Origin of the sequence: Thermosipho africanus Ob7, from assembly GCF_003351105.1 — a bacterium.
Classification (GTDB): domain Bacteria; phylum Thermotogota; class Thermotogae; order Thermotogales; family Fervidobacteriaceae; genus Thermosipho; species Thermosipho africanus.
In genome coordinates, this window is sequence record NZ_NKRG01000001.1 from 1 (window position 1) to 57,671 (window position 57,671).

60 protein-coding genes and 2 tRNA genes (1 of these 62 running past the window's edge) are annotated in these 57,671 nt (G+C 31.0%); 27 read left to right on the forward strand and 35 right to left on the reverse strand.

Annotated features, from left to right (window positions below):
- Positions 1–4: 4 nt before the first annotated feature.
- Positions 5–439 carry a hypothetical protein gene (locus tag OB7_RS00005; RefSeq protein WP_114702159.1) on the reverse strand — a complete coding sequence of 145 codons (435 nt, stop codon included), beginning with the start codon at positions 437–439 and terminating at the stop codon, positions 5–7.
- 18 nt (positions 440–457) lie between these two features.
- Positions 458–1,390: a glycosyltransferase family 4 protein gene (locus OB7_RS00010; RefSeq protein WP_012579659.1), complete on the reverse strand. Its 933-nt coding sequence runs from the start codon at positions 1,388–1,390 to the stop codon at positions 458–460.
- Between the two features lie 180 nt (positions 1,391–1,570).
- Here OB7_RS00010 and OB7_RS00015 point away from each other — a divergent pair, with 180 nt between their 5' ends.
- A complete protein-coding gene (locus OB7_RS00015; RefSeq protein WP_114702160.1) occupies positions 1,571–1,786 on the forward strand; it encodes an FmdB family zinc ribbon protein in 216 nt (71 codons plus the stop codon).
- 55 nt (positions 1,787–1,841) lie between these two features.
- Here the strand turns inward: OB7_RS00015 and OB7_RS00020 are convergent, their stop codons facing one another.
- From OB7_RS00020 to recJ, 24 genes are all read right to left on the reverse strand, one after another.
- Entirely contained in the window at positions 1,842–2,039 is a 198-nt protein-coding gene (locus OB7_RS00020) for a cold shock domain-containing protein (protein WP_004100538.1), read from the reverse strand.
- Between the two features lie 55 nt (positions 2,040–2,094).
- On the reverse strand, positions 2,095–2,793 hold the full coding sequence (rsmI, locus tag OB7_RS00025; RefSeq protein ID WP_114702161.1) for a 16S rRNA (cytidine(1402)-2'-O)-methyltransferase: 699 nt from the start codon (positions 2,791–2,793) through the stop codon (positions 2,095–2,097).
- Positions 2,781–3,497: a lipoate--protein ligase family protein gene (locus tag OB7_RS00030; RefSeq protein ID WP_114702162.1), complete on the reverse strand. Its 717-nt coding sequence runs from the start codon at positions 3,495–3,497 to the stop codon at positions 2,781–2,783. The genes rsmI and OB7_RS00030 overlap by 13 nt, the downstream gene beginning before the upstream one ends.
- Positions 3,498–4,097, reverse strand: coding sequence for a hypothetical protein (locus tag OB7_RS00035; protein ID WP_114702163.1), 600 nt, complete (start codon positions 4,095–4,097; stop codon positions 3,498–3,500).
- 3 nt (positions 4,098–4,100) lie between these two features.
- Positions 4,101–4,895: a DUF4895 domain-containing protein gene (locus OB7_RS00040; protein ID WP_114702164.1), complete on the reverse strand. Its 795-nt coding sequence runs from the start codon at positions 4,893–4,895 to the stop codon at positions 4,101–4,103.
- A 5-nt stretch (positions 4,896–4,900) separates the two neighbouring features.
- Entirely contained in the window at positions 4,901–5,263 is a 363-nt protein-coding gene (gene panD / locus OB7_RS00045) for an aspartate 1-decarboxylase (protein ID WP_004100547.1), read from the reverse strand.
- A gap of 1 nt (position 5,264) precedes the next feature.
- Positions 5,265–7,892, reverse strand: a complete 2,628-nt coding sequence (locus tag OB7_RS00050) for a GAF domain-containing sensor histidine kinase (protein ID WP_114702165.1) — start codon at positions 7,890–7,892, stop codon at positions 5,265–5,267.
- A 104-nt stretch (positions 7,893–7,996) separates the two neighbouring features.
- On the reverse strand, positions 7,997–8,527 hold the full coding sequence (locus OB7_RS00055) for a ribosome hibernation promotion factor (RefSeq protein ID WP_114702166.1): 531 nt from the start codon (positions 8,525–8,527) through the stop codon (positions 7,997–7,999).
- A gap of 11 nt (positions 8,528–8,538) precedes the next feature.
- Positions 8,539–9,009, reverse strand: coding sequence for a hypothetical protein (locus OB7_RS00060; protein WP_114702167.1), 471 nt, complete (start codon positions 9,007–9,009; stop codon positions 8,539–8,541).
- A 39-nt stretch (positions 9,010–9,048) separates the two neighbouring features.
- On the reverse strand, positions 9,049–9,867 hold the full coding sequence (locus tag OB7_RS00065; RefSeq protein WP_114702168.1) for a DegV family protein: 819 nt from the start codon (positions 9,865–9,867) through the stop codon (positions 9,049–9,051).
- A 4-nt stretch (positions 9,868–9,871) separates the two neighbouring features.
- Positions 9,872–10,147 carry a F0F1 ATP synthase subunit epsilon gene (locus OB7_RS00070; protein WP_004100557.1) on the reverse strand — a complete coding sequence of 92 codons (276 nt, stop codon included), beginning with the start codon at positions 10,145–10,147 and terminating at the stop codon, positions 9,872–9,874.
- 44 nt (positions 10,148–10,191) lie between these two features.
- Positions 10,192–11,604 (reverse strand): F0F1 ATP synthase subunit beta, encoded by a 1,413-nt coding sequence (gene atpD / locus OB7_RS00075; protein WP_004100559.1) that lies wholly within the window; start codon positions 11,602–11,604, stop codon positions 10,192–10,194.
- A gap of 22 nt (positions 11,605–11,626) precedes the next feature.
- On the reverse strand, positions 11,627–12,448 hold the full coding sequence (atpG, locus tag OB7_RS00080) for an ATP synthase F1 subunit gamma (RefSeq protein ID WP_012579654.1): 822 nt from the start codon (positions 12,446–12,448) through the stop codon (positions 11,627–11,629).
- Positions 12,449–12,454: 6 nt separating this feature from the next.
- Complete coding sequence (gene atpA / locus OB7_RS00085; RefSeq protein WP_004100563.1) at positions 12,455–13,978, reverse strand: F0F1 ATP synthase subunit alpha; 1,524 nt, start codon at positions 13,976–13,978, stop codon at positions 12,455–12,457.
- A gap of 4 nt (positions 13,979–13,982) precedes the next feature.
- Positions 13,983–14,534, reverse strand: coding sequence for a F0F1 ATP synthase subunit delta (locus tag OB7_RS00090; RefSeq protein WP_114702169.1), 552 nt, complete (start codon positions 14,532–14,534; stop codon positions 13,983–13,985).
- Complete coding sequence (atpF, locus tag OB7_RS00095; protein ID WP_004100568.1) at positions 14,531–15,016, reverse strand: F0F1 ATP synthase subunit B; 486 nt, start codon at positions 15,014–15,016, stop codon at positions 14,531–14,533. Before atpF ends, OB7_RS00090 begins: the two co-directional genes overlap by 4 nt.
- 14 nt (positions 15,017–15,030) lie before the next feature.
- Positions 15,031–15,282, reverse strand: coding sequence for a F0F1 ATP synthase subunit C (locus tag OB7_RS00100; protein ID WP_004100570.1), 252 nt, complete (start codon positions 15,280–15,282; stop codon positions 15,031–15,033).
- A 24-nt stretch (positions 15,283–15,306) separates the two neighbouring features.
- Positions 15,307–16,149 (reverse strand): F0F1 ATP synthase subunit A, encoded by an 843-nt coding sequence (gene atpB / locus OB7_RS00105; RefSeq protein WP_004100572.1) that lies wholly within the window; start codon positions 16,147–16,149, stop codon positions 15,307–15,309.
- The gene (locus OB7_RS00110) at positions 16,133–16,513 is read right to left on the reverse strand and encodes an F-ATPase I-subunit (protein WP_012579651.1); all 381 of its coding nucleotides are present in this window, start codon (positions 16,511–16,513) and stop codon (positions 16,133–16,135) included. The genes atpB and OB7_RS00110 overlap by 17 nt, the downstream gene beginning before the upstream one ends.
- The gene (locus tag OB7_RS00115) at positions 16,491–16,742 is read right to left on the reverse strand and encodes an AtpZ/AtpI family protein (protein WP_004100576.1); all 252 of its coding nucleotides are present in this window, start codon (positions 16,740–16,742) and stop codon (positions 16,491–16,493) included. The genes OB7_RS00110 and OB7_RS00115 overlap by 23 nt, the downstream gene beginning before the upstream one ends.
- The gene (locus OB7_RS00120; protein WP_170128433.1) at positions 16,739–17,809 is read right to left on the reverse strand and encodes a M24 family metallopeptidase; all 1,071 of its coding nucleotides are present in this window, start codon (positions 17,807–17,809) and stop codon (positions 16,739–16,741) included. The genes OB7_RS00115 and OB7_RS00120 overlap by 4 nt, the downstream gene beginning before the upstream one ends.
- Before the next feature lie 25 nt (positions 17,810–17,834).
- A tRNA-Arg gene (locus OB7_RS00125) sits at positions 17,835–17,911 on the reverse strand.
- 4 nt (positions 17,912–17,915) lie between these two features.
- The gene (gene ruvX, locus OB7_RS00130; RefSeq protein WP_004100580.1) at positions 17,916–18,524 is read right to left on the reverse strand and encodes a Holliday junction resolvase RuvX; all 609 of its coding nucleotides are present in this window, start codon (positions 18,522–18,524) and stop codon (positions 17,916–17,918) included.
- A gap of 9 nt (positions 18,525–18,533) precedes the next feature.
- Positions 18,534–21,461 (reverse strand): single-stranded-DNA-specific exonuclease RecJ, encoded by a 2,928-nt coding sequence (gene recJ / locus OB7_RS00135; RefSeq protein WP_114702171.1) that lies wholly within the window; start codon positions 21,459–21,461, stop codon positions 18,534–18,536.
- 225 nt (positions 21,462–21,686) lie between these two features.
- Here recJ and OB7_RS00140 point away from each other — a divergent pair, with 225 nt between their 5' ends.
- The 4 genes from OB7_RS00140 to OB7_RS00155 are packed head-to-tail and all read left to right on the forward strand — an operon-like array spanning position 21,687 to position 25,613.
- Positions 21,687–21,896: a hypothetical protein gene (locus OB7_RS00140; RefSeq protein WP_114702172.1), complete on the forward strand. Its 210-nt coding sequence runs from the start codon at positions 21,687–21,689 to the stop codon at positions 21,894–21,896.
- Positions 21,897–21,911: 15 nt separating this feature from the next.
- On the forward strand, positions 21,912–22,775 hold the full coding sequence (hslO, locus tag OB7_RS00145; protein ID WP_114702173.1) for an Hsp33 family molecular chaperone HslO: 864 nt from the start codon (positions 21,912–21,914) through the stop codon (positions 22,773–22,775).
- Positions 22,772–23,968 carry a sensor histidine kinase gene (locus tag OB7_RS00150; RefSeq protein WP_012579646.1) on the forward strand — a complete coding sequence of 399 codons (1,197 nt, stop codon included), beginning with the start codon at positions 22,772–22,774 and terminating at the stop codon, positions 23,966–23,968. Before hslO ends, OB7_RS00150 begins: the two co-directional genes overlap by 4 nt.
- Positions 23,958–25,613: a formate--tetrahydrofolate ligase gene (locus OB7_RS00155; RefSeq protein WP_012579645.1), complete on the forward strand. Its 1,656-nt coding sequence runs from the start codon at positions 23,958–23,960 to the stop codon at positions 25,611–25,613. The genes OB7_RS00150 and OB7_RS00155 overlap by 11 nt, the downstream gene beginning before the upstream one ends.
- A 92-nt stretch (positions 25,614–25,705) precedes the next feature.
- On the opposite strand, the gene OB7_RS00160 is transcribed toward OB7_RS00155, so the two are convergent.
- Positions 25,706–27,625: an IGHMBP2 family helicase gene (locus tag OB7_RS00160; protein ID WP_114702174.1), complete on the reverse strand. Its 1,920-nt coding sequence runs from the start codon at positions 27,623–27,625 to the stop codon at positions 25,706–25,708.
- A 101-nt stretch (positions 27,626–27,726) separates the two neighbouring features.
- Between OB7_RS00160 and OB7_RS00165 the strand changes: the two genes are divergently transcribed.
- The 3 genes from OB7_RS00165 (at position 27,727) to OB7_RS00175 (ending at position 30,098) form a co-directional block, all read left to right on the forward strand.
- A complete protein-coding gene (locus tag OB7_RS00165) occupies positions 27,727–27,987 on the forward strand; it encodes an SHOCT domain-containing protein (protein ID WP_004100591.1) in 261 nt (86 codons plus the stop codon).
- Between the two features lie 23 nt (positions 27,988–28,010).
- On the forward strand, positions 28,011–28,571 hold the full coding sequence (locus OB7_RS00170) for a hypothetical protein (RefSeq protein ID WP_004100594.1): 561 nt from the start codon (positions 28,011–28,013) through the stop codon (positions 28,569–28,571).
- 243 nt (positions 28,572–28,814) lie between these two features.
- A complete protein-coding gene (locus OB7_RS00175; RefSeq protein WP_004100596.1) occupies positions 28,815–30,098 on the forward strand; it encodes a Glu/Leu/Phe/Val family dehydrogenase in 1,284 nt (427 codons plus the stop codon).
- Positions 30,099–30,166: 68 nt separating this feature from the next.
- Here the strand turns inward: OB7_RS00175 and acpP are convergent, their stop codons facing one another.
- The 7 genes from acpP to OB7_RS00205 form a co-directional block, all read right to left on the reverse strand.
- The gene (gene acpP / locus OB7_RS00180; RefSeq protein WP_004100598.1) at positions 30,167–30,397 is read right to left on the reverse strand and encodes an acyl carrier protein; all 231 of its coding nucleotides are present in this window, start codon (positions 30,395–30,397) and stop codon (positions 30,167–30,169) included.
- A 123-nt stretch (positions 30,398–30,520) separates the two neighbouring features.
- Entirely contained in the window at positions 30,521–30,715 is a 195-nt protein-coding gene (locus OB7_RS09905; protein ID WP_249030971.1) for a hypothetical protein, read from the reverse strand.
- 103 nt (positions 30,716–30,818) lie between these two features.
- Positions 30,819–31,997, reverse strand: a complete 1,179-nt coding sequence (locus OB7_RS00185; protein ID WP_249030972.1) for a tetratricopeptide repeat protein — start codon at positions 31,995–31,997, stop codon at positions 30,819–30,821.
- A 107-nt stretch (positions 31,998–32,104) separates the two neighbouring features.
- Complete coding sequence (locus OB7_RS00190) at positions 32,105–32,440, reverse strand: HIT family protein (protein WP_004100603.1); 336 nt, start codon at positions 32,438–32,440, stop codon at positions 32,105–32,107.
- 11 nt (positions 32,441–32,451) lie between these two features.
- Positions 32,452–33,657 (reverse strand): adenylosuccinate synthase, encoded by a 1,206-nt coding sequence (locus tag OB7_RS00195; RefSeq protein ID WP_114702175.1) that lies wholly within the window; start codon positions 33,655–33,657, stop codon positions 32,452–32,454.
- A 15-nt stretch (positions 33,658–33,672) separates the two neighbouring features.
- Complete coding sequence (locus OB7_RS00200) at positions 33,673–34,935, reverse strand: hypothetical protein (protein WP_012579641.1); 1,263 nt, start codon at positions 34,933–34,935, stop codon at positions 33,673–33,675.
- Position 34,936: 1 nt separating this feature from the next.
- Positions 34,937–35,608 (reverse strand): metal-dependent hydrolase, encoded by a 672-nt coding sequence (locus OB7_RS00205; RefSeq protein WP_012579640.1) that lies wholly within the window; start codon positions 35,606–35,608, stop codon positions 34,937–34,939.
- A 103-nt stretch (positions 35,609–35,711) separates the two neighbouring features.
- On the opposite strand from OB7_RS00205, the gene OB7_RS00210 reads away from it, so the two are divergent.
- The 17 genes from OB7_RS00210 (at position 35,712) to OB7_RS00290 (ending at position 56,636) form a co-directional block, all read left to right on the forward strand.
- Entirely contained in the window at positions 35,712–37,088 is a 1,377-nt protein-coding gene (locus tag OB7_RS00210; RefSeq protein ID WP_232617851.1) for a GlmL-related ornithine degradation protein, read from the forward strand.
- A 3-nt stretch (positions 37,089–37,091) separates the two neighbouring features.
- Positions 37,092–37,679, forward strand: coding sequence for an NUDIX domain-containing protein (locus OB7_RS00215; RefSeq protein ID WP_004100609.1), 588 nt, complete (start codon positions 37,092–37,094; stop codon positions 37,677–37,679).
- On the forward strand, positions 37,634–38,461 hold the full coding sequence (gene ispE, locus OB7_RS00220) for a 4-(cytidine 5'-diphospho)-2-C-methyl-D-erythritol kinase (protein WP_114702176.1): 828 nt from the start codon (positions 37,634–37,636) through the stop codon (positions 38,459–38,461). Before OB7_RS00215 ends, ispE begins: the two co-directional genes overlap by 46 nt.
- Positions 38,442–40,802 carry an AAA family ATPase gene (locus tag OB7_RS00225; RefSeq protein ID WP_004100612.1) on the forward strand — a complete coding sequence of 787 codons (2,361 nt, stop codon included), beginning with the start codon at positions 38,442–38,444 and terminating at the stop codon, positions 40,800–40,802. Before ispE ends, OB7_RS00225 begins: the two co-directional genes overlap by 20 nt.
- Positions 40,802–41,797, forward strand: a complete 996-nt coding sequence (gene trpS / locus OB7_RS00230) for a tryptophan--tRNA ligase (RefSeq protein ID WP_004100615.1) — start codon at positions 40,802–40,804, stop codon at positions 41,795–41,797. Before OB7_RS00225 ends, trpS begins: the two co-directional genes overlap by 1 nt.
- 4 nt (positions 41,798–41,801) lie before the next feature.
- Entirely contained in the window at positions 41,802–42,629 is an 828-nt protein-coding gene (locus OB7_RS00235) for a mechanosensitive ion channel family protein (protein ID WP_114702177.1), read from the forward strand.
- Between the two features lie 367 nt (positions 42,630–42,996).
- A complete protein-coding gene (locus OB7_RS00240; protein WP_114702178.1) occupies positions 42,997–44,988 on the forward strand; it encodes a methyl-accepting chemotaxis protein in 1,992 nt (663 codons plus the stop codon).
- Between the two features lie 96 nt (positions 44,989–45,084).
- Positions 45,085–45,342, forward strand: coding sequence for a flagellar biosynthesis anti-sigma factor FlgM (gene flgM, locus OB7_RS00245; protein ID WP_012579638.1), 258 nt, complete (start codon positions 45,085–45,087; stop codon positions 45,340–45,342).
- A 3-nt stretch (positions 45,343–45,345) separates the two neighbouring features.
- Positions 45,346–45,780 carry a flagellar export chaperone FlgN gene (gene flgN / locus OB7_RS00250; RefSeq protein WP_004100635.1) on the forward strand — a complete coding sequence of 145 codons (435 nt, stop codon included), beginning with the start codon at positions 45,346–45,348 and terminating at the stop codon, positions 45,778–45,780.
- Positions 45,781–45,797: 17 nt separating this feature from the next.
- Complete coding sequence (gene flgK / locus OB7_RS00255; RefSeq protein ID WP_004100636.1) at positions 45,798–48,341, forward strand: flagellar hook-associated protein FlgK; 2,544 nt, start codon at positions 45,798–45,800, stop codon at positions 48,339–48,341.
- A 12-nt stretch (positions 48,342–48,353) separates the two neighbouring features.
- Entirely contained in the window at positions 48,354–49,241 is an 888-nt protein-coding gene (flgL, locus tag OB7_RS00260; protein ID WP_004100638.1) for a flagellar hook-associated protein FlgL, read from the forward strand.
- Positions 49,238–49,888, forward strand: coding sequence for a tRNA1(Val) (adenine(37)-N6)-methyltransferase (locus OB7_RS00265; protein ID WP_114702179.1), 651 nt, complete (start codon positions 49,238–49,240; stop codon positions 49,886–49,888). The genes flgL and OB7_RS00265 overlap by 4 nt, the downstream gene beginning before the upstream one ends.
- 23 nt (positions 49,889–49,911) lie before the next feature.
- Positions 49,912–51,840, forward strand: coding sequence for a CHASE2 domain-containing protein (locus OB7_RS00270; protein ID WP_114702180.1), 1,929 nt, complete (start codon positions 49,912–49,914; stop codon positions 51,838–51,840).
- Positions 51,833–52,771 (forward strand): HD-GYP domain-containing protein, encoded by a 939-nt coding sequence (locus tag OB7_RS00275; protein WP_114702181.1) that lies wholly within the window; start codon positions 51,833–51,835, stop codon positions 52,769–52,771. The genes OB7_RS00270 and OB7_RS00275 overlap by 8 nt, the downstream gene beginning before the upstream one ends.
- Positions 52,764–53,396, forward strand: coding sequence for a DUF3307 domain-containing protein (locus OB7_RS00280; protein WP_114702182.1), 633 nt, complete (start codon positions 52,764–52,766; stop codon positions 53,394–53,396). Before OB7_RS00275 ends, OB7_RS00280 begins: the two co-directional genes overlap by 8 nt.
- The gene (locus OB7_RS00285; protein WP_012579631.1) at positions 53,393–55,414 is read left to right on the forward strand and encodes a FecR family protein; all 2,022 of its coding nucleotides are present in this window, start codon (positions 53,393–53,395) and stop codon (positions 55,412–55,414) included. Before OB7_RS00280 ends, OB7_RS00285 begins: the two co-directional genes overlap by 4 nt.
- A 4-nt stretch (positions 55,415–55,418) precedes the next feature.
- Positions 55,419–56,636, forward strand: coding sequence for an HD domain-containing phosphohydrolase (locus OB7_RS00290; RefSeq protein ID WP_114702183.1), 1,218 nt, complete (start codon positions 55,419–55,421; stop codon positions 56,634–56,636).
- Positions 56,637–56,649: 13 nt separating this feature from the next.
- Here the strand turns inward: OB7_RS00290 and OB7_RS00295 are convergent.
- Positions 56,650–56,723: transfer RNA gene (locus OB7_RS00295), tRNA-Gln, on the reverse strand.
- Positions 56,724–56,787: 64 nt separating this feature from the next.
- Between OB7_RS00295 and sdaAB the strand changes: the two genes are divergently transcribed.
- Together sdaAB and sdaAA are read left to right on the forward strand one after the other, a co-directional pair.
- Positions 56,788–57,435, forward strand: coding sequence for an L-serine ammonia-lyase, iron-sulfur-dependent subunit beta (sdaAB, locus tag OB7_RS00300; protein ID WP_114702184.1), 648 nt, complete (start codon positions 56,788–56,790; stop codon positions 57,433–57,435).
- On the forward strand, positions 57,435–57,671 hold the 5' portion of the coding sequence (sdaAA, locus tag OB7_RS00305; RefSeq protein ID WP_114702185.1) for an L-serine ammonia-lyase, iron-sulfur-dependent, subunit alpha. 621 nt of this gene lie beyond the right edge of the window; 237 of the gene's 858 nt are visible here — the first part of the coding sequence; the start codon lies at positions 57,435–57,437; its stop codon lies beyond the right edge, outside the window. The genes sdaAB and sdaAA overlap by 1 nt, the downstream gene beginning before the upstream one ends.

Genomic DNA, 57,671 nt, shown 5'->3' on the forward strand with positions numbered 1-57,671 from the left:
AGATTCATATCCATCTTATAGAAGATGGAGTCTTCTTTGCTTTTATTTCGATAAATTTTTCAAATATTTTTAAGACATCAATAGATGCTATTGTTGAAAGCTTTTGGTTTATGAGTTTGAGCTTTATAATATCACTTTTTGTCACCTCTTGCTTTAAAAACACTTCTTCTAAATAACTAAAAAGCTCATTGTAAATACTTGCTTTTAATTCAAGAATTTTTAAATTTTCTTCTTTTAGCATTTCTACTTCAGTTTGTTTGTTTAAAAGAAGTGATGTAATTAGTATAGTTATGACGGTTCCTATAAAAGCGGCAAGAATTTCTTGGGAATAGGGAAAGTCAGAATTAGAATAATACATTTCTCTAAATAGGAAATATGTAATTATTGATAGAGCAATTGCCAATATCATCATCAAAAGATTTTTGTTTTTTAATGACAAATAGAACACCCTTTCTTTTTAGTTTTCAGTCTCTTTGTTGTCATATTTTAAAAGAGACAGTTTAATTGTTAAAATAGTCATCAAAAATCCTGTAAGAAAAAGTGAAAGTTTATCGTATTTTATGTATAAAATACCTAAAAGGCAAAAAATAGAACTTATCAAAGCCATTGTGAAAAACGTTTTTCTTTTATCTTTTAATCTTTTTTGAAGTTTGTCATAGATATGGTCTCTGTCACCTTCAAAAGGTGATTTTCCAGCAAGAACTCTTCTAGTCATACTTGTAAATGTGTCAAGGAAAAAAGGACTTAAAATTATTAGAGCTGCTATAGTGTGTGATAAACTCTTGGAAAAAGATGAAATAACGGAAACTCCTAAAATTGCTCCAATAGTGTAGCTTCCCATATCACCCATGAAAATTTTTGCTGGTGGAAAGTTGAATATAAGGTAAGCAAGTAATGAGCCAATAAGTGATATTAGATAATATTTATCATTTGGAAATGTGACAGTCCATATAAGTCCAAATGCAGCTATGGTTGAAGTTATTGCACAAACTCCATCCATTCCATCCATCATATTTACAGAGTTAATCAAAAAAGCGTAAAAAATTGTGGCAATAGTTATTTCAATAGGATTTGTCAAAAATCTTGTGGATACAAGAAATCCTATTATAAATTCTATAGTTAATCTTAACCAAGGGTTTATTGATTTTAGATCGTCATAAAGTCCCATTAAACTAAGAACTACTATATACATTTTTCTAAATAAGCTAAATGGTGTAAAAATCAGGAATGAGAAAACAAACGCTGCACCGCCCAAATAAGGAGTTGATTTCTCGTGGTTTTTAAGTTTGTTATCAGGTTTGTCTACTATACCAAATTTAAAAGCTATTTTTCTCAAAAAAGGGATTAAAATAAGCGTCAGAATAAAAGAACCAACGAATGCATAGAGCATATAAGACCTCCTTAAAATGAAAATATAAAGAATGTATTTACATATGATATTTTATCATAACTAAGATAAGAAAACTATTTTCTTTAAAATTTAACATTTATACTTGACGAATGATAAATGATGTTAGATAATATAAAATGAAAATATAAAGTTACTGAAAATAAGACAGGAGGTGAGAATATGCCAATGTATAGGTATGTATGTAAGAGTTGTGGTCACGAAAAAGTAGAACTTCATTCTATTAACGATAATCCTGATATCACCTGTGATGTTTGTGGTTCAAAAATGGAAAGAGCAATTGGAAGAGTTGGTATAGTTTTTAAAGGTAGTGGTTTTTATATTACAGATAGTAGAAAATCTTCTTCAACTTCTTCAACTGATAGTTCTTCAAAATAAATTAAAAGCCCCCATTAAATGGGGGCTGATTATTATCCTACTTTAACTTTACAAATTAAAGAGGTTTTACATTTGCTGCTTGTGGACCTTTTTGTCCATCTTGAACGTCAAATTCTACTTCTTGACCTTCTTTTAATGTTTTGAAACCATCTGTTTGGATTGCACTCCAGTGTACGAAGATATCTTCTCCGTCCTCCTTAGTAATGAATCCATAACCTTTTTTTGCATCAAACCACTTTACTGTACCTTTCATAAAAAAACGCCTCCTCGTAAATCTTTTTACATTCCCCGTTTCCTTCCGGGGTTGATTAGAGTATACACCCATTATTATTTTTTGTCAACAACTTATTTTTAAATACGACAGTAATTTCTCCTTTTACACCACCTGAAAAGTGCTCAAGGGCCTCTGAAATTGCTCCTTTAAAGTATTCTTGATGTATTTTTGTAAGTTCTCTTGCAATAAATATTTCAACATCTCCAATTATTTCAAGAATATCTTTTAGAGTTTTTAATAACCTTTCTGGACTTTCAAAAAAAACAAAAACTTCTGCAAGATTTTCTTCCTTAATCATTCTTAAAAGTCTTCTTCTTTTTTTATCACGAGGCATGAAACCCAGGAATAAAAATCTATTTCCATAGAATCCACTAGCACTTAATGCTGTAATAGGTGCACTGGGGCCAGGGATAACATCCCAGGGAATATTGTTTTCAAGGCATATATTTACTAGTTCTGTGCCAGGATCAGATATAACAGGCATTCCAGCGTCGGAGATGTATGCTACGTTTTTATTATCTTTTAATAATTCTAAAATTTTGTTTTTCTTTTTTATCGATGAATGTTCATTGAATGAATCTACAGGCTTTTTTATATCAAAAAAATTTAAGAGCTTTAAAGCTCTTCTTGTATCTTCAGCAAAAATATAATCTATCTCTTCGCGAAGTATTCTCAGCGCTCTTAATGTAATATCTTCCAAATTTCCAATGGGTGTTCCAATTAAATACAGCATTTAAACTTCATCCTTTCATTTTCAGCTAGGGAAATAATCTCATTAACATTTTCGAACCTTTTAAGTTGAAATCTTTTACTAAACGATTTGTAGAGAGAATTCTTTAATTCTTCTATATCAACTTCTTTTGCAAGATCCAATCCATATTGTATTATGGGCTTGCTTTGGTCTTTAAAACATTTTTCAATTCCTGTAGTTGTTTTAAGTACTATTGAGCCGTGCTGCAATACAAAACTTTTTGTTCTCATTTGCGCACTTCCTATAATCTTTTTTCCATTAAGCACTATTTCATACCATGATGGAGCATCAAAACACAACTGAGTATTTCCCCTACTAGAGTGAGAAACAATCTCAGCGGGGATACCTATATTGTTTAATGCCTCAACAATAATAGTTGAAATTTCTTTATAAAGCTTTAAAACAGAGAGTCTAAACAATGGGTCAGTATTTGGTATAATAAAGCTGTATGTTAGCTCTTTGCTATGTAAAACAGCTCTTCCACCTGTAGGTCTTTTAACACAGTCGATTCCATTTTCTTTCAAATATGTAGTATTTACAACATCAACTGATTGATTTTTTCCAAGGGATAAAGTAGGATTTTTCCAAGTATATAGTCTAAAGTAAGAGCTTTGGCTTTTTCCCAAAACATAATCAATTGCCATATTTAAATCTCCAGGTATTTTCCAAGTCTCTATGTAAAACATTTACAACCTCCTAAATGCATCTAAGACACTTTCGGCAATTGCTGTATTTTTATCCTTTTCTATTGGAGCAGCTCCTATAATGCTTTCTTCTACATTTTTATATTCTTTGGTAAGGTGAGTTATTAAAAAGTTTTTTCCGGCTAAAGAAACTTCAGCTATATCATCAACGGATATTACAAAATCGTGTATGTTTTCAAGAGCATTTAAAACAGCATTTCCAATTACAATAGGTATATTTCTACTTGTTTTAGGACCGGAAAATTCACCGGACATTTTTTCCTGACCACGTACGATTTCAACAGAAACTTTAATATTTTTACCTTCATCTTTTACGTCTAATTTTTCAAGTCTGTAAGGTAAGACTTTAGAACTTTCAATTTTAGAATTTAATTGTGCTATACTTATAACTTTTCTGTCAATTTTAATACCAAGGCTTGCAAATAATACTGTTTCTATATCTCGGACAATTTGCTTTGGAAGTTTTTCATCATCTGCAACTACATGAAGCTCAACAATTTCTTCATCTTCAACAACAGCTTTTGCAGCCTGAATTCCAGGAATCTTAGTTAAAACTTCTTCGATGTTTGAAACATTAATCATATGCTATCCCCCCATTTGAGCAACGAACCTCCTAAATTTTTCAAAATCGTCTATAAATTTTTCCAAAATTTTCCACTTTTCTTCGGAAAAAATTTCTTCTAATTCAAGCTTAAACGTTCCAATAACTTTGTCTTTAATTTCCATAACAGGATAATATTTTCCAGAAGGTAGTTTATATTTTTCCTTTAAAAATCTGAAAAATTCAGCATATAGATTTTTATGTGGATCATTAATGATTCCGAAGAAATATATTCCATCATCAGTTAATGACATTTTTAGAAATCCTATTTTTTTACCATTTATATTCATAATTTTTTCATAAGCTTCATTGTCAATTATTTTTGCAAAATTAAGCCAAGGCTTTCCTGTAATTTCTTCTGAAAACATTTCTTTTGATACCAATGATTTTTCACCACCAACAGCAAGAAAATGAGTTTGAAGTGGAAACCTTATAATTCCAGCTTGAACCTTAGAAATTGTGCTTTTATTAAAAATGGTGTTGTATAACGCTTCAAACTCTTCGTTGACATATTCTTTTATTTTGTACAACGATGGAGATTTTAAAAAGGGGCTTGTGATTGAAATACCGTAAAAAAACTTACCCTCAGGATTAAAGCCAGCACTTAATGCAAAATCATTGTCGCTTGAAACCGTAACCAATATTAGATGTTTGTGAAAAACATCCAATTTTTCTTTATAGCTATTTAGAAAATCTAAGAGTTTTTCTTTATCGCTGGACAGTATATTTTCCAACTTTTTACCAATATAACTTAACTTTTCGGGGCCGAAATATACCATCTTTTTTAAACTCCCTCTTGCTTAATTTCAACTATTTCGTTTTTTTCATTCATTATAATCACTTTTGGGCCTTTATATTCATTGCTGTCATACATACCAAACGCCATTATAATTACCCTGTCTCCTTGTTCTACCAATCTTGCTGCAGCACCATTTATCACTATCTTTTTACTTCCCTTTTCTTCGGGAATAATGTAAGTTACAAATCTTTGACCATTATTTACATCGGCAACTAAAACTAGCTCATAAGGCTTCATTCCAGCCTTTTCTAATAATTCTGTATCAATTCCTATACTTCCCATGTAATTAATGCTTTTGTCTGTTACTTTGGCCATATGAATTTTAGATTTTAACATTATCTCTTGCATACTAATCCTCCTTGTTTTCTAAAGGTAATTCGAATATAAATCCATTCCCGTTTTCATCGGGTTCAACCCAAATTTTTCCATTATGTTCATCTTCAATTATTTTCTTACAGATCGGTAAACCTAAACCTGTACCGTGTACCTTTGTAGTAAAAAATGGGGTAAATAATTTTTCAAGAATGTCTCTTGATATAGGTTTTCCTTCATTCCATATTTTTACTCGTACGGTTTTTAATAGTTTTTTAACCTCTATTATTATTTTACCACCAATAGGTGTCTCATCAATAGCATTTTGAATTAAGTTAATTAAAACTTGCTTGATTCTAGATTTATCCGCATAAATTTCTATATTTTCCTGGTCTGTCTTAAATTCAAAGAGTATGTTTTTTTCCTTAATCCTATCTTCGTGTAGAATGTAGACTTCAGAAATCAACTCGTTTAAATTGAATTCTGAAAATTCTATAATTTTTTTATCTCTACTAAACTCAAGAATTTCTGAGACAATGCTTTCAAGCCTTACAATTTCGTCGGATATTATTTTTAAATATTTTGATCTTTTATTTTCATCATTTGCGTATTTTTCAAGTCGCTTTACAAATCCTCCAAGAACAGAAATTGGATTTCTTAATTCATGGACAACTCTTGCAGCCATTTCACCAAGGGCAGCTAATTTTTCTTGCTTTTTTCGCTCTTTTTCTAAAATAACTCTTTCCGAGACATCTTCAAAAGTTACAATTACACCTTTAAGAATTATTCTTTCAGAGTCCCATAGTGGAGAAAAAGATACATCAAAGTATTTTTCCTGCCCCATTACTGGTATTAGGTAATTTGAAAGTTTAATCTCTTCTTTTAATTTTAACACTTCAAGAGCCATGCTTTCTATATCTTCAAATTCTCCACCTAAATAGGCTAATTTTTTTTCTAACATTTGTTCTTTCGTTCTACCAAAGTAATATTCGGCTCTTTCATTCCATTCGGTTATTTTACCATCTTTTCCTAAGACAACAACTGCCGCTGAAAGATTTTGTAAAATAAGATCCGAAAATTCCTTTAAATACTCTACAAGGTTTTTTTGTTTTTCAAGATTCAATGTTTTTTCTTTTAACTCTTGGTAATTTATTGAATTTTCAATTGCAAGCCCTGCACTATCCGAGATAAGTCTTAAGATTTCTATATCTACACTATCAATTTCATGCTTTGAAAATTTATTATCTAATATTACAACCCCGATTGTGTCATTCTTACCTATTAAAGGTACAATTACAAATTCATCTACTCCAAGAAGCGGTACTAAAAAATCTACTTCTTCTAATCCGTCTAAAATTTTTTTGTTAACATGAACAATTTTTCTTCTTAGAACAGCCCTTTCAAGAAATCTACTAGCGCCATATGGAATAATCTTATCTTTAATTTGCTTAGTTAATTCTCCATCAAGATCTAATCCTAATGATTCTTCGCGAAGGTATTGAACCACATCTGCATATCTCATAGCACGTTGATTTGCTTTTTTCCATATTGTTTCTACTTCCTCTTCATTTGCAGGGCCAATCCATGCTTTACCGATAAGTGAGTTTTTTTCAAAATCTTTTAAAAGTAAAAGCGCACGATTAAAACCAAGGGTTCTTCCGGATGTAAGACCTATTAGTAATATCTTCAAGACATTTTTTGGATCACTACTACTTCGCATTGCCTGACTGATATAGTGAACTATGCTCATTTTTCGCAGTTGCTCTTTTTGCTCTTCTATTAACCTTTCGTGTTCTTTTTTTAGTTCATTTAGTTTGTCAATTTCATTTTGGAGCTTTTTATAATACACAAGTCTTGAGATTGCAAGTTGGAATCTTTTTACTGAGGCGACCACAAGTTCTAGATCAAAATCTTCATAACTTTTTTCTGGGATGTATCCTTCACCGTGTAGTTTATTTATGAAAATTAACCATCCATCTTCTATGCCGTTTAAAGGAACACTCATTATCGACTTTATTTTTACTTTAAAATTTTTAAAATCTATATTGGCGCTTCTCAGAATTTGCGGTTCACTTTTAAACACATGTATTGAAAAATCAGAAAAACCTGGTATTAAGCTTTCCGAAGGTTCAACTGGATAGGAATATTCAATAAAATAATCTTCTCCTGCTTTTTTGGCTAAAAACACAAATTCACTTGGAATGTACTTAAAAAGTTCTCCAACAAAATTTTTTTTGAGCTCTCCTAGACTATCACTTTTTTCAAATATGTCTGTAAGTTGTAGTATCTTCTCTAATTTTTCTTTTCTCCTATTAATTAAGAAAAGATCATAAACTAACGCAAAAAACTTTGAAAATTCGTTTATAAAAATTTGATCTTTTTCAAAGTTTTCTCCCACTATTATTGCGCCTATTTTTCTACCTTCAAATTCTAAAGGTATAATTTGTTTGTTGAAATTTTCATCATTAGCTTTTATTTTTTCCCCAGCATTGATACCAGCAACTATCCTGAAAATATTTTTTCTTTCTTCAAAGATTGCTAAACTTAATTCATTGACTTTGAGATGTTTTTTTAATGAATCAACTAATTTTTCCAAACTTTCATTTGGATATCCTTTTTCAAATAATTTATTTACAGCCTCATATATTAATGAATATTCTATCATTAAAATCACCCCAATCTAATTTTAACATAAAATATAACCTATTAAAAAAATAAAATGGCTTCGGAAGAGTCCGAAGCCATTAGAAATTTTGTATTAGATTTTAATTATTCCTGAAATTCATATAAAACAAATTTACCATCTTTTCCCTTAATTAACATATTAATTTCATCTGTTTCCATATTTCTAAAAACGAAGAATTCATGATTCATAACTTCCATTTGTGCGATTGCTTCTTCAACACTTGTTATCATTAGATTTACTCTTTTAACTGATGATATCTTTTCTTTAGGCTCTTCTACAGGCATTTCATCTGTAAAGACCTCACCGAGCCCCTTCAAATTTGATTTATTTCTAGTTCTTGCATATTCTCTTTCCCTTTTTAATTTTTTTTCGAATGCATCTGATAGGATATCAATTAAGTTATAAATATCATCGGAAGTTTCTGTAACTACAAGATCTTTGCCAAGATAATGCATCATTGCTTTTCCAATGAAACTAGTAGCATCTTTTTCTAATTTAATATCAAGATGTACTTCGTCTTCTAAAATCCTATCAACCTTTTGAAATCTTTTTTCAATATAATTTTTTACGGCATTTGTTAAATCAAATCCTTTTGCGGATACTCTGTAATCCATAAAACCACCTCCTAAAGTTCTTCTTTCAGATTTCTAAGTCTAAAGTTTACGTCTGGTGCTAATTCTAACAAATAAAAAGTTAACGTTAATAATATGAACATAATTTTTAAAAATATATTACTTTGATGTATCTTTTTATCTATTGCTATTATTAATGATATCACAAGTGAACCGGAAATAAGAAATAACAAGGGAAAGAAATATGATAAAAAACAAAACAAAATAGATAAAATAACGTAGTTATAGAAAATTAAAACATTATTTTTAAGAAATTTTGGTAAACTTGAGCACCATTTATATGCTATTAAAAGATAACCAAGGATCCCTACCAAGAATATCGTATTAGATATATAAATATTTTTATTTGTGAAACTGAAAAAGAAATTTGCAGCAAAGCCTAGTGAGAAAAATACAGATACAAAAGCTACGAGGTCATCACCAGGAAGGCTGGCTGAAAATAATTTAGAAAGGTTTTTTTCCATAATGTGGAGGCTAATTCCTCCATTCCCCCCTTTCAAATATTAACTGCTGACAACAAATCCAAAAACTTCTGGACCTGTATGGATTCCGACTGCTGCACTTATTTGAGTAATATCCTTTATATTGAAATGTTGCACTAGTCTATCTATATATTTCTTGTATTCTTTACTACCATAGGCTGCTAAAAAGTACGGATCACTTATTTTATGTTCTTTTAAGAAACTTTCGCCAAGCTCAATTAGCTTATTTACAAGCGAAGAAAGCTTTCGCTCCATTGCAATTGATTCTACGGCACCTGTTTCATCAACGCTCAAAATTGGTTTTATTTTTAACATCTTTCCAAGTAAAGCCTTTGCTTTTCCAATTCGACCACCTTTTTCGAGGTATTTTAAATCCATAACGGCGAAGTACATTTTTAAATTTTTTCTTATCTTATCAACTATATCTTGTGTGAGTTCTATATCTTTTTCTACGTATTCAACGAGTTTTCTAAAAATTGCGTATGATTCTATACTTGCGGTTTTTAGGTCTAAGACCTTTACTTTATCTTTAAAATTCTGACTTACCATTTGGAACATATTAAATGTTCCACTTAATTTACTTGATACTGAAAGCATGTATATTTTGTCATATTCATCGTACAACTTTTTAATTAATTCTTCAGTTTCTTTAGGGTTAGGCAAAGAAGTTGAAAAATCCTCTGCATCTTTAAGCATCTTGTAAAATTGATCAACTGTTAAATTAACTTTGTCTACAAACTCTTTACCATCAATTATAACCCTTAGTGGTGCAAAGAATATTGGGTATTTTGTCTTAACATTTGGCATATCAAAGGAAGAATCAGCTATAAATGCAATCATATGACTATCCTCCCAAATACTTGTGTGGATCTATTTCTTTTTTTATATCCTCAGTTACTATTATAACATTTTCGCCATCACAATGTAAAAAACCGTCGTCAATAACATATTCGTATGTTTGTGTGTTATCTTTTGCAACAACCTTGTCAACTTTTAGTTTAGCAATTATTGGTGCACGCCTTTCAAGTAGTCCCATTTCTCCTTCAACAGTTCTAACAGTTACCACGGTTACATCCTTTTCAAACATTAAACCGTTTGGAGAATAAATCTTTAACTTCAAAATGATCCCTCCCAGATAAAATGCGTGAGCAACTTGCCCACGCATTATTTTTTCTGTAATTGTTTTGCTTTTTCAACAGCTTCATCAATTGTTCCAACCATATAGAAGGCCATTTCTGGTAAATCATCATATTTTCCTTCTAATATTTCTTTAAATCCTCTAATTGTTTCATTTATAGGTACATATTTTCCGGGGATGTTACTGAACTTTTCAGCAACGTGGACTGGTTGACTTAAGAATCTTTCTATTTTTCTAGCTCTTTGAACTATTAATTTGTCTTCTTCAGAAAGTTCTTCCATACCAAGAATAGCAATAATATCTTGGAGATCTTTATATCTCTGCAATATTTCTTGGACACCTCTTGCTACTTCATAGTGTTCCTGACCAATAATGTTAGGATCAAGCATTTTTGATGTTGAATCAAGAGGATCAACCGCAGGATATAGACCAAGTGCAGCTCTTCTTCTTGACAAAACAACCGTTGCATCAAGGTGAGTGAATGTAGTTGCTGGTGCAGGGTCAGTAATATCGTCTGCAGGAACATAAATAGCTTGAACTGAAGTAATAGACCCTTTTTTGGTGGAAGTAATTCTCTCCTGTAATTCACCCATATCGGTTGCTAATGTTGGTTGGTAACCAACAGCAGATGGCATTCTTCCAAGTAATGCAGACACCTCACTACCTGCTTGAACGAATCTGAATATATTGTCAATAAATAACAATACATCTCTTCCTTCTACATCTCTAAAATATTCAGCCATTGTTAATGCAGTTAGTGCTACTCTAAACCTTGCTCCTGGTGGCTCATTCATTTGCCCGAAAACAAGAACTGTGTTGTCTAAAACTTCTGCTTCTTGCATATCAAGATACAATTCATTTCCTTCCCTAGTTCTTTCACCAACTCCTGCAAACATAGAAAATCCGTGGTGCTCAATTGCTATATTTCTAATAAGCTCCATAACCAACACTGTTTTTCCAACACCAGCACCACCGAAAAATCCTATTTTTCCACCTTTTGGGAATGGAGCAAGAAGGTCAATAACTTTTATACCAGTTTCCAAAATTTCAACTGATGTTGATTGTTCAGTAATTGAAGGTGGAGCTTTGTGGATTGGCCAATATTCAACGTCTTTGATTTCATCTTCTTTACCATCTATAGGTTCTCCAATAACATTAAACATTCTACCAAGAGCACCTTTTCCAACAGGAACTTTAATTGGTTCTCCCGTGTTTTCAACTTCTAAACCTCTCATTAAACCATCTGTTGTATCAAGTGCAACAGTTCTAACAGCGTTATCACCAATTAGTTGTTCAACTTCAAGAACTAATTTTTTTCCTGTTTGTGGATTTATGACAACAAGAGCATCGTATATATCAGGTAAATCTCCTTCTTCAAATTGCACGTCAACAACTGGACCAATTACTCTTAGGATCTTTCCTTTAGACTTTTTTGACACTTTATATCACGCTCCTTTAAAATTATTCCTCTTGCAGTGCTTGAGCGCCAGAAACTATTTCAATTAGCTCCTGGGTTATTGAAGCTTGTCTTTCTTTATTGAATTCAAGAGTAAGTTCTCTAATCACTTCATCAGCGTTTTCTGTAGCATTTCTCATAGCATTTTGTCTTGAGTATAATTCACTAACTTTTGTTTCGTATGCGTAAGAGTATATACTAGTTGCTACATAGAATACCAAAGCTGAATCTACTAAATTTTCTAATTCAGGTTCGTATTCATATCTTGAAGATTTGGTCTTTTCAATTTCAATTGGGGTAAGTTGTACAATTTCAGGTTTTTGCATAAGCCTATTTTTAAATTTTCCATATACAACAAAAATTTTACCAACCCCGTCATTTACTAAATCATTTGTTAATGTTTTGGCAAAATCAAATGTAGGAACATCATAAATTCTTTCATAAATTCTCCTGGTACTTTTGTGCTTTTTAAAGAATGGAATTGTTTTATTTCCTATCGCATAAACGTAATCAATACCTTCTTTTTCAACAAAATTCAATGCAGCTCTTCCTATTTCAGTTGGAAAAGCACCACACAAACCCATATCGGTCGAGATAACAACTAGAGCTTTTTTTCCTTCTCCGGTTATAAATGGGTGATTACCTACAAATTCTATATTTTCAAGAATTCGTTTTGTTTCATTTAAAAATTCTCTAACGCCTTTCAAGTTTTTTTCTACTTTTTTTACTCTGGCAGTAGCAACCATTTCCATTGCCTTGGTGATTTTCTTTAGTGATTCGGTTGATTGAACTCTCTTTTTAATTGAAAGTAGCTTTCCTCTACTCATTTAGCATCACTTCCCATATACTTTGACAAATTCACTTTTAAACTCTTCAATAGCTTCTTTTAGCATTTTTTCAGTTTCTTCTGAAAGATCTTTCTCCTCTCTAATCTTGTTTAAAATTTCTGATTTTTTATCTTTTAGAAATTCAATTAATTTTTTTTCAAAGAGTCTTACTTTTTCCACTTCAAGATCATCCAGATAGCCGTTTATACCTGCATATAGAACAGCAACTTGTTCTTCAACTTCCATGGGAGCGTATTGTTCTTGTTTCATTAGTTCCATTAATCTTTGACCTCTAGTAATTTGTGCTTGAGTTGCTGGATCAAGTTCTGTAGCAAACTGAGCAAATGTTTCAAGTTCTTGGTATTGAGCAAGATCTAGCTTTAATGAACCTGCAACCTTTTTCATAGCTTTGATCTGTGCAGCTCCACCAACACGAGAAACAGAAAGCCCTATGTTTACAGCAGGTCTTTGGCCTGCATAGAAAAGAGAAGGTTCAAGATAAATTTGTCCATCGGTTATTGAGATAACGTTTGTTGGTATATATGCGGATATGTCATTTGCTTGAGTTTCAATAATTGGGAGGGCAGTTAAAGAACCTCCACCGTATTTTTCATCTAATCTTGCTGCTCTTTCAAGAAGTCTGGAATGTAAATAAAAAACGTCACCTGGATAAGCTTCACGGCCAGGTGGTCTTCTAAGTAAAAGAGAAAGTTGTCGGTATGCAACAGCATGCTTTGAAAGGTCATCGTAAATAACTAATGCATCTTTTCCGTTATAGAGGAAGTATTCTCCCATTGCACAGCCTGCATATGGAGCTATGTATTGCAATGCAGCATTATCTGCAGCACTTGCAACAACAACTGTGGTGTATTCCATTGCTCCTGCTTCTTTTAATTTACTAACTAATCTTGCAACAGCAGATGCTTTTTGACCTATTGCAACATAAACACAATATACACCTTTTCCTTTTTGATTTATTATTGTGTCAATTGCTATTGCAGTTTTACCTGTTTGCCTATCTCCGATTATTAATTCCCTTTGACCTCTTCCAATTGGAATCAACGCATCAATTATCTTTATACCTGTTTGAAGAGGTGTATCAACTGGTTTTCTGTAAATAACACCAGGTGCTTTTACTTCAACATCTCTAAATTCTTTTGCTTCAATTGGACCAAGACCATCTACAGGTTCACCAAGTGGATTTACGACTCTACCAAGAAGTGCTTCACCAACAGGAACTTGCATTATTTTCTTTAATCTTCTTACAGTATGTCCTTCTTTGATTCCTTTATAATCACCTAAAATTATTATACCTACATTATCTTCTTCCAAGTTAAATGCAACACCTATTGTCCCTGTTTCAACAAACTCAACCATTTCATTGGCCATAACGTTATTCAAGCCGTATGCTCTTGCAATTCCATCACCGACTTGTATAACCTTACCAACATCTTCTAAATTAATTTCTTCTTTGAATCCTTCAATTTTTGACTCAAGTACTTTTACAATTTCTCCGGGATTTATTCTCAAGATTTCACCCCTTTCTTAAGAAAAAAACTTCCTTAGCAATCTTGTCCATTCTTCCCTTTATTGACACATCTATCATTTTTCCTGCAAATTCTATAACTGCTCCTGCAATTAAAGATTCGTCAATTGTTTCTTCAATTACAGGGGTTTTACCGACATATTTTTCTACAAAATCATTTATAACTTTTATCTCTTGGTCTGATAACTTTACAGCAGTTTTAACATTAACCAATATCTTATTTTCAATATCAATAGCAGTGTATTTATAAAGTGATTGCATTTGAGGAATAAATTTTTCTCTTTTGTTTTCAAAAACAATATTGATAAAGTTTAAGAAAGCTTCATCTGGGCTTTCTTTAAAAACTTCCTCAAATGCTTGCTTTATTACAAGAACCTTTTGTTCTGGTTTTACAATTGGATTGTTGAAAAATGTTGCAAAATTTTCATAAATATCCTTTACAAAAGATAGAAATTCACCATATTTTTCGATTTTATTTAATTTTTGTCCGACAATCAATAATGCTTTAACATATTTACTGGCAATAACAGAATATCTCATTTTTCAGACCCCTTTAAAACTTTCACAAGATATTCTCTCTTTGCCTTTTCGTCTAATGTGCCTTTGAGAACTTTCATTGCAAGAGCAACAGCGATTTCTCCAACCCTTTGTTCCACTTCCTTTATCATTTCTGCACGTTGTCTTTCAATTTCATCTTTTGCTGCAGCTATGATTTTTGAAGCTTCATCTTCTGCTTTTTTCTTGGCATCACTAATAATATTTTCAGCTTCATCTTTTGCCTTTTTTATTATTGAATCAGCTTCGCTTCTAATTTTCCTTAGTTCTTCAGTTGCTTCATTTTTGAGCTTTTCAGCTTCTTTTCTTAATTGTTCAGCTTTTGCTATTTCCCCTTCTATCTTTTCTTTTCTTGCGTCCATGACCTCAAAATATTTATCGTAGAGAAATTTCTTTAAAAAGTATAAAAGCAACAAAAAACTCATCAGTTGAACAACTGATGTCAAATTAATTTCAAACATATCCATAATATCGCCTCACATTATAATGTAAGAAGTATTAAGAAAGCAATCAAAAGGGAGTAAATACCTGTTGATTCAGCAACAGCGTCTGCAAGTAACATACGAGTTGTGATTGTTCCAACCATTTCAGGTTGTCTTGCCATTGCATCCATTGCATGTGCACCAATGTTACCTTCACCTATACCAGGACCAATAGCACCTATACCCATTGCAAGACCTGCACCGATTGCTTTACCCATAATAATTAATGCATCTGCCAAGCTTTTTTCCATAAGTACCAACCTCCTCTTAAAGATTTATGATATTTTTTCTGAAATATATGCAACTGCTAACATTGAAAACACAAGCGCTTGAACCAAACCGACAAACATACCAAAGTAACCCCAAAATACCACAGGCATAAATAGATACTTAACTAGATACGAAAGCATAAATGTTAAAATTGCACCTCCACCAATATTTCCAAAAAGCCTTAAAGAGTGAGAGATTGGTTTTGCAAGTTCACCAATTATATTCATCGGAAGCATTATTGGTGTTGGTTCCATCCATGATTTAAGCCATCCGCCAAATCCCTTTGCTTTAATTGCAAACGCATGACTTATTACAAAGACCATTAATGCATAAGTTAGATTTGTATTCAGATCAGCGGTTGGTGAAAACCAAGTATCCTGGAAGAGAGTAAATTTAACGTGACCATCTACCACACTTACATTTATACCTGGAATTGCACCACCAATTACATTAGCGATTGATATGTAGATAAACAAGGTGGTTGCAATCATAAAGGTAGGCTTTACAAACTTTGGATCATCAATAACACTTTCTACAACTTCATACATAAAATCCATTACTGATTCAGATAGAGCTTGCTTTCTATCCGGAATAACTTTAAAATTTTTTCCAACGCGTACTGCGAAAATAATAAGGCCTATAATTATAGCCCAACTCATTATTAGAGTTAGAGGATTAATTCGTGTGTACCAAGCTTTTGTATCAGAAAATTGCACTATCCATCTGTTAGCAAGTCCTTTTGTTACCTCGGCAGTGTCTTTCGGTACAAAGTAGATGGCATTGATAATTCCAACTACAGTATAAATTATTAAAAATATTAAAAGACCTGTGCTAATCTTTTTTTTCATGCCAGCCACCTCCAAATAAAAAGCCCACTAAATACGCAGAAATTTTTACATTTATCAATCCTAAAAAAGCACTAATAATTGCTGTGAGTTTTTCTTCAAAAATAACTCCTACTAAAAGAAAAATACTGGCTGAAAAAATATAACGAATGTAGTATCCTTTTTTGCTGACTTTTCTTTTTAAATTCAGACTAATTATATCGTAATATAGTGAAATTATGTATAAAATTGCACCAAGTGTACCAAAAATGTAACTTACTATAAACGTCGTTTTGTTTTTTGTAATAATACTACCAATAGTTATTACAATTAAAGCTATAAATATTATAACATAAATAAATTGTTTAATTATTTTTTCGTTTTTCATTTTTATCAACCTTTTCAACTTCTTTTAGCAGTTGCCGTATAGCATTATAAATACCAGATATAGCACCAAAAAACAGAAAAATAATTACAAATAATTTGTCTTTTTCAAAAATTTTATCTAACCATTTTCCAATAAAATAGCCTACTACGACATTACCTATTACCGTTGCTCCAAAAAGAGTTAAAAGATTTAATTTGTTTAATTCTTTTACGACATTGTCCTTTTTCATACTATAAAAATATCTCTTGGAAGACTACTTAAAACTTCACAGCCGCTTTCCGTGAGTAGAATATCGTCCTCGATTCTAATACCAAACTTGTTTGGCAAATAAATACCTGGTTCTACAGTTACAACGGAATTTGCTGGTAATTTTTCACTATTTAAATAACTTAATCTTGGCTCTTCATGTACTTCTAAGCCAATACCATGGCCTAATGAATGTCCAAAATATTCTCCATATCCTTCATTTTTAATGTGTTCTCTAGCAGCAAGGTCAATTTCAGCACCTGTTAAAGATGCCCTCGCAATTTCTATAGCTTTTTCTTGAGCTTTGTATACAACACTGTGAACTTTTTTGACTTCTTCAGAAGGTTCACCAATGCAGAATACTCTAGTTAAATCACTTGCGTATCCTTTGTAAAATGCTCCCCAGTCAACAACAACAGGTTCACCTTTTTCTATGGCTTTTTCGCTAGCTATTCCATGTGGAAGGGAACCACGCCATCCGGACGCAACGATTGTATCAAATGAAAATTTATCTCCACCAAGCATTTTAATTTGGTATTCAAGGTAAGCTGCAAATTCTTTTTCAGTCATACCAACTTTAACTATTTCCAGAGTTTTTTTGAAAGCTTCTTCTGCTATATGAATTGCCTTCCTTATTAATTCAATTTCCTCATCTGTTTTAACTGCTCTAAGTCTTAAAAGCTCTTGTGAGACATCTATAAATTCAACACCATCAAGATTATTGTTTAAATATTCCATTACTTTTGCTGATGTTTTATCTTTTTCAATTCCAACCTTTTTTGCTTTAATATCTTTTAGGAGTTCAACTATAAGATCTAAAAATTTTTTATCGCCTTTGAACTTTACAAGATCAAATTCTGACTCCAATTTTACTTGTTCCCAATATCTTGAATCAGTTACGATTATTCTTTTATCTTTTGAGAATATTACACCAGAAAAGCTTCCACTAAAACCAGAAATAAATCTTGTAGTCGGTTTGTTAGAGCCTTCAAAATTAAGAACTAATAAAGTATCTAATCCTTTTTCGTTTAGTAAATTTACTAAATTCATCATTTTCCCCCTTTCATTTTTCACTTGGTGTGCCTGGCGGGATTTGAACCCGCAACCTCTGGATCCGGAGTCCAGGGCTCTATCCAATTGAGCTACAGGCACTTACCTAAACTAATATAATTTTACCACCACTTTTTAAAAAATTCTTTCCATTTTTTTCAAATTCTTTTTTTGTAATGACTATATTATATTTTTTGTCAAGTGTATCGGGATTTGAATATGTAAAATTTCCAATACTTAAATGCAAAAAAGCTATTGAATAATCTTTAGTTAATGCGTCAGCTTTAATATTTTTTGAAGGTGGAACTTCATAAAATAATGCATTTTCTTCCCTTAGTTCTAAATTTAAAAATTTTTCTTTTCTAAATTTTTGAGCAACACTTGGATTTTGTACAAAATCCATAAAGATCTGTCTCGCGCTAAAGGCGTCATCATCTTTAATACCAAAAGAGCTTGCCATTTTTGTAGTCAGCCGTTCATCAATTAAAAAAACGTCGTACCCTTTTTCTACTAATTTATTTGCAAAAGTTAGAACTTTAAGACTCTGTGTTGAATAGTTTCCACTCATTGATAATGGGATACCCATGACGATCTTTTTGGCATTTGAAATAAGTTTCATAATATCTTTAGTTTTTACAGCGCCGCTTTTTGAAATAAAGTTGTTTCCTATTGCGTATCCGCATTTGCTATTTCCATAGTCGATTGCTATTATCATTGTACACCTCTATATTTCAAGATATGTATCATACATATCTCTTTCTTCAATCATCTTATAAATATCCTTTATTGAATTATTTAGTAAGAACATAGTATATCTTTCAAAGTATCTAAGTTCAAATTCACGTTCAATATTTCTAAGAATTTTTTTTCTTTCTTTGTAATCTTTTATTGCTTGATTTAATATCTTCGGAGAAATTGATACATTTTTGGAGAAATTCAAAAATTCTTCTTTGTTTTTTATATTATTTTCAAAGAATTCTTTTACTGCATTTTCGAGGTTTTCTGGAAATAGTTTTTTTAGATGTTCCATTCTCTTTTTGGCGTCCTCTTCGTTGTAATAAAGCTGCAAAATGGTATATGAATCTCCAGAAACTGCATCTATCAATTCTTTAACAGAAAGTGGAAAATCAAAAAGTCTTATTTCTGAACCATTAGGAAGCATCGAAGGGAGTCCATCTGAATTTGTTGATGATACTAATTTTTTTATTCTTCCTTTTTTAATAAGTGTGCTTATAGCCTTTTTTTGGAAATCCTCTAAAATTGGGCTGTAGAATACCAGATCTTTAAATTTGTATCCTTTAGTAATTAATTTTTCATAGAATTTTGTTACGTAGTTATAGTTTGAAAACAAGAATGCAATAGAATCAACGTCATAGTCAATAGTCTTTTTTGAATTCCTTCTATCTTCAAGGCCAAAGTTTAGTTTTCTTTCTTCACTATATAAAGGAATGTTGGTGTCAAATTTATATAGACTTGTAATTATCAATTTTTCTTTTTTTAATTTTTCTAAAAGTTTTTCATACATTTCAGTTGATAGAGCCGACAAAATATGTATTTCATTTAATACAATAAAGTCGAAATCATCAACCGGAATTTGTTCTTCAACTATCATAACTGCATTTGTAATAACATGGTTTGAAATTTTTCTATTTAAAGAATTTACAAATGAAAGGTCCTTAGGTGAGTGCCTTGAGAGGCTTTCATCTACATGGAGTGCCTCAATGTTATTTGGATTTACTATTAAAGTTCTTCCTTTTTGCATTAAAAGCATTAAAAATGCGTTTCTTGTCATTGGATCCATTTGTAAAACAAAAGGTCTTTGGATATGAAGATACTTTTCAACTTTTTCATACCTTTGAGAAAGCTCATCAAAAACTCCAAAGTGTTTAAATTCTTCTTCTTTTTGTGATTTCCAGTCATTTGTAAATGAATAAATGAAGTATTTATCGTTGTAATCTTCTTCGTGAATGGAAGAAATTTTAAAATCTAAGATATTTAAAATAGGTCCAACTCCATTTTTCCTTATATTTGCAACAACATCTAATGATGTAAGAAATGCTTGAATTGCAGGTATATCATAATAGTTTTTTCTAAGACCAAATCCAATGCCTTCCACAGTTTGTTTGTTTTTGCCTTTAAGGATCATCCTTACGTTGGAGTTGGTGTTTCCAAAGAATCGTATTCTATCAACAATACTATCTTTAATTAAGAAAACAGGTTCAGGATTTCCATGGCCAAATGGTTCCAAATACCTTAGGGAATCTATGATTTCATCATTTATATCATCAACTTCTAAAATTGAGTCTATCTCAATTTTTGAGTCTACTTCGAAAAATGTATTTCCAAATTTTTCTGATATTGCTTCAATTAATTCTGGTATTTTCTCGTTCTTTATGCTAAATCCTATTGCCATTGGATGGCCTCCAAATTCTTCGAAATAACTTGCAAAATCTGATAAAACTTCTAAAATATTTACACCATCCACGCTTCTACCTGAGCCTCTTCCAATTCCGTTTTCCAAAGATACAACTAAAGAAGGTTTGTTATATTTTTGAACTAATTTTGTGGCTACAATTCCTAAAACACCTGCATGCCAGTTGTCACCGCTTACAATTAAAATTGGCAGATCTTTAATTTTAGAATGTTCAATCTTTTCTATTGCTTCTTTGAAGATTTTGTTTTCAATCTCTTGCCTAGTAAAGTTGTATCCCATTAACATTTCAGCAAGTTGTTCTGCAGAAGAAATGTTATCAGTCATTATTAGTTTGTAAGCATCTTCTGCTGAATAAAGTCTTCCCGCTGCATTCAATTTTGGTGCAAGCCTGTATCCTATATCTTGACTTGATATATTTGTAATATTTAATTTTTTCATAAGTTGTAAAAGACCAATTCTGTTAGTTGCGTTTAGTCTCTTTAAACCTTCTTTTACTATATATCGATTTTCATCTACCAAATCCACCATATCGGCTATTGTTCCTAGCGCAACAATATCTAATACTTCATCAACTTCATCACCTGGAATTCCAAGTTCTTGTGCGACAGCCGAAATTAATTTATATGCTACTCCAACTCCTGCAAAATCCCTGAAAGGGTATGTTTCATCTTCTCTTTTTGGATCAACCACAGCGTGAGCTTCAGGAATTTTATCTTTGATCGTATGATGATCGGTTATAATAACGTACATACCTAGTTCTCTTGCTTTTTCTACTGCTTCAAAACTTGTTATTCCACAATCAACGCTCAGGAGAACTCTGTAGCCTTTTTTGAAATATTCTTCAACAACTTGTGGTTGTATGCCATATCCCTCATCAAGACGGTTTGGAATGTAATAATCAACTTTCCAACCATATTTTGAAAGGAAAGTTACTAGGGTGGCCACACCGGTGATACCATCTACATCGTAATCACCATAAACAAAAACTGGAAGCTTTTTTTCTCTTGCTTCCAATAAATACCTAACAGCCTTATCCATGTCTTTTAGTAAAAATGGAGAGCGAAGGTGTTTTTTAGATGGGTATAGGAATTTTTCAATTTCTTCAAAATCTGTATAGCCTCTTGTTACCAATAACTGAGAAGTTAAAAACGGAAGACTTAACTCCTCAGAGATCTTCTGAGCAAGCTCCTTATTAAATTTTTTTAATTCCCATTTCACTATCCTACTCCTTTCTTTTTTATTTTTTCTTTTGTAATTATTTTACCACAACTAAAATTTAATTAAAAGAATTTAATTTTTTAAAAAAAATGTTGTATAATATAATTGCATTTCTAATTTTCTCTCCATCTTATTCTTTTTTTCTTGTTGTGTTCCATGTTCCACCAGCAACATTTTGTAAACGGAAACAAGCTTTACCAAAAAAACTTCATAGGAGGTGGAATTATGAGGAACACCCCTTACTATTGGCTAGTTCTTCTTGGAGAAAAAGAGTACCATATTTTACCAATACTTTTTGTTCCATCTCAATCTCATGTCGATAACATTCTTGAAACGATTTACAAAAACAAACTTATTGATTTTGAAGTCAAAAGGGTAATGTTTTCAGATAGTTTTGAAGCAGTTAAGAGGGTTACTGAAAGGTATCTTAATTAAGAAAGGTGGTTTTATATGTTGAAAAATGGTATTGCCTACAAGGCTCTTGTTAGGTTTTCAGTTATAGATAGTACACAAATTGTTAGGACTGCAACAGAAAAACATAGACTTTCTCCAATTTCTGCGGTAGCATTAGGAAGATTGTTGACTGGAGCTGCATTAATGATTCCTTGGCTTTCTGAAAAAGAAACATTAACTTATATTATTGAAGGTTCAAATCAAATAAAGTACATAGCTTCTCAAGCAAAAAGTGATGGTACTGTAAGAGGCTACGTTATTCCAAAGATAGTTGAAACAATGACGAACGAACTTGGAAAATTTGATTTAAAAAAGGCTATAGGAAGAGGTACATTAAAGGTAGTAAAAGATCTAAATTTAAAAACTCCATATGTTACACCAGTTGAGTTAGTAAGCGGAGAAATAGCAGAGGATCTTGCACATTATTTTGCTGTTTCAGAGCAGCTCCCAACTGCTATAGCACTTGGAGTTTTAGTTGACAAAAATGGTATTAAAAAAGCCGGTGGAATAGTTATTCAAATTTTGGATAAAAATTTACCTGAAAGTGATATACTAGAAATTGAGAAAAAATTTAAAGAAATTACTCCGATATCAAACTTTTTAGAGAATAATACTGTTGAAGATGTTGTAAAACATATATTTGGGGATAAAATTGAAAAAATTGAAGAAAGAGAAGTAGAATTCAAATGTAATTGTTCATATCAAAAGGCTGTTGAGTCATTGAAGCTTTTAAAAGTAGATGAGCTTAAAGAAATGTTAAACGAAGGAAAAGCTGAAGTTGAGTGTAAATGGTGTAGTACAAAATATTATATTGAAAAAGAGGATATCGAAAAGATTTTGGAGGAAAAAGAAGAAAAATGAGTATTTCATCTAAAGTAACTTATATAACTACTGTTATTACAGCTATTACAATGGCAATAGTTTTGATCCTTTTATACTCAAGTATTCGGTTGATGATCTATCAGTCGACTAAAAAAGATCTAATTGAAAGTGTTAGACCTTGGCTTGTTACACCCATGGGAAGAATGCACAATCCAAAAAATGATATTTATATTTCAAAAGATGGGATTGTTATTGTTGATCCTTACGAAATTGGTCCAATAAATAAAATAGGGAAGTTTGAAATTAATGGTAGAACTTACATTTTTTTAAGGGCAGAAAATTTGATAGTTGGAAAAGATATTACTCCTATAGTAAATTACTTAAATAACATAAAGAAAATTTTTGTGTATATTTTTGCTATTTCATTGTCACTTATTAGTTTTCTTACATACTTTATAACAAAGAAATCTACAAAGCATTTAAGAAATTTTGTCAGTGAGCTTTCAAAAATTAAAGGCGATAATTTAAGTTATAGATTTATAAAGCCGAATACTCATGATGAAGTAGATGAGCTTGTTGAAAAATTTAACGAACTTATGGATCGTGTTGAAAAAAATTACAAGCTTCAAGAAGAATTTGTATCAAATGTATCTCATGAATTAAAAACTCCAATAGCAAACTTAATAGGTTATTCGAAAATGCTTGAAAGATGGGGTCACAAAGATGAACAAATTTTAAAAGAGGCTATAGATTCTATTGCTCAAACTTCCAAGAAGATGAAAGACTTGGTTGAAAATATGATATTACTTTCAAAAAATCTGGAACTTGATATGGAACAAATTAATTTAAGAACGCTAGTTGAAGGGATAGTAGCTGGATATAAAGATATTGAAATTAAAATAATCGGAGATGGAACAATTTTGGCCAATAAAGAAGCTTTAGAGATTGTAATTAAAAATTTAGTTGATAATGCTATATATCATGGAAAAGCACCTATTGAGATAAAATTGTATCAAGACAGAATAGAAGTATCAGATCACGGAGAAGGTATAAGCAATGATTTAAAAGAAAGGATATTTGAGAAATTTCATAAGTCGAGAAAATCTAAAGGTCATGGATTAGGACTATATATAGTAAAGAAACTTTGTGATCAAATGGGGCTTAATATTTATATTAAGAATGATAAATATACCACATTTGTAGTTGAAAGGAGTGAAAAAGATGAAAACTGATATTGAAATTGCAAGAGAAGCAAAATTGGAGAAAATAACAAAAATAGCAGAAAAAATAGACATATCAGAAGAATATGTTGAGCCATATGGAAAGTACATAGCAAAAGTTGATTTGAAAATATGGGAAAAAGTTAAAAATAACAAAGATGGAAAGTTAATTTTGGTAACTGCAATGACCCCAACCCCAGCCGGAGAAGGTAAAACAACAACAAGTATAGGGCTTTCTATGGCACTAAATAGACTCGGGAAAAAATCAATAGTGACACTTAGAGAACCATCACTTGGTCCGGTATTTGGAATTAAAGGTGGGGCTGCCGGGGGAGGCTATTCTCAAGTTCTCCCAATGGAGAATATAAATCTTCATTTTACCGGTGATATACACGCAGTTTCAGCGGCTCATAATTTGATATCAGCAGTAATAGATGCACATATAAAGTTTGGAAATGAACTTGGAATTGATCCCACTCGTATATATTGGAAAAGAACCATTGACATGAATGATAGGGCTCTTAGAAATATAGTTGTAGGTCTTGGAGGAAGTGCAAATGGGCAGCCACGTGAAGATGGATTTATAATTACTGCTGCATCTGAAATTATGGCTATTTTGTGTCTTGCTAAAGATCTTAAGGATCTAAAAGAAAGACTTTCAAATATAGTTGTAGCTCAAAGTTATGACAAAAAGCTTATTAAAGTAAAAGATTTAAAAATTGAAGGAGCACTTGCAGTTTTATTGAAAGATGCTATTAAACCTAATCTTGTTCAAACAATTGAAAATACACCTGCATTTGTACACGGAGGGCCATTTGCAAATATTGCCCATGGAACAAATAGCATAATTGCAACAAAATTAGCGTTAAAGCTTTCTGATTATGTAGTAACAGAAGCAGGATTTGCAGCAGATTTAGGTGCGGAAAAGTTTCTTGATTTTGTTTCTCCAACTGCAGGCTACGATGTAAATGCAGTTGTTGTAGTTGCTACAATAAAAGCTTTAAAATACCATGGTGGTGTAAAGAAAGACGAGCTTGACAATGAAAATGTTGAAGCTATGTTAAAAGGTATGGAAAATCTTAGGGTTCATGTTGAAAATTTGAAAAAATATAATGTTCCGGTTATTGTAGCTCTCAATGTGTTTGGAAGTGACACCCAAAGAGAATTAGATGAATTTTCAAAGAATTGTGAAATTCCTCATGCACTTGTTTATGCCTTTGAAAAGGGTGGAGAAGGTGCTGTTGATTTAGCAAATCTTGTTCTTGAAAACATAAAAGAATCTCAATATAAACCTTTAATAACTTCTGAAATGAGTCTTGAGGAGAAAATTGAAACACTTGCAAAAGAAATTTACAGGGCAGGGAACGTGATTTATACCGATAAAGCAAAGAGTAAATTGAAGTTCTTAAGAAAGCATGGGTATGATACACTACCGGTAATTGTTGCAAAAACACAATCAAGTATTTCTGATGATCCAAAAAAGATTAATGCACCATCTGGTTATACTTTTACAATAAGAGATTTTGAACTTTCTGCAGGTGCAGGGTTTATAGTGGCACTTGCAGGTGACATTATGAGAATGCCGGGGCTTTCAAAAATTCCAAATGCGGTTAATATAGACATTGATGAAGAAGGAAATATAATTGGTTTATCATAATATAAGATCCTATAAAAAGTGTCTAGTTACTTTTTTAAAGAATAAAATGTGAAAAAATTATAGCAATTTCCCCAGAATGTCTGGGGAATTTTTTATACTAAATATACTCCTTTATTTTTTACAAACTCAATAAATTTTTTGTAAGTTGGATGGTTTTCAAGAGTTGATGAATCACCGATGCAAATTAATTTTCTTTTTGCACGTGTGATTGATACATTTAAACGTCTCAGATCTGTTAAGAATCCTAATTCTTTTCTCTGATTTGATCTAACAAATGAAATGATTATAACTTCCTTTTCTCTTCCTTGAAATCCATCAACTGTATTAACTTCTACTCCAAGATTGAAAGATTTAATTAAATCGACTTGGTCATCGTAAGGTGTTATAACACCAATATATTCTCTATTTAACCCAAGTTTTAGAAATTTTTCAACAATATCTTTTACAATATTTGCTTCAAGCTCATTGAAATATGAAGTTGAATCCTTTTTTTGGTTTTCTGTTTTATTTTTTCTACTTTTTGTGTCAATGAAAATAATTGTATTTTCAGGTTTTGTAATTTCATCACTACCTTCAAATCCAAGATCTTTTAAAGTTATATTTCCAATGCCTGATTTGAGTTTTCCATTGTAAAATTCTATATTTGGAAATTCCATTATTTTTTCATTCATTCTATATTGAATATTGAGAAGTTCTTTCATGTGTGGATATTTATCAACGAGTATTTCAAATAATGTTATAGAAAGTTCTTTTGCTTTTTCTGAGATAATAGTTGGTGGAAGCTGTTTGTGATCTCCAGCTAGTACAAATTTTTTACCTTTTGAAAGCGGAATTAAAACACTAGGTATAGTAGTTTGTGCTGCTTCATCTATAACGACAACATCAAATTCAAATCCTTTTAAAATTTCAGAATATGAGGATGAGTTTGTTGAAAATACAACACTTGAGTTTTCAATTATATCTTTTGAAATCTCTTCCTCAAGTTTTTCCATTTCTTCTTTGATTTTTTCTATTTTATTGTTTAAAGTTATCCACTCTGCCATGGCATTTATCATTTTTAATGGTATTCCCCTTGTTGTTTTACCTTCTTTTGAAAGTTTCAAAATTTGTTCATCCGAAAGTCCACGTCTCCACTTTTGTATAGGTTTTTGGAATTTCTCTCTTTTTTCTATTAAATTTGAAAACTCTTCTTTTAATTTATAGAGTTCTTTATATCTTTCATGTTTTTCTATTTTGAACAAAAGAGTAGAGGATAAAAGTTTTTTTGATACTCTTGAAGGATGACCAATCCTTACATGAGAGACTTTTTCAGAGAGCCTTTCAACAAGATTATCAACAGCCATATTGCTATCTGCCGAAACAAGAACTTTTTTCCCTCTCTTTACTTCCTGTAAGATATACTCAACGAGTGTTCTTGTTTTTCCGGTTCCAAATGGACCGTGAATAAGGAAAAAGTTTTTGCTTGAAAGTGCTTTAGAAATGGAAAGTTTTTGAGAATAATTAAGATTTTTATCAAAAGGTTTAAAATCAATTTTTTTAATATCATCAAATTTGATATCTTTTAGAATGTAAGAAAGAACTTTTTTGCCATTTTCAGATAAGTTTTTTAAATTATCAATTTGCCTTTTATATGTTACGTCGCTTGCGTAGAGATCAATTCTAACTTCTTTAAAACTTTTTGGAAGGAGTTTGTCTAACGAAACTACTATAAATCTTGAACCTTTTTCAACTACAACACCTTTAAAATCGTCTCTAACTTTTCCTTTATTTTTATTTATTAATACTTCATCACCAACATTAATTTCTGTTTCAATTATTTTACTTCTTCCAAATTTAATAAGATATAATCCAAGTTCTTCTCCGATTACTTTTGGCTTTAAATTTAATATTGCTCTTCCCTTTTTTTCTCGTTCAAAGCCAGATAAATTTTTTATTTCCCACTCCATTTTTTTTATTTCTTCATTTCTTTCTAATTGAACAAGTTTAATTAATTTCTCAATGTATTTTTTCAATTTTGATCACCTCACCTTTTTTATTATATCATTACAGTTTCTAAGGATTTTTTAAGGTTAAATATATATAATGAAGATGTAAAGTGCAGGGAGGTGAGATAATGCATTGGTTCTATCCAGTATGGTACCACGGCTTTTATGGATGGATTATTCCAGTAATTGGACTTGTTTTATTTATCCTAGTAGTGTTCTTATTTTATAGAATATTAAAAAACTTGATAAAAGATTTTAATGAAAAAACGTCTTCGTCGTACAATTTTTCAAATGATGAGAGTTTGAAAATTTTAAACGAGAGATTTGCCAGAGGAGAAATTAGTGAAGATGAATATAAAAGAATCAAAAGTCTAATCCTAAAAAACTAATTTTTAAATAGGAGGTGGAAGTTATGAGAAAATTGGTGTTTTTACTTGTTTCAATTGTATTTATAAGTGCATTATTTGCTTTTCCTTATAATTATCAAACAGCTAAACCGATGGATTATGAAAATGTATGGGATAAGTTAAGAAATGTAGAAGTAAGTGAACCAGCAACATACACAGGAACAATAAAAGAAGTTTACATAATAGCAAATCCAGGTTTTTCAAAGTCAAAAATTATACTTGAAACAGATGAAGGAAGCGATGTTGAGATATTTGTTGGACCTATGTGGAGATTTTTTGAATTTAAACCTGGAGAAAAAGTAGAACTTGAAGTAGTAAAAGTTAATTTTAGCAAAGATTCATCATTTTATTTAGCATACAAACTTAGAAGTGAAGGTATTACAGTAGAAATTCCTTACAAACAAATGATAAAAGAAAGAATTGAAAATTTAAAAAGGCTCAAATTTCAAAATAATGTGGTCCCAGGATTTCAAAGAAGACCATTTAGACCGATGATGCCACACTATGGTAATCCTTATGGAAATGGTTATCCTCCAATGAATAGGCCACAAAATGGATGGAAATAGAAAGTAGGGCGCACTTGAGCGCCCTACTTATTTTTTTGTAGTATTTCGTAAAGTATTTTATCACAATTTTTGAAAAAATAAACGTATCCTATTAAAAGCTTTGATTAGTATATTAAAGAATTATGTTATATTCTTCAATAATTCAGTTTTATGTTAGGATTTTCACAAAATATAAAGTTTGATAAATATACTAATATAAGTGATAATTTAAGTGTATTACAACAACATAGGGAGGTATTGAAAATGAGATTAAGTGAACTTGGTAGATTAGAGGCTCCTGGACCACTTTATAAAATGGCACAAAACCAATTCTTAAGAGCTGCAAAACTCATGGATTTAGACCCAAACATTGGTAACTTTTTACTTTGGCCACAAAAATCACTAATTGTTCATTTTCCAGTAGTAATGGATGATGGGAGAGTTGAAATATTCGAAGGATATAGAGTTCAACATAATACAGCAAGAGGTCCTGCAAAAGGTGGTATAAGGTATCACCCAGAAACAAATTTAGATGAAGTTTCTTCACTTGCATTCTGGATGACTTGGAAATGTGCTGTTGTTAACCTTCCATACGGTGGAGGTAAAGGTGGAGTTAGAGTTGATCCTAGAAAATTATCAGAAAAAGAATTAGAAAAACTCAGTAGAAGATTCTTCTCTGAAATTCAAATGATGGTAGGACCAACAAAAGATATTCCTGCACCAGACGTAAATACAAATGCAAAAATTATGGCATGGTTTATGGATACTTACAGCATGAATACTGGAAATACTACACTTGGTGTAGTTACCGGAAAACCATTAGACCTTGGTGGATCAGAAGGAAGACCAGAAGCAACCGGTCGTGGTGTTTCAATTACAGCTGCTGAAGCATGTAAGGCAAAAGGAATGGATATTTCAAAAGCAACAGTAGCAGTTCAAGGTTTTGGAAACGTAGGTTCTTATGCAGCAAAAATTTTACATGAAGAATATGGTGCAAAAATTGTTGCAGTAAGTGACGTAAGTGGTGGCTTATACTGTGAAGAAGGCTTCGATGTAAATGACCTTATTAGATACAGAGACGAAAATGGAGGAGTTATCAAAGGATATCCAAAAGGTAAACCAATATCAAATGAGGAATTACTCACATTAGATGTTGATATCTTAGTTCCTGCAGCGCTTGAAAATGCAATTAATGGAGAGATCGCAAAAGATGTTAGAGCAAAGATTATAGTTGAAGGTGCAAACGGTCCAACAACAGAAGAAGCAGAAAAAATATTAATCGAAAAAGATGTCCTTATTGTTCCTGATATTCTAGCAAACGCTGGTGGAGTTACAGTATCATACTTTGAATGGGTACAAGACTTACAGAGCTTTTTCTGGGATATAGATGATATTAGAAAGAAATTGCACAGGATAATGACAAAATCTTTCAGTGAAGTGTACGCAACAAAAGAAAAATACAACACAGATATGAGAACAGCTGCATACATTGTCGCAATTTCAAGAGTAGCAGAAGCAGTCAAAAAAAGAGGATATTTCCCAATGTAATAAAGTCTATAAAAAATCAAGCCCCCTTCAAATTTATGAAGGGGGCTTTTAATTTTGTATAGTAAAAATTAAACTCTTGCGCTAATTAAATCAATAACATCTTTTACTGTGTTAATTTTTGAAAGATCGGAATCTTCCACTTTTACTCCAAATTCATCTTCAAAGGCCATGACTAAATCCACCATATCTAATGAATCAGCACCTAAATCCTCAGTCAAACTCTTTTCGTCCGTAACTTCTTCAATATCCACACCAAGTTGGTCAGCGATAATTTCCCTTATTTTTTGAATTTTTTCCATTTTAATCACCTCCTGTCATAGGAAATAATACCACAGAGAAAAGTTAGTGTCAAGTAAAAAAGTTAATGTAAATTAATTTTTAAAACAAAAATAAATCCCGCATTCTTGCGGGATTTATTATACCTATATGTTTAATATAAACTTCATTAATTTTCCAAGGAAAGTATTTTCATCTAATTCGTACTGAGTTGGTTCATAACTTAATAGTTCTAAAAATTTTAAAATAAATTCTTCTAAATCATTTGGTTCGGTATAATTTTCCCAAAAATCTTCTAAGGAAGTTCTTTCAATTTCAAGCATGTGTTGGGCTTTTTTCATTAAAGGAAAATCATACTCTGAAAGTACTTCTAAAGATTTATCTATTAAATCTTCAAAGTTTAATTTTTCAAAGAGTCTTCCAAAGTATATTATTTGAAAGACTTTATAAAAAACTAACTATCTTATCAATTTTAAATAAAACCATGGAAGCTTTTACAAGGTTTTTTTCAATTAATATTGGATCTGCACCGGCAATATAGGCACTTGAAATTATATATGAAAGTTTTTGATTAAAATCTTTAGCTTCTATTTTTGAAAATTCATCTAGGATAATTTCTCCTTTTTCATCCGTTAGATCAAATACTTTTTCTAGCTCGTCAAATTGAAAGTTTATATTGGAAAGCTTTTCTTCTAGTTCGTCTTTTAATTTGAATAGTACTTTTTTCAGGAAATCAACATATTCGGGATCATATTTTGTTAATTTATCAAGGATTTTATGATCGTATCCTTTAGTATAGAGCAAAATTTTTAAATAATTTTCTTCATACTCTTCTCCAGCAAGTTTAAGGTTTTCCTCTGCATCTTCATACAAACCTAAATTTTTTTGTAGTAATCCAAGTTCATTATATACTTCTGGAGTTGGGTAATTATTTGCCAACTCCTTTAGAATCTGCAAAGCTTGAAAATGTTTTCCAAGTCTAATTAAAGTATATGAAAGGTTGTATGCAATTTCAGGTTTGTACTCCACAGATAATCCATCTCTAAAAATTTTTTCAGCCTTTTCAAATTTTTGAAGTTCATTATATAAGACCCCTAATCTCAAATATACCTGTGGTAGTTTTTCAATTTTTAAAGCAGATTTATATGCAATTTCTGCATCTTTAAATTGACCATTTTCAAAGTATGTATCTCCAATTTTTAAAAGAGGTAATGAGAATTCTTTGTTTAATTCAAATGCCTTCATGTATATTTCTATTGCTTCATCGTAATCCTTTTTTAAATAAAGAACGTTCCCTAGTTCATAGTATCCAATATAGAAATTAGGATTTAATGATACTGCTTGTTTTAACTCAATTTCTGCGTTATCATAATCACCTAGTTTAGCAAATAATAATCCATAGTAAAAGTGATATCTGTAATCGTATAATACATTTTTTGCTTTTTCGAGTATTTTTCTCGCTTCTTCATATTTTTGTTCATTAAGTAATTTTTTAAACTTTTCATAGTAAAAATAAACAAGGTAAGTTGCCCAATAATCTGTTTTTTCAACAGAATATTGGGCTTCAAGTCCTCTTACTATGACATCTAAAGGTATTCTATCCATTTCTGTAATAAGCGGCATATCCTCAACTAAAACAGGTAGTTTGACTGGTAAATTCTGTTTTTTGGCAACTTCAGGTTTTATTGGTAAATATACTATAGCCTTGATCCTATCACTCCTCCTATTTTTTAACCAATTTTCCCAAATTTTCTTCCGGCAATTACATGAAAATGTATATGTGGAATTTCTTGTCCCGCTTGTTTTCCATTGTTTTGAACAATTCTATATTCTTTAAAATTTAGTTCTTCTGATAATTTTTTAATTATATTAAATATTTTCCAAAATCTTCTTTGATCATCTTCTGATAATTCGTGTATTACAGGAACGTGTTTTTTATAAATAACTAAAAGATGTATTGGGGCAACAGGGTTAATGTCTTTGATAACTATAAAATCTTCATCTTCGTATAACTTTTCGGATGGAATTTCATTGTTTATTATTTTACAAAATACACAGTTTTCCATGTTTTCCCTCCCTACAATTTTATTATTTCTTCAACTTTTGGACCTACAGAAATATGTGTTATTTTTCTTTTTACGTAAGATTCAATAAAGCTTAAGTATTCATTGAATTCTTTTGAAGTGTGATTTTCCCAGCCATCAAGAGTTTCATATATTGGTTCTGCTTTTTCCAAGTCATCTACTGAGCTAATTCTATCTACAATGTTACCGTCAATTTTGTATGCCACACAAACTTTTATTTTTTCCATGCCGTTTAGTATATCTCCTTTTGTCATTACAAGTTCTGTAGCTCCAGATACTGTAATTGCATACTTTAAGAGAGGAAGATCAAGCCAACCACATCTTCTAGGACGTCCTGTAGTTGCTCCAAATTCGTGACCTCTTTTTCTTATTTCTTCACCTTCTTTTCCAAATGCTTCTGTTGGAAATGGTCCATTTCCAACTCTTGTTAAATAAGCTTTGAAAACGCCTATATAATTCTCAGTTTTTACAGGAAAGCCAACACCATTTTGGATTCCAGTTGTATTACAATTTGCTCCAGTTACGTACGGATAGGTTCCAACATCTATATCCAGTAGTACGCCTTGTGTGCTTTCAAATAATATTTTGTTTTTGTTTATTAGGTTAATAATTTCTCCATGAGGGACTATATGGCTTTTTAGTTTTTCGTATGAGGTTAAAACATTTTCAATACTTTCGACTTCAATATTATATAGATTTTTGTAGAGTTTTGAAATGTTCTTTATTTTTTCATAGAATTTATCTTTATTTTTAAAATCACTAAGTCTTATTCCTATTCTATGCACTTTATCAGCATAAGCTGGACCTATTCCGCGTTTTGTGGTTCCAACAGCATTTTTCCCTTTAATTTGTTCTAACTTTTCATCTAGTTTCTTATGATGTGGCAAGACAACATGTGCAAGTTCTGAAATGTAAAGTTTAGGATATGTACCTGTTTTACTTTTAAATTCTTCAATTTCTTCGACTAGTTGTTCTAAATCCAAAACAACTCCGTTAGAAATAATGGCTCCAACATTTTTTTTTACGTAAAATGAAGGTAGCAGGTGGTGAATCAATTTAAAATCAGTATATTCAACTGTGTGTCCAGCGTTGCTACCACCACTGTATCTTACCACATAATCATAATCCTTTGAGAAATAAGTTGTTACTTTACCTTTTCCTTCGTCCCCCCACTGTAATCCAAAAATAACGCTTTTCAAGAAAATTCACCTCGCTTAATAATCTTCAATAGTAGATTTTTTATCACTAACAATGTTTTCTATTTCTACCAATCTTTTCAACAATTTTGATTTTAATGTTTCAACTTTTTCTATTTTCGATTTATAAAATTTTCCAACACAAAATGTATTTAATTTTAAACTTGCAAACTCAACATTTTTTCCATGAAAGTATACTCCTCTTTCAAATGTGACTTTTTCTATCTGAGAAAATCTTATTACAATATTTGAAAAATCAGCAACTGTTAAAGACTTGGATCTGAGATTATATATATTAATATTTGTTAGACCTTCCACTCTTGAATTAGTAGAGTCAATATTATTTAATATAACTTCTCTAGTATTTGCAATATTTAAATTTGTTATTGTTGAGTTTTCTAAAACTAGAAAAGCGATGTGTTTAGCGTTTATGCTAGAAATAACAGAATTTTTTATTACAACAACGTTAGTTTTTGAAACATTTACATTTTCAAGATGTGCATTTTCTATATAGACAAGTTGCCCTCCATTTGAGGAAATTTCACCATCAAAATTTTTTGTTTTTGAGACAAATTTTCCATTTTCTGAAACATCAAAGCTAATATATCCAGAAAAAGAAACATTTTCTGGAATATAAACTGTTCCTTTTACTGTTATTCCACTTTTTCCTATACTCTTTAATTCAACACCTGGTTCAAAAAAGAGTACAGCTTTTTCAGGAATTACAACACGTCCAACAATTTTGTATGGAGATTTTGAGCTGAGTAAAATATTCTTATTATTTATTCCTGATATAGGAGTTTTAGAGTCAAGCGGTGTTATATTGCTTATGCTTGGTGGAACTATGGAAAAGCCTCCCATATTTTTTGCTTCATCTATATTGCAGAATAAGAAGGGAGCTTTTTCATCTCTTTTAAAGCTTCCGGTAATTTTTTCACCAAAGAAATTTATTCTATTTTCGTAATTAATTTTTAAAACTTCATTTTCCAAAATAACAAGATTAGGATCCCTTGTGGTGAATATTGTAGAAGTTGGTGGAATAGTGTCTATAATAACTTTAAACAAGAATTCCTGGTAACTTCCTACCAATCTTAAAGAATGAACTCCTTCTTCAAAATCAAGACCATTTATTTTTTTATCTTTTATAGCAACTCCATTAAAATATCCATCTAGATTTTCAAATTCAATTTCAACATCGTTACTTCCGATGTACCGCGGGATATTGAAAGAAAAAAGTGTTAAAGAGAAAAGTACTAGGAAAATTACAATAATTTTTTTCACTTTATATCTCCACACTTTCGCCAGGTTTTAGAATAATGCACTTAACTCCTAATTGCTTGGAACCCTTTTTAAATTTTTCTTCATCAGCGCTTATAATATCCCATGTGTTATAGTGCATAGGAATTACTACCTTAGGTTTTATCATTTCTACAGCCTTTAAGGCATCTTCAACATCCATTACAAAATTTCCACCAATTGGTAATATTGCAACATCAACACCACGTAAAAGTTCCATATCTTTTGTAAGACCTGTATCTCCTGCATGATATACAGATTTTTCAGAATAAATAACAAATCCCCCAGGATTACCTCCATATATTATATTATCTCCTTCAATTATGCCTGACCCATGTAAAGCAGGCGTCATTTTTAATTTGCCAAAATCAAAATTAAATGATCCTCCAATATGCATTGGATGAACTTTATTAACACCTTTCTTTTGAAGATAATTGCATATTTCAAAGTTTGAAACAACAGTTGCATTATATTTTTTAGAAAGCTCCACAGTATCTCCAATGTGATCTCCATGGCCATGAGTTACTAGTATATAATCTATTTTGTCAAAAGAAAAATCTTTTGGAAATGCAGGATTTCCAGTTATAAATGGATCAATTAATATCTTTTTATTTGTTTCAATAAGAAAAACAGCATGCCCTAAAAATGTAATTTTCATATTTTACACCTCCCTATCCATTTTTTACAACTAAATTATACTCTATAACTTATATAACTTGCAATATACTTTTTCAACTTTCGTGTTAAAATTTAAAAAGGGGGTGAATAAATTGAAGGTTGATTTAGTTTTTGCAGAAATTGGTTCAACTACAACTGTGGTAACAGCCTTTCACAATTTGGATGGAAAAGTAAAAATTTTAGCTCAGGGAGAACATTGGACAACTGTAAATGAAGGGGACGTAACAATTGGAATAGAGAGAGCAATTGAAAATTTAAAAGAAAAACTGGGAGTCTCTAATTTTTCATGGGATAAATTTGCTGCTTCAAGTAGTGCAGCCGGTGGGCTAAAAATGACAGTTCATGGTCTAGTATATGATATGACTGTTCGAGCTGCAAAAGAAGCTGCACTTGGTGCGGGGGCTGTAATAAAATATATTACGGCAGGAAAAATGGATGAATTTCATCTTCACAAGATAAAGCAGATTTCGCCAAAATTAATACTTCTTGCCGGTGGAGTTGACTATGGAGAAAAAGAGACAGTAATTCATAATGCAAAATTACTGTCAAAGCTTGAGTTGGATGTTCCTATTATTTATGCAGGTAATATCGCCGCAGCAGAACAGGTTGAATTCATTTTAAAAAATTCTGGAAAAACTGTTTTTGTGACTGAAAATGTTTATCCCAAAATAGATCAGTTAAATGTTGAACCTACTAGAAATATAATAAAAGAAGTTTTTGCAAAACATATTACTAAAGCACCTGGCATGGAAAAGATTTATGATGTTGTAGATTATGAAATTCATACAACCCCTGGTGCTGTAATGAAGGCGACGCAACTTTTATCTGAAATTTATGGAGATGTCTTAACAGTTGATATTGGTGGAGCTACAACAGATGTAGATTCAGTAACAGAAGGAAGTAATGAAATTCAAGAGATTACAATTTCTCCAGAACCTGTTGCAAAGCGTACTGTTGAAGGTGATCTTGGATTGTTTGTTAATGCTCACAATGTTATTGATTTAATTGGTAAAGAAAATTTAAAGCACGAATTTGAAAACTTAGATGAATTGATAGAAAGAATTTCACCTTATCCAAAAACGGACCAAGATGAATATTTTATATCAAAACTTGCCTTATATTGCTTTCAGCAAGGAATAAGAAGACATGTCGGTAAAAAAAAGCATATATATACTGCGTTGGGAAGAAAATTAATAGCGGAAGGGAAAGATTTAACTGCTGTTAGGTATCTTTTTGGGACGGGAGGTTTTTTAAGTCGTTCAAAGTATGCAAAAGATGTTTTGAAAACTGTGAATAATCTGTCAAAATTACATCCGATGGAGCTTTTACCACAGAATGAAGTTAAAATATTTAGAGATAAATATTACATTTTTGCCGCGATAGGTGTAATTGCTAGTGAAATTGATAAAGAAATAGCTAAAAAGATATTATTAGAAGATCTAGAAGAATTGGGAGGTTAAAAAATGTATGAGAATGAGAAAGTTTTGGTTGTGCCGACAGAAGATGTGGAAAGACTTTGTAATAAAAGGCATGGATTAATTTTTGTTAATGAATATGATATAATTTCGTTAATAGAAAATAAAGGTTTTTTTGTTGATAGAAATTCTGCAGAAACTGATGAAACTATAAGGCAAGTAATACCGTATATTGTATTAAGAGAAGAAAATAAATTTTTGCTTTTTAAAAGAACAAGTAAACAGGGGGAAAAACGATTACACAATCAAATAACTATAGGTGTTGGAGGACATATTAATACAGATGATTCGTTAGAACCATTGGAAGCATTTAAAAATGGTCTTATACGAGAAATAAACGAAGAAGTTGACGTTGATATAAAATCTTTAAACTATGTCGGAGTTATTAACGTAGTGGATACCCCTGTAAGTAGAGTTCATGTAGGTATATGTTACGTTGCAGATGTAAAATACAAGGGATTGAAAGAAAAGGACAAATTTATAGAACTGTTCACTGAAAATCCGAGGGAATATTTTGAGGAGATGGAAGGATGGAGCAAAACGGTAGTACAGTCGTTAGAGCTTATGCAAAAATAAATCTTTCTTTGGATGTAGTAAAAAAAAGAGACGATGGATATCATGAAATTAATTCATTATTTCAGAATATATCTCTTTATGATAGATTGTCAATTGTAAAGATAGATAGAGGACTTGAAATTAAATCAAATGTTGAAATTGAGAATAATATACTTTATAAAGTATGGGATTTGTTTTGTGAAAAATACAAAGAGCCAGAATTTGGTTTTAGGGTAATTCTTGAAAAAAACATTCCAATGGAAGCAGGACTAGGTGGAGGAAGTGCTGATGCTGCAGCTTTATTGTTTTTTCTTGGAAAAACTTTTAAAATTCCAACTTCTGAACTTTTGAATTTAGCAATAAAAATTGGTAGCGATGTTCCTTTTTTTCTAATAGGAGGTACTGCAGTAGTTAAGGGAAAAGGAGAAAAAATTGAACCGCTTCCGGCTCTTAAAGGCTATTATGTAGACCTTTTGACTAGTGAAAATGGTATATCTACAAAGGAAGCGTATAGTCTTTTAAATCCTTCTTTGTTTAACAGAGCACCATGTTCTCCATATGTCTTATACGAAGCATATAAAAACAGGAATGCAGGAGAAATTAAAAGGTGTACTTATAATATTTTTGAAAGGGTGGTTGCAAATAACTATAAAGAAATTATGGCGAATATAAAAAGGTTAAGAAGGACTCATATAACAGCAGCTTTAACAGGTAGTGGAAGCGCTGTTTTTGGCGTTTCGTTTAGAGATGGTAAGTATAAGTTTGTTTCAAGGGGGGTTGAATATGAAGAAACTAAGTTATAATGATTTAAAAATAGATAATAAATTGTTTCCAAAAATTGCTACTTCAAAAAATGTAAGTCCTTGTGATACATTTATTGGTCGTGACAATGCTTTTGATTCTATGAATTTTGGGCTTTCAATAGATAAACCGGGATACAATATATTTATTGTCGGTCCCAGTGGGACGGGAAGAAAGTCATTTGCGCTCTCTGTTACAAAGAAATTTGCAAAATCAAAGAAAAATTATTATGATCTTGTTTATACAATTGATCTTGATGATCCGTATTCTGCAAAAGCTATTTTGCTTCCTCCTGGGCAGGGTCGAAAATTAAAAGAAAAGCTTGAAAATTCGGCTGAGGAAATTTTTACAAATATTCAAAAGACATTTGAAAGTGAAGAATATGAAGAAAAAAGAAAAGAACTTGAAGAGGAATATAACGAAAAACGTGAAAGTATTATTAAAGAGCTTTCTAAAAAAGCTTTAAGATTGGGTTTTTTAATAAAACTTGCTCCAACAGGAATAATTTATATACCTCAGATTGATGGAAAGGCATTGACTCCTGAAGAATTTGAAAAGCTTTCAGAAGAAGTAAAACAGACATTTGAAGAAAATTCCAAAAAAGTAGAACATCTTATATCTGGTGCACTGCACCAGCTTCGAAAACTTGATTTAGAATACAAGGAAAAATTTAATGATTTAGATAAATATGCTACATTGTTTTCAATAGAATCTTTATTTGAAGAATTGAAAGACGAATTTAGATACAGTGAAAAACTTGTGAACCATTTTGAAAAGCTTAAAAATCACATTGTAAAGCATATAGGTCAAATAAAAAAATCTGATGACTGGAAAAATTACATTAAACATATTCTAACTATTAATTTAATAGTTGACAATTCACAGGAGAATAGTGCTCCTGTAGTTTATGAAAATAACCCTACATATCCCAATCTTTTTGGAAAAGTTGAATACATTTCAAAATCTGGTGTTTTATACACAGATTTTTCAATGATAAGAGGGGGATCAATACATAGAGCAAATGGAGGCTATCTCATACTCAATGCGGAGGATTTGCTAAAATTTCCTTATGTTTGGGATAAATTAAAGAAAACTTTAATGTCTAAGAAAATTCAAATTGAGAATCTGGATAGTGCTTACGGAGTTAGTCCAACAATTACTTTAAAGCCAGAACCTATTGATTTGAATTTAAAGGTAATTTTAATAGGAACACCAGATTTATATTATATTTTATACGAGTATGATGAAGATTTTAAAAAACTATTTAAGGTAAAAGTTGAATTTGATTGGGAAATGGATGCTACAAGGGATAACATTAAGCAATATTATTCCTTTTTGTCAAATGTTGTAGAAGCAAATGAATTAAATCCCCTTGATTCTTCTGCTTTAAAGAAAATAATCTGGTATTCTATGAGACTATCAGAAAATAAAGAAAAGATATCGATGAAGATGGGAAGTATAGCCGATTTAGTTATAGAATCTGATTATTATTCAAAATTAAGAAATTCTGAGACAATTTCAAAGCAAGATGTTGAAAAAGCTATAGTATCTCGTGAAAATAGAACAAAACTTATAATGGATAAATACGATGAAGCATTGAAGAAGTACGAGATAATGATAGAAACTCATGGAAAGGTTGTAGGTCAGATTAATGGTTTAACTGTAAGTCAATTTGGTGATTTTTCTTTTGGAATGCCAGTAAAAATAACTGCAAAAACTTATGTTGGAAATACAGGAATTATTGATATACAAAGGGAATCTGATTTAAGTGGAAACATTCATGGGAAAGCCGTGTTAACGTTAATGGGTTATTTGGGAAGTAAATATGCAAGGGAATTTCCAATTTCAATAGGGGTCTCGATTAGCTTTGAACAAGTCTATGGTGTGGTTGAAGGAGACAGTGCGTCTCTTGCAGAAACAATTGCAATAATTTCTGCTATCTCAAATATTCCAATTAGACAATCAATTGCTGTTACAGGATCTATAAACCAACATGGAATAGTTCAACCTATTGGTGGAGCAATTGAAAAAGTGGAAGGATTTTATAGGTTATGCAAGCACAGGGGATTAGATGGAACTCACGGTGTTATTATTCCAGAATCAAATATCAAAAATTTGGTATTAAAAGATGAAATTTTAAATGATATTAAAAAGGGACTATTTAACATATGGGCTGTTAAAACAGTGGATGAAGCAATTGAAATTTTGATGGAGAAACCAGCTGGCAAATTAAATTCAAAGGGTAAATATCCGCGCGGCACTGTAAATTATATCGTTGAGGAAAGATTAAAAAGTATATATGAAAAGCTGGAAGGAAAAACAAAAAGTAGGAGGTCAAAATAATGAGAGTGCTTAGTGGAATGAGACCAACAGGAAAATTACATATCGGACATCTTTTTGGCGCACTTTCATCTTGGGTAGAACTTCAAGAAAAAGGTCATGAATGTTTTTATTTTGTGGCTGATTGGCATGCACTAACTACTCATTACAATGACACCAAAGAAATTGTAAATAATTCAATAGAGCTTGTTAAATCTTACCTTGCAGTTGGAATTGATCCAAATAAATCTACAATTTTTATTCAATCTGAGATTAAAGAACATGCAGAATTAACACTATTATTTTCAATGTTTGTTTCAGTTTCAAGGCTAGAGAGAGTTCCAACTTACAAAGAAATAAAGCAGCAACTTTCCGATAAAGATCTTTCAAATGCTGGATTTTTAATTTATCCGGTACTTCAAGCTGCTGATATTTTAATTTACAGGGCAACAGGTGTCCCAGTTGGTGAAGATCAAGTCTATCATATAGAACTTACAAGAGAGATTGCAAGAAGGTTTAATTACTTATACAAAGAAGTATTTCCAGAGCCTGAACCAATATTATCAAAGGTTCCAAAACTCTTGGGAACAGATGGGAGAAAAATGAGTAAAAGTTATGGAAATACAATTCCATTAGTGGCTGATGAAGAAACTCTTAAAAAAATGGTTATGCCTATGATTACGGATCCGGCAAGACAAAGAAGAACAGATCCTGGAAATCCTGAAAAATGTCCTGTTTGGGACTATCACAAAGCTTTTGGAATTTCAGATAAAGATGCTGAATGGGTAAAAGATGGATGTACAAATGCAAAAATTGGTTGTGTGGATTGTAAAAAGTTGTTGTTAAAAAATATGAAGGAAAGACTAGAGCCTATTTGGGAAAGGTATAACAGTCTTACTGATGACTATGTAAAAGACGTAATAGTTGAAGGAAATAAAAAAGCAAGACAAGTTGCAAGAGAAACAATAGAGATGGTAAGAGATGCAATGCAGCTAGATTACAATTTTTTAAGGAAGTGAAAAAATGAAGGAAATATTTCAAAATTTTTGGGATGAGGTACTATTATCAATCATCTCTGTTTTAGTTGGTTATGTAGTTTATAAGTACTTAACTAAGATTATTCAAAAATCCTTAGAAGCTTTTGGAAAAGAGTTAAAAGCTCCAAAAACTGTAAAGTTTTTTGTTGGTGTTATTATTTCAGTTTTTGTAATACTTGCCTTGTTAAGCATTTGGAAAGTCAACCTTGTACCATATATAACTGGGCTTGGGATATCGGGTATAATTGTAGGTCTTGCCCTTCAAGAGCCGTTAACTAATTTTGTTTCAGGGATTCTAGTTATGTCTACTAGAAAGTTATTTGAAGGGGAAGTTGTAGACATAAATGGAGTTACAGGTGTTGTTGATGAGATAAAGATTAATCACAGTTATATTAAAAGTTTTGACGGAAAATTAATTTTAATTCCAAATAAATCTGTATGGAGTGGAATAGTTACGAAATTTTGGCCAGGTCCTGTTAGAAGAGTAACAATGGATGTTGGAGTTTCGTATAACACTGATTTGGAAACTGCATTTAAATTACTTCAAAAAGCAATTGAAGAAGAACCACTTGTTGTAAAAGAAGGTGTTAGTAATTTTATTGCTTTTAAACAATTTGGGGCGAGTTCAATAGATTTTACTGTTTATTTTTGGGTTGAAAGAAGTACTTATTTTGATGCTGTTAATTCACTTGCATTTAGAATAAAGAAAATATTTGATGAAAACAATATTGAAATACCATTTACCCAAATTGATGTTCATTTAGATTATCAAAATCTTGGAAAAGTTTTTATTTCAGAAGATAAAAAAATATAAATAACTTTACCAAGCAAAAGTTCATAAATAAGACTATACAGTAAAGAAATGTTAATAATGAAAAAGTGTTAGTCTTTAATGATTAAATTTATCCTTTTTGCTTTCCACGTATTTTATTTTTTAATAAATAATGGCCACACACTCCTTTTTTCCTGCCGTTAATATTATTATTTCCACCGTATGCTTCTTAATGTTTTTCCAAGCTAAAATTATAAGTTTTTTGAAAAAATTATTTTAGTAGTTTTTTTGATGTTTTTTTATGGTAAAATATTTATGTAATGTAAAAAAATGAATAAAAAAGCAAATATAAAATTAAAAAGGTTAAAAAGTTATTTTTTAAAGTTCAAGCTTTTATGGAGGTGAAATTATGTTTAAAAATTTGTCAATAAGGGCAAAGCTGTGGCTTCTTTTGATCTTATCTGCTGTCTTACCTCTTGCTATTATTTCAACTGTAGCAATAGTTAATTCATATAGCGTCGGAAAGGAGTTAGGAACAACTTCTCTTTTATCGATAGCAACTTCGGGAACAAAAAATTTGGAAAATTTTCTTCAAGGATATGTAAATCTTGTGGATTTTCTTTCTTCTGATGCCAACGTTGTTGGTGCAAAGGAAAACAAGTACGATGAGGTTACATGGATGCTGAAAACTTTTAAAAATATTAAAGATAAGTATAAAGATGCTTTGTGGATTTATCTTGGAACTTCAGATAAAAAATTTTATATATATCCCGATGCTGAACTACCAGAGGGTTATGATCCAACAAAACGGCCATGGTACGTTGATGCAGTAAAAAACAAAGGTAAGGTAATTATAACTGAGCCATATCTAGATGCTTCAACAAGTGACATTGTAATAACTGTTGCAAAGGCTGTTGTGAATAATGGACAGATAATTGGTGTTGTGGCGCTTGATTTTAAGGCATCAGAACTTGCAAATTCCCTTCTTTCAAATAAATTTGGAGAAAATGGATATTCTTATCTGTTATCATCTGATGGTAAAACGTTATTACACGTAGATGAAGAAAAAATCGGTAAATCCGTTGCAGACATGGATTGGTTTAAACAAATGATTAATAGTAAAAATAAATCAGGAGTTATAGAATATGTTTACGATGGAATAAAGAGAATGGCAGGATTTTCAAAGATGGATAATGGGTGGATATTTGTAACTGTTGCTCTTTCAAAAGAAGTAAATAAACGAGCAACTGAAATTATGATCTTACTTGTTGTCATTTCAATAGTTGCAATTGCAATTTCATTTATTTTTGGAAGCTTTACAGGAAATTCAGTAGTAAAACCTATAAAGTCACTTGTTGAGGTAATTGAAAAACTTGGAAATGGTGATCTAACTCAAAGAGTAGAGATTAATTCAAAAGATGAAATTGGGCACATGTCAGAACAGCTTAATAAAGCACTTGATAATTTGTCTGTACTTATTTCACAAGTTGATCAAAATACATTGAAACTTAGAGAAAATTCAGAAAAACTTACAACACTTTCTGTGGAGCAAGAAAATGAAGTGGAAGAACTTACTAAAAATATAGAAGAGATAAACTATGAAATTCAAAATGCATCATCTGCGATAGAAGAAACTACAAGTGGTGTGGAAGAAGTTGCAGCAAGCGCTCAAAACGTTTCAAAGACATCACAAGACCTAACTGAAAAAGCTACAGAAGTTTCAAATTCTGCAAAAGATAGTGAAAAAGCTATAGATACTATAGTTCAAATTATTGAAAACATAAAGTTAAAATCTCAATCTATGTCAGAAAAAGTTGATGATCTTGCAAGCAATGCTAACAATATTGGAGAAATAGTTGAAACTATTTCAAGCATAGCCGAACAAACGAACCTTCTTGCATTGAATGCGGCGATAGAGGCTGCAAGGGCAGGAGAGGCAGGAAAAGGGTTTGCAGTTGTTGCTGATGAAATTAGAAAGCTTGCTGAAGAAAGTAAATCTGCAACTGATAAAATTACACAGATATTGAAAAATATTCAACAACGTTCTGAGGATGTTAGAACAGAAACAGGAGACATGGTAGAAATAGTTTCTAATGCAAGTAAAGAAAGTGAAAATATTGCAAGTAATTTAAGGGGAATATTAAATCAAATAACAGATATTTCCGGAATGATAGAAAATCTTGCTGCAATTGCACAAGAGCAAAGTGCTGCTGCAGAAGAGATGGCAAGTGCTATGGATGTTGCTAGTAGAAACGTGACAAGCGTTGCTGAAAAAATGGAATCAGTTGTTGATTCAACAAAACTTCAAAAGGAAAGATCGGTTGAGGTTAAAAATGCAGGAGATGAAGTATCACAAATTGCTAACAAACTTTATGAAGAAGTTAAGAAATTCAAGTTTTAATTGATTTTAATAGAAGCCAAGTTCCCTCCACAAACGTGGAGGGAATTTTTAATTTTTTTACTTTTTTCCGATAAGTAATATTGGAGGTGAAAATGTATGGAAATAAAAAAAATAGGTGGATATGGGTATATTCAAGGAATAAATAGTAAGAATGCAGAAAAAATAAATAGGAAGAAAAATGGTAAAGATAAAGTTGATTTTTCTGCAACGCTTGAAATCAAAAAACTTTTGTATGAATCAAAAAACATTCCTGAGGTTAGAGAAAAGTTAGTAAATGAATTAAAACAAGCGATTGAAAATGGAACGTTCAAGATTGATCCTGAAAAAATTGCAAAGGCAATATTAGGAGGTTAAAAGATGAAAGATTTATTGAAAAATCAAATTAATTTGTTAAAAAGTATTATTGAATCTTTTAAGCTTGCAGAAAGAGCATTAATAGAGAAAGATGTACAAAATCTTACAAGACATATTTCAAAAGTTGAGGAATACTCTTTTGACTTTGAAAGACTTGAAGAAGAGCTAAATAAGGAAATAAATAAGATGGGTTATAAGTCAATAAAAGAATATATTGAAAAGACTAATGACAGTGAAGTTGCATATTTGCTTGCTACTTTAGTTGAGAATCTTAATGAATTGACTATCGTTATGTCTAATTTTAAAAATTTAGTGGATTTTGAAAACAAATATTTTGAATTTATAAAATCGTTATTTTCTAATAGTTCTACTACTTCAACTTATACAAAAAAAGGATATGGAGTTAATCAAAAATCATTAATTGATAAAGTATATTAATATAGAGGAGTGATTGAATGCCAGATATTAGCCTTTTTGGGGCTTTAAATACAGGATTATTAGGAGTTTATACTAGTAAGCTTGCAATGAATGTTGTTTCACATAATATAGCAAATGCAAATACTCCTGGATTTTCAAGGCAGGTTCCAATTATTAGGACAATGCCTCCTATACCTGCTACAACACTTACTCAACCTTCTATTCCTTTACAGATTGGTACTGGTTCAAAGGTAAAAGATATTCAAAGAATTCGAGATGAATTTTTAGATATACAATACAGACAAGTAAATAACAAATACAATTATTGGGATTCAATTACTGCTAATCTGCATTTTGTCGAGCAACTTTTTGCTGAGCCTGGAGATTCGGGTATTAGGTACCTTTTTGATTCGATGTGGTCAGGAATAGAAGAAATTATTACTGATCCAACAAATAGTGCAGCAAAGAGGGAGCTAGTAAGTAGGGCGGAAGAATTAGTTAAAAATGTAAAAGATTTGTATTCAAGACTCGAACAATTAAGAGAGGATCTTGACTATGAAATATCCCAAAGAGTTGAGCAAATTAATGGAATGGTAAAAAGACTTGCTGATATAAATTCAAAAGTAAGACTTTCTATGGCGTTGAAATCTACTCCAAATGATCTTTTGGATGAAAGAGATAGGATTTTAGATGATTTATCAAAATTTGCTGATATTTTTTATACCGAAGATGCATCAGGTCAAATATCTTTGAGAATAGGAGATCAAATCGTATTGACTGGTAGTGATGTTAATGAATTAAGAGCACTTGAAAGACCATATGGGAAAGGATTTAAAGAAATTTTTGTAGGAAATTCAAAGGTTGATATACATGATGGAAGTTTGAAGGCAGCTATGGACTTGAGGGATGATATAATAGTCAAATATATGAATAGGCTTGATGAATTTGTTCTTTACTTAACTGATAAATTTAATTTGATTCACAAAGATGGATTTAACTCTGATGGAAGTGTAACAGGGTTGAATTTCTTTAATGAAATGACAGCTGATAATATAGAAAATTCTGTGTTATTTAGAATAGCAGGATCAAAGAGGGTTGAAGGTGGACCTATAAAGTATATTTCAGGAATGTCAAATAGGGATAATTTGAGCGACATAACAACAAAACAATTTATTGATCAGGGTGCAATTGTATTTTTTGATGGTTCAAGCAATGCCCAGGCAATTTCAGTAAATGCTGGAGATACCATCCAGGATTTTATGAACACTGTCTCATCAAGTGGACTGTGGTTTAACTTTGAAACAGCAATTCATAATGATTCTACTTATTTGCTTAGAATGACAAGTAATACAAATGATTTAAAAGATACACTTGCATTAGATTTTAATGGAAATATGTTCAATACTATGGGTTTTAATACTAAAGATGTTGATATTTACGTTATAAACCAATCTGAATTTAATGTTCAAGAAGGCACTTATAAGATAAAAATTAACGGCACCGAGGCTAATATCAATGTAACAAGTGGATATACAATTAATGACCTTGCAAACGATATTAATTCCAATTTTTCATCTGATGTAAAAGCAGTTGTATATAATAGTAAACTTTTGATAATTCCTACAAAAAGTAATAGTTTTGATAGAAATTTAGTTAATATACAAGATTCAGATGGGCTCTTTACTCAATCAAATCTTCATGTTGAAACATATAAGGCGTTAGATACAAGTAAGGAGACTTTGGATAATATTCTAGATCATACCTTGCCATTTAAAATAACAATAGGTGCTACAAGTATTGAGATTGATCCGACTCAAACTACATTAAAAGAACTTGCAGATAAATTGAATGAGGTTGGAACAGGTATTTTGTTTGATGTTACACCTCACAATAAATTTGTAATTAGAGGGACAAGGTCTATGGATTTTAAAATTGATAAAACAATAAAAGGGCCAGAGGCATTATTTGTAAAATTAGGATTTATAGATGCAGATTCTGATCCAACAAACGATTGGGATGAAGATTATGTATTTTTAAATCCTTTTGACGAGCCAAAGTCTTTAAGAGAAAGATTTGCAAAAGCTGATACTTTATTTGTTGATAAAATAACTACAAATGAACCTTTTAGATTTGTTGAAAAGTTTAAGGTAAATTCAACCGTGAGTGTTAATCCTGAAACTATTGCAGTTGATTATGGTAAAATAGAGGATAACACAAATTGGGATGCGAAAGTATTTAGTCCAACAGGTCAGGCAAATACAGCAATTATGGAAATTCTTTCAAAAATGCGCTTTGAAAAGATTTTAAATGATGGAAGAGAGAGTTTTGCAGAATATTTAGGTGGAATTGTTGCAGAGATGGGAGTTGAAGGTGAAACAGCGATGAAAATGAAAGATAATACGGATATTATAATGAAAGATATAAGCAATGAAAGAGAAAGAGTTAAAGGCGTTTCATTAGATGAAGAAATGGCAAATATGATAAAGTTTCAACATGCATTTAATGCCTCTGCAAGGGTAATGACTGCTGTGGATGAGATGATAGGTAGGGTTATTGATAGACTAGGAGTTGTAGGAAGATAGGGAGGGATTTAAATGAGAATAACTAATGGAATGATAAATGAAAGAACATTATTTAATATACAACATAGTTTGTATAGAATTTCAAAGCTTCATGATAAGCTTTCTTCGGGAAAAGAAGTTTCATATCCTAGTGATGACGCAGTAGTTGCAACGAGAGCTTCTAATATATCCAGCCGTATGAGAGAATTAAAACAATTTAAGAGGAATGTTGAACATACCCAAAACTTTGTGAATATATATGATTCTACCATACAAGAACTTACAAATGTGTATCATAGAATAAAAGAACTTATTGTTAGAGGAGCTAATGGGACGAATGATGCTGCAGAAAGGGAAGCAATAGCTTCTGAACTTGAAAAATTAAAAGAACATCTTGAAGATATTGCAAATACGCAACTTGGTGGTGAGTATATATTTGGTGGAGCAAAAAGTGATCTAAAGCCTGTTGAAAATGGAAAAATTCAAACTCCTCCTGATGCAAATATAAAAAGAAAAGTAAACGCGATGGGTTTTACAATTGAGTATGGAGTAACCGTTTATGATGTTTTCAAGCTAGAAAATGGAAAGGACGCATTTACAGTTATAGATGATGCAATAAATGCATTAAGAGAAGGGGACAGCTTAAAGCTTTCAAATATTACTTTAAAAGAAGTAAATTTATTGGAAAGCTCTACAATGGAAGTATTTGCCCAAATAGGTGCAAATTCCCGTACATTAGAGTTGGTAAGCTCAAGGTTAACAGATATTGATACGTTTATGACTGAATATCTTTCAAAGGAACAAGATGCAGATCTTACAAAGGTTTTAACAGATCTTTCTATGCAACAATCAGTTCTTCAAGCTGCTTTAAAATCAGCTGCACAAGTACTACAAAAAACGTTGGTTGATTTTGTATCATGATTAAACTACCACCGTTTGATAAAAATCTTGGAAGGGATATTAAAACTATTGATATTGGTGGACATAAGCCGACGCATGCGTCGGTATTTCTTTTGTGGTATTCATTACCAACAAGCGACATTAAGAATGTATGTGAATTGGGTAGTGGGACAGGTTTTGTAAGCTTTGGACTTTCGAAGTATTATAACTTAAAAGTTAAGGGAATTGAAGTACAAGAAGAGCTTTTTAATGCTTCAGTAAAAGCTATAGAGTTGAACAATGTTTATAATGTGGATTTTTTTAACTTAGATCTTAAAGATGTAAAAAATCATTTTTCTGCGGAAAGTTTTGATATGGTAGTTTTTAATCCACCTTACCATTTCTCTTCAAGTTCTGAAAATAAAATAAGGGAAATTTCAAGAAAATCAAATCAAGAACTTTTAGAAATTTTTATATCATCTGCTTCTTTTTTGTTGAGAAATCGAGGAACTTTTGTGACAGTTGTCGCACCTTATATTTTTCCTCTGTTTAACAATATTCTTTTAAAATATAGATTAACACCTCAGCAGATGTGTATCGCATATGGTAAAAAGGCAGAGTTAATTGCAATAAGAGGGCGTAAAAATGGAGGAATGCATTTTGAAATTGATAGACCGGTATATTTTTAATTAATTTGTGGTAGAATTATAGTATGAAAATATTATATTATTTATCAGCGATTCTCATTATTGTTTATGGTTTATTTTTATTGTTTCAAGTACCTTTTATAGATTTTTTTGAATTAAAAATTATGGATCTGTTTTATAGGATAAGGGGCTTAGTTAACATATCTCCTGATGTTGTAATTGTTGGAATTGATGAGTATTCTTTAACTTCCCTTGAAGCAGAAAAGGATGTATGGCCGTGGTCAAGGCACCACTATGGAAAGGTTGTTAAGAATTTATTTAATGCTGGGGCAAAAGTTGTTGTATTTGATGTGTCTTTTACAGAAGAAGATGAAACAAATCCAATGTACGATAATTATTTTGCAAGTATTATTTCAAAATACAAAAATGTGATTTTAGGTACCTATCTGATAAATGAAAAAGATACATATCAAAAGTACAATGAAAAGATCAAAGAAAAACTTGAAAATAATATTACTTACCTAAATTATACCTACAAAATGAAAAATTTTAAAAGCCTAGATTTCATACAACCCATTGAAATTTACAAAGTCCGCCCGCCTATATTGAAGTTTTCATCACTTGTTCCTTCTGCAACATATGAAATTGGTGAAATAGATGTAGATGGCGTTGTAAGAAGTTTACCTTTGTTTTTTAAGGAGTTATGGGCCAATGAAATGGGAATTTCTTCAGGATTTTTACCTCATATGGATGTTTTGGCGGTTGCAATGTTTAAAAATGCAGATTTAACAAATTTAATAGTTGATTTTGACAAAAGAATAGTTGAAATAAAAGATTTAAAAATTCCTTTTGATTTAAATGGCCTTTTTAAAATTTTTTATTATGGAAATAATATATTTAAAGAAATTTCATTTTATGATATTGAAACGGGGAATTTTAACAAAGATATCTTTAAAAATAAAATTGTGATTATTGGGTACACAGCAACTGCTAAAGGATTGTATGACCTTAGAATAACTCCATTTTCAAACAATACTCCTGGAGTTTATATTCATGCAACTGCTATTCAAAATATGCTATCAGGTGATACTTTAATTAGAGCATCAACTTGGTTGAGGTTATTATTTACTACATTAGCAATTATTTATGTTCTTTTGTTTTCAAGGTCAAAAAATATAAAAGTAAATATTTTGGCTCTTCTTTCTGTACCATTAATTTTTCTAGTTTCATATATGTTATTCTTAAATCAAGTGTATCTAGATAGCTTTTTTCCGGTAGTTTCTTGTATTATTTTAAGTACTACAAATATTTCAAAGAATCTTATTCAAGAGAATAAAGAAAAAAAGAAAATCAAAGAATATCTATATAGATATGTTCCAGATAATGTAGCTGATTATTTGATAAAAAGTGGAAAGTTAACACTTGGTGGAGAAACAAGAAATATTGTTGTACTTTTTTCAGACATAAAAGGCTTTACAAGCCTTTCTGAAAAACTTGATGCAAAAGAATTAGTTGAGTTGTTAAATAGTTATTTAACCAGAATGAGTGACATAATAAAAAATAAATATAATGGAACAATTGATAAATTTGTTGGAGATGCCATAATGGCTGTTTTTGGTGCACCAATTAGTTTTGAGGATGATATTGAAAGGGCTTTAAAATGTGCACTTGAGATGAGACAAGAATTAAGAAAATTTAACAGTGAGAATAATATGAATTTGGATAGCGGTATAGGAATTCATTTTGGTCCAGCAATTGTAGGTAACATTGGAGCACCTTTTAGAATGGATTATACAAGCATAGGAGATACTGTTAATACTTGTTCAAGGATAGAACACTTAACGCGAGAACTGCCAGCAAATGTAATTGTTTCTGAAAGTGTTTACAAACTTGCAAAAGAAAAATTTGAGTTTATTTTTCTTGGAGAATATCGTGTTAAAGGGAAGAGCATGCCGTTAAAATTATATGAATTAAAGGGTGAGAAGAATGTTTGAGTTTAAGAACTTGGTTGTAGACAGTTTTGGAAAAGCAGGAAAAAAAGTTATTTTAAAACTTGATATAAAAGATCATACTATAGAAATATATGATGCACTACCTGATTATGAAACACTTTATTTTATAGCAAATTTTTTTGAAATTTTTGATCCAAAATTTTCAGAAAATATAATTTCGAAAATAATAAATTCAAACAATTTAGATGATGTTCTAAATGCTATGAAAAAGGTATGGGATCTTGACGATGTATTATATGACGAAAATAATTTTGAAATTGAATTTAGTAATAATACATTTTACTTTCCAATATATAGTAAAACTGCCGGTAGGCTTGGAACTATTATTTTAAAAGGAAATTTAAGTTCTGAGTTTATTCTAAACTTTCTTGCAATTTCTGATGCTATAACTTCCATATTAGAAGGTTTTATATTAAAGATGAGAGTTTCTGAACTTTTATATAGTACTTTAGAAGCTTTATCAAAAGCACTCACTAAGAAGATAAACGTTGATGAAAAATTGCAGAAAGAGATAGAAAATAAAATAATAGCCATTGGCGAAAAATTTAATATTCCAAAAGATATATTGAAGATTGCAAGTAAAATTTATGATTTAGGGAAAATAGGTGTGCCTGATTATGTATTTTCTAAAAAGGAACTTAGTAAAGAAGATTTAGAAATTTTAAATAAACATGTGGAATACGGGTATGAAATATTAAGTAAGATAGAAGATATTCCAGATCAAATATTAAAAGCAGTTTTGTATCATCATGAAAAGAAGGATGGAAGTGGCCCATTAAAAGTTAAAAATGTTCCACTATTAGCCCAAATTATTGGAATAGTTTTGGAAGTTGTTGAAAATAAAACTCCAATTGATGCTTTGCAAGGGAAATACGATGAAAAGCTCATTGAGGAGATGAAAAAGAATGGATAGGTTTATACATTTGTTTCTTGGACATCTTGTTGGAGACTATGTACTTCAAAATAAATTTATAGCATCTTACAAGCAAAAAAAATTAAAAGTTCTTTTGATGCACATAATTTTAATTTTCTTTAGTCAGGTTGCTTTTTTTGCGGGAAAAGACTTTAATATTAATTCAATATACATAATTTCTTTTGTAACACTTTCTCATTTTTTTATTGACTTTTTTAAATACAAAAATAATAATAAGCCATTTTTTAAGAGTCCAAAATACTATTTGATAGATCAATTGATGCATATTTTTACACTTTTTCTAGCTTCTATTTTTTCAACTCAAACCTTTTTTTATATTCCAAATAAACTTGCAGTAATTTTAATTTCTGCTATTTTTAATGCCTATTTTCTTGGAATTTACACTTTTATTCTAAAAAATAATGTTGGTGAATATAAGCGTGATTTTGTAGGCTACATTGTTAGAGGACTTTGCCCTATCTTTTATATTTTTGGACCCCTTGTTTATTCAGTATATACTTTATTGACAGGGTTTTTTTCACTTTACTTTTTAAAAAGTTATCAGGTAATTTCCTGGGCTCTTTCAATCATATCGACCATAATTTTTATGGAGGTGTTATTATGAAAAAAATACTTTTTCTCCTTATAGTTTTATTTTCAATTTCAATTTTTGCAAGTCTTACAGTTATACCTGATGCAACAGTTGTAGAAGTTGGAAGCCCGTTAGGAATAAAGGTGATTTCTGATAAAACAGTATTTGTTGAATTTAGTCTTGGTGGTTTTGAACCAGCTGATGTGGTATTTGATGGAATTGCTGGAGACTCATATGTTTATTACATTGCTCCTTTAATTGAAGCGAGTGACACTCTTATTTTCAAAACATCGAATGAGTCAACGTCGATAACTATTTACTTTGTTAAAAGTAGTGAAGAGGTAAAAAATAAATCATTTGCAAAGGTCAAAAGTTTTTCTGGACACGTTGCAATTAAGAAAGGAGACCTTTGGAATTCAATAACATCTGAGACGGTAATTGAAGAAGGAGACGAAATATTAACAATGGAAAATTCCTTTGTTGAAGTAGAGTTTGAAGATGGTAGTGTATCAAAAATACTAGAAAATTCCCAGGTTTTATTCGAAAGAATTAGATACGACAAAGGTGTAGTTGACATAGTAATGGACCTAAAAAAAGGAAAAAGTTATAATATAGTTCAAAAGCTTTTGAATAAGTTTTCAAAGTTTAGAATAAAAACCGAGAGTGTCACAGCAGGTGTTAGAGGAACAAGATTTGCTGTTTTTGAAAATGGAAAAATATTAACGTACGAAGGATCAGTGTTTGCCTATTTTTCAGATGGAAAGGTTTTACCGGTTAAAGAAGGATACGCTTTAGAATCATTTGAAAAACCGAAAAAGGTAGATATACCTGAAGAGGAATTTGTTAAAGTGATGCCCGAAAAGCCAACAACTAAAAAAGAAGAGGTTAAGGAAAAAGAGAAAACAACGTCTATACAACCGAGCGTTCCTCCAGTTTCTGTTGGACCTGTTAGAAAAGGTAATGATTATTATATGGTTTATTCGATAGCTCCTGAGTTTGATTTTGGTTTAGTAAGAGTTGGAGTTGGATTTACTGCGTATTCTACTGATGTTTCAGGTAATTTGTATTATGGACTTCCTTCGGATAATCCAAGTACAAATATAATCAATGGACTTACATTAAACTCTTTGGCCTTTAAAATTTTTAATGTGGATTTTAGATACGGTAATATGCTTCCAAAGTCACTTGGGCTTGGATTTACAACTAGAAATTATTACAACCCATTTTCAAAGAGTTTTGATATTGAATATGATAGTGATAAATTTTTGTTGTATGCTCGACTACCGTATGAGCTTTCAAAGATTTATCCAATTGAATTTTTAACGTCTGATTCTATTTTCTTGGCTGAGGCTAGCATAAAATTTAATTTACCATTTATTGGAGAATCAAGCATTGGTGTAGGTGTTACTATTGATACGCAGGCAAGTTCAGCTTTCCTAGAAGATATTTCTGCAACGCCGGTTGAATCTGCATATTCACTATTTTTGAAAAAAGAAATTTTTAAGAACTTTGATTTTGGAATAGAATTGTCTGTTGAAAATGGCTTAAATGACTATTCATTAGGAAGCTTTGCAGGCTTTTATGGTAACTTTTCATTTGTTAATCTAACCGCAGGTATATATTATTACCTAGATGGATTTGTACCTTTCTATTTTAATAATAACTACTCTTATTTAAAGAGTACTAATAAATTACCAGCTATGGATAGTAAAAGTTCCTCAGGATATCTTTCTGGCTTTGACTTTGATACAAGTTTTGCTAAGGGTAAATTATATCTATATGGAACATTAACCAATTTTTCAAGCTCTACTCTTGAAGGACAAATTGAGATATCAATTCCTCAAATTGGAACTTTTAGTGGTTTGTCTATAGCTGGATATTACTTTGATAAAACACCATTTGAAGGAAGTTTGTTCAGTTTAGACACAACATCTTATTTAAAAATTATTTATCCTTTAGCTGGAGAATCATTCTCAGCAGGAGTAATATTTATGTGGGATGGAGAAAAGTGGAATGAAAATGTAATTATCGGAGTGGATCTTTGGAGGTGATAGATTGTATGCACCTTATTGGGTATCTGGGTACATTATTGATAAGGAAATAATTGGAAAAAAAAGTAAGATAAAGGTTAATATAGATGGCATTGAGTTTTATCTTTTAGAGAAAGATATCAACTATTCGATTTTGAAAATGCTTGTGAGGCATGCAAAGAAAAAAAGTCTAAAAATATTAGATGATGTTGAGAAAGTTTCGTTTATGGCTGCAAAACTTAATAGTTCATTGCGACTTTCTACTTTGCTAAAAAATATTCAGGAAAGTATATGCAATATTTTAGATGCAGAAGCTGCTTCTGTGTTACTTTTAAAAGATGATCACTTGCAATTTCTTGTTACTGTTGGAAAGGCGAGCGGAAAGATAGAAAGTATACCAGTCCCTATGGAATCAATTGCTGGGACAATATATAAAAGTGGAAAAGCTATGGTTTTTAACGACCTTTCTAAAGCTCCACACTTTAAGAAAGTTGATAAAGTTTCAAAGTTTAAAACTAAAAATATTGTAGGTGCACCAATATATTCAGATCAAGAAAAAGTTGGAGTAATTGAGGTTTTAAATAAAGAGGATGGATTTAATGATAGAGACGCAAAGATAGTTGAATTATTTGCAAAGTTAATAGGAAAGAAGTTATTGAGTACATGGGAACATGAAAAGTTTAGTAAGCTGTTTAAAAACATAATTCTTGCGTTTTCTACAATGATAGATAAAAGGGATAAATATACACATATGCATTCTAAAAATGTAGCGTATATTTCAAGGTTAATAGGAGAAGAACTTGGTTTTTCTGAACATACCCTTGAACAGATAGAATATTCTGCAATTTTACATGATGTAGGAAAAATTGGTATTCCTGACAGCTTGTTGCTAAAAAAGGGGAAATTAACAGATGAAGAATATAAAATTATTCAGTCACATACTGTAATGGGTGCAGAAATTTTAGAAGAAATAAAACATACAACTTATGACATTATTTCTGGAGCTTTAGAGCACCATGAAAGACTTGATGGAACTGGTTATCCTTATGGAAAGAAAAATGGAGAAATAAGTCTTTTTGGAAGAATAATTGCCATTGCTGATGTCTACGATGCTTTAACTGCAAAAAGACCTTATAAAGAACCATGGCCGAAAGAAAAGGTATTGAAAATTTTAAGACAAGATAGTGAAAATGGAAAATTTGATATTAAACTTGTTGAAATACTAGAAAAAATTGCCCCCTAACAGGGGCAATTTCTGGCTGGGAGGGGTGGATTCGAACCACCACTGGCGGATCCAGAGTCCGCAGTCCTGCCATTAGACGACCTCCCAATTACATATTTAATTTTATCATATTAAATGATAAAATCAAGATATAAAAAGTGAGGTGAATCATATGAGTCTGTTGAAAATCCTTGGTCCAGTGATGGTAGGACCATCGAGTTCTCATACTTTGGGAGCATTGAAAATTTCAAGATTTGCTTATAAATTAGTTGGAAAAACTCCTGATAGAGTTACATTTTTACTTCATGGTTCTTTTTCAAAAACATACAAGGGTCATGGAACGGATAGGGCTCTTCTTGCTGGGATAATGGGATTTAAACAGGATGATCCAAGAATAAAAGATGCATTTAAAATTGCAAATGAAAGAGGTCTTGAGTATTCTTTTGAAATTCAGGATTTGGGTGAAGTACATCCAAATACTGTGAGAATAAAGTTTGAAGTTGATGGCATCTCCCATGAAATAGAAGGTTCATCAATAGGTGGTGGAGATATAAAAATTACAAATATAGATTCTGTTCCCTGTGATTTGTCATGGGACTATGACACACTTGTTATTGTTAACAAAGATATTCCAAAGGCACTTGAGAAAATTCTTGATGCGATAAATGTTAATGTTGCAAATCTATATTTAAGAAGAATAAATGCCTTACTTGAGAGGGCGCTAACAATTGTGGAACTTGATGAGCCTATAGACAATTTAGAAGAAATTACAAAGATTCCATACGTTTATGAATGCTATTTTATTGGGAGGGACTATTGATGACCTGGAAAGAAATAAGTGAAATGTCGAAAAATATGGAGCTTCATGAAGTTATATTAACACTTGAAATGCTTGAGAATGGTGATGATCCAGTAAATCTTAAGAATATGCTAGGGGATATTTTAAAAGTAATTTTGGAAGAATCAGAAAAACAGTATGGTAAAAAACAAAAAACTTTAACAGGTCTTACTGGAGAAAATGCATTTAAATTTAGGAATTATTCTCCAAAATTAATG

What these genes read in the sequence shown, in the direction of transcription:
- OB7_RS00010 (WP_012579659.1), bottom strand. Translation starts at nt 1,390, where the DNA reads ATGCTCTATGCATTCGTTGGTTCTTTTATTCTGACGCTTATTTTAATC.
- OB7_RS00015 (WP_114702160.1), top strand. Translation starts at nt 1,571, where the DNA reads ATGCCAATGTATAGGTATGTATGTAAGAGTTGTGGTCACGAAAAAGTA.
- OB7_RS00020 (WP_004100538.1), bottom strand. Translation starts at nt 2,039, where the DNA reads ATGAAAGGTACAGTAAAGTGGTTTGATGCAAAAAAAGGTTATGGATTC.
- rsmI (WP_114702161.1), bottom strand. Translation starts at nt 2,793, where the DNA reads ATGCTGTATTTAATTGGAACACCCATTGGAAATTTGGAAGATATTACA.
- OB7_RS00030 (WP_114702162.1), bottom strand. Translation starts at nt 3,497, where the DNA reads ATGTTTTACATAGAGACTTGGAAAATACCTGGAGATTTAAATATGGCA.
- OB7_RS00035 (WP_114702163.1), bottom strand. Translation starts at nt 4,097, where the DNA reads ATGATTAATGTTTCAAACATCGAAGAAGTTTTAACTAAGATTCCTGGA.
- OB7_RS00040 (WP_114702164.1), bottom strand. Translation starts at nt 4,895, where the DNA reads ATGGTATATTTCGGCCCCGAAAAGTTAAGTTATATTGGTAAAAAGTTG.
- panD (WP_004100547.1), bottom strand. Translation starts at nt 5,263, where the DNA reads ATGCAAGAGATAATGTTAAAATCTAAAATTCATATGGCCAAAGTAACA.
- OB7_RS00050 (WP_114702165.1), bottom strand. Translation starts at nt 7,892, where the DNA reads ATGATAGAATATTCATTAATATATGAGGCTGTAAATAAATTATTTGAA.
- OB7_RS00055 (WP_114702166.1), bottom strand. Translation starts at nt 8,527, where the DNA reads ATGGATTACAGAGTATCCGCAAAAGGATTTGATTTAACAAATGCCGTA.
- OB7_RS00060 (WP_114702167.1), bottom strand. Translation starts at nt 9,009, where the DNA reads ATGGAAAAAAACCTTTCTAAATTATTTTCAGCCAGCCTTCCTGGTGAT.
- OB7_RS00065 (WP_114702168.1), bottom strand. Translation starts at nt 9,867, where the DNA reads ATGATTGCATTTATAGCTGATTCTTCCTTTGATATGCCAAATGTTAAG.
- atpG (WP_012579654.1), bottom strand. Translation starts at nt 12,448, where the DNA reads ATGAGTAGAGGAAAGCTACTTTCAATTAAAAAGAGAGTTCAATCAACC.
- OB7_RS00090 (WP_114702169.1), bottom strand. Translation starts at nt 14,534, where the DNA reads ATGAGATATTCTGTTATTGCCAGTAAATATGTTAAAGCATTATTGATT.
- atpF (WP_004100568.1), bottom strand. Translation starts at nt 15,016, where the DNA reads ATGGATATGTTTGAAATTAATTTGACATCAGTTGTTCAACTGATGAGT.
- OB7_RS00100 (WP_004100570.1), bottom strand. Translation starts at nt 15,282, where the DNA reads ATGGAAAAAAGCTTGGCAGATGCATTAATTATTATGGGTAAAGCAATC.
- atpB (WP_004100572.1), bottom strand. Translation starts at nt 16,149, where the DNA reads ATGAAAAAAAAGATTAGCACAGGTCTTTTAATATTTTTAATAATTTAT.
- OB7_RS00110 (WP_012579651.1), bottom strand. Translation starts at nt 16,513, where the DNA reads ATGAAAAACGAAAAAATAATTAAACAATTTATTTATGTTATAATATTT.
- OB7_RS00115 (WP_004100576.1), bottom strand. Translation starts at nt 16,742, where the DNA reads ATGAAAAAGGACAATGTCGTAAAAGAATTAAACAAATTAAATCTTTTA.
- OB7_RS00120 (WP_170128433.1), bottom strand. Translation starts at nt 17,809, where the DNA reads ATGAATTTAGTAAATTTACTAAACGAAAAAGGATTAGATACTTTATTA.
- ruvX (WP_004100580.1), bottom strand. Translation starts at nt 18,524, where the DNA reads ATGATAATAGCAATCGACTATGGAAATAGCAAATGCGGATACGCAATA.
- OB7_RS00140 (WP_114702172.1), top strand. Translation starts at nt 21,687, where the DNA reads ATGAGGAACACCCCTTACTATTGGCTAGTTCTTCTTGGAGAAAAAGAG.
- hslO (WP_114702173.1), top strand. Translation starts at nt 21,912, where the DNA reads ATGTTGAAAAATGGTATTGCCTACAAGGCTCTTGTTAGGTTTTCAGTT.
- OB7_RS00150 (WP_012579646.1), top strand. Translation starts at nt 22,772, where the DNA reads ATGAGTATTTCATCTAAAGTAACTTATATAACTACTGTTATTACAGCT.
- OB7_RS00155 (WP_012579645.1), top strand. Translation starts at nt 23,958, where the DNA reads ATGAAAACTGATATTGAAATTGCAAGAGAAGCAAAATTGGAGAAAATA.
- OB7_RS00165 (WP_004100591.1), top strand. Translation starts at nt 27,727, where the DNA reads ATGCATTGGTTCTATCCAGTATGGTACCACGGCTTTTATGGATGGATT.
- OB7_RS00170 (WP_004100594.1), top strand. Translation starts at nt 28,011, where the DNA reads ATGAGAAAATTGGTGTTTTTACTTGTTTCAATTGTATTTATAAGTGCA.
- OB7_RS00175 (WP_004100596.1), top strand. Translation starts at nt 28,815, where the DNA reads ATGAGATTAAGTGAACTTGGTAGATTAGAGGCTCCTGGACCACTTTAT.
- acpP (WP_004100598.1), bottom strand. Translation starts at nt 30,397, where the DNA reads ATGGAAAAAATTCAAAAAATAAGGGAAATTATCGCTGACCAACTTGGT.
- OB7_RS09905 (WP_249030971.1), bottom strand. Translation starts at nt 30,715, where the DNA reads ATGAAAAAAGCCCAACACATGCTTGAAATTGAAAGAACTTCCTTAGAA.
- OB7_RS00185 (WP_249030972.1), bottom strand. Translation starts at nt 31,997, where the DNA reads ATGCCGCTTATTACAGAAATGGATAGAATACCTTTAGATGTCATAGTA.
- OB7_RS00190 (WP_004100603.1), bottom strand. Translation starts at nt 32,440, where the DNA reads ATGGAAAACTGTGTATTTTGTAAAATAATAAACAATGAAATTCCATCC.
- OB7_RS00205 (WP_012579640.1), bottom strand. Translation starts at nt 35,608, where the DNA reads ATGAAAATTACATTTTTAGGGCATGCTGTTTTTCTTATTGAAACAAAT.
- OB7_RS00215 (WP_004100609.1), top strand. Translation starts at nt 37,092, where the DNA reads ATGTATGAGAATGAGAAAGTTTTGGTTGTGCCGACAGAAGATGTGGAA.
- ispE (WP_114702176.1), top strand. Translation starts at nt 37,634, where the DNA reads ATGGAGCAAAACGGTAGTACAGTCGTTAGAGCTTATGCAAAAATAAAT.
- OB7_RS00225 (WP_004100612.1), top strand. Translation starts at nt 38,442, where the DNA reads ATGAAGAAACTAAGTTATAATGATTTAAAAATAGATAATAAATTGTTT.
- trpS (WP_004100615.1), top strand. Translation starts at nt 40,802, where the DNA reads ATGAGAGTGCTTAGTGGAATGAGACCAACAGGAAAATTACATATCGGA.
- OB7_RS00235 (WP_114702177.1), top strand. Translation starts at nt 41,802, where the DNA reads ATGAAGGAAATATTTCAAAATTTTTGGGATGAGGTACTATTATCAATC.
- OB7_RS00240 (WP_114702178.1), top strand. Translation starts at nt 42,997, where the DNA reads ATGTTTAAAAATTTGTCAATAAGGGCAAAGCTGTGGCTTCTTTTGATC.
- flgM (WP_012579638.1), top strand. Translation starts at nt 45,085, where the DNA reads ATGGAAATAAAAAAAATAGGTGGATATGGGTATATTCAAGGAATAAAT.
- flgN (WP_004100635.1), top strand. Translation starts at nt 45,346, where the DNA reads ATGAAAGATTTATTGAAAAATCAAATTAATTTGTTAAAAAGTATTATT.
- flgK (WP_004100636.1), top strand. Translation starts at nt 45,798, where the DNA reads ATGCCAGATATTAGCCTTTTTGGGGCTTTAAATACAGGATTATTAGGA.
- flgL (WP_004100638.1), top strand. Translation starts at nt 48,354, where the DNA reads ATGAGAATAACTAATGGAATGATAAATGAAAGAACATTATTTAATATA.
- OB7_RS00265 (WP_114702179.1), top strand. Translation starts at nt 49,238, where the DNA reads ATGATTAAACTACCACCGTTTGATAAAAATCTTGGAAGGGATATTAAA.
- OB7_RS00270 (WP_114702180.1), top strand. Translation starts at nt 49,912, where the DNA reads ATGAAAATATTATATTATTTATCAGCGATTCTCATTATTGTTTATGGT.
- OB7_RS00275 (WP_114702181.1), top strand. Translation starts at nt 51,833, where the DNA reads ATGTTTGAGTTTAAGAACTTGGTTGTAGACAGTTTTGGAAAAGCAGGA.
- OB7_RS00280 (WP_114702182.1), top strand. Translation starts at nt 52,764, where the DNA reads ATGGATAGGTTTATACATTTGTTTCTTGGACATCTTGTTGGAGACTAT.
- OB7_RS00285 (WP_012579631.1), top strand. Translation starts at nt 53,393, where the DNA reads ATGAAAAAAATACTTTTTCTCCTTATAGTTTTATTTTCAATTTCAATT.
- sdaAB (WP_114702184.1), top strand. Translation starts at nt 56,788, where the DNA reads ATGAGTCTGTTGAAAATCCTTGGTCCAGTGATGGTAGGACCATCGAGT.